The organism is Amycolatopsis regifaucium (assembly GCF_001613935.1).
Taxonomy (GTDB): Bacteria; Actinomycetota; Actinomycetes; order Mycobacteriales; family Pseudonocardiaceae; genus Amycolatopsis; species Amycolatopsis regifaucium.
In genome coordinates this window covers 337,884-393,849 of sequence record NZ_LQCI01000012.1, presented here as the reverse complement: position 1 = coordinate 393,849, position 55,966 = coordinate 337,884, and the positions used below count along the sequence as shown (strand labels likewise).

Below are 55,966 nucleotides of genomic sequence, written 5' to 3'. Positions count from 1 at the left end.
TCGGTAGCTTCGTGTCATGGGGAATCTCAAACGCTGGCCCGTGCTCACCGGGGTCGGCGTGCTGGTGGGCGCGGCGGCCTGGTGGATCGTGGACGAGATGCCGTCGGTGGACGAAGCCGTCGCCCGGGAGGCGCTGCCCGGAATCGACGAGCATCTGCGCGCGTCGACGACGGCGGCCGCCCGCTCCGGCGACCCGCGCATCCGCTGGGTGTGCACGCAGAAGGTGATCGAGACCCGGCCGGAAGGCGATCTCGTCAACATCGGTCTGGTCGCGAGCTGCGACGAGGTCGCGAAAGAGGGCGACGGGCTCGTCACGCGCAGCGGATTCCGGCGGCAGCCGATGGTCTACCGCGTGGAACGAACCCCCGGCGGGTACCGCGTGCTCGACCGGAAGTTCGCGGAGGACGGCGCAGGCCACTCCCGTTCGGTCAAGGAGATGTTCTCGTGGATCGGCGCGCGCCGGGTGCTCGACGGTGCGAGCCCGGACGACCCGAAGTCCGTGTCCGCCGCCGCGTTCGGCCTCCCCGAAAGCACGCCGGTGCGCACGGGTCGGTGATCAGTCGCCGTTGTGGTCGATCATCTTCGGCACGACGAACCACATGACGAGGAACAGCACCCCCGACACCACACCGAGGACCATCATCGCGATCGGGCCGAAAACGACCTTCGCGATGAGCGCGACGGTCGTGGTGATGGCGGCCGCGAGGCAGCCGAGTCCGACCAGGACGGACCGGTTGCCGACGGTGAGGATGCGCTCACGATTGCCGGTCCGGAACAGCAATCGGTGCCACGCGGCGGGTGCGGTGAGCAGCACCGTCGAACAGACCGTGAGCAGGACCGCCGTCAGGTGAACGGATTTCTCGAACCCGCTCGCCTCGTGGAACTCGTCGGTGAACACCACCGTGAGCAGGAAGCCGAAGAGGATCTGCACGCCCGCCTGCGCGACCCGCAGCTCCTGCAGGAGCTCACTGACGTTGCGGGTCAGGCGTTCGTTCTTCGTCTCGCCGGTGTGCTCGACCATTCAGCGGCTCCAAGACCATCGGTTGACGCCTGACCTTTTCATGCCAGCCGAGCGAAGTCACTGACACGACTACCGCGGCCAGGCCCAGCCACTGAGTACCCGACAAATCGGCGTTCAAGCACAATACGCCGATAACGGCCGCCGTGACGGGGAACGCCAGTTCTGCCAGCGTCGCCCTGGCGGCGGGCGTCGACCGCAGGCCCCAGTAGTACAGGCTCAGCGCCAGCAAGCCGGGGACCAGCGCGAGCAGCCCGAGTCCGAGCGCGTTGTCCCAGCCGACCGCGAACCGGCCGCCCTGATACGCCACGATGCCTGCCGCGACCGGAAGCCCGACGGCGAAGCGCAGCGTGGTGACCTCCTTCGGCGCCAGTTCGGTGGAGAGCAGCCTGCCGAGCACCGTGCCCGCCGCCCACAACGCGGCCGCGCCGATCGCCAGCAGCGCCGCCTTGGCCGCGGCGAGCTGGATGTTCAGGGGATCCTTGAACGCCAGCAACCAAGCACCCAGCAACGCCGGGATCGCGAAGAACGCGTACCCGGCGCGCACGCGTTCACCGAGGACGAAGAACGCCGCGAGGACGGCGAAGACCGGCTGAAGCTTTTGCAGCACCAACGGCGTCACGGGGTCGCCCAGTTTGAAGGCGGCGGTGAACATCGCCGTCGCCAGCGCGGAAGAGCCACCGCCGATGGCGAGCACGGCCAGCCATTCCCGCGGACCGCACCGCCGCAACGCGCGGAAGGCACCCGGGATGAGCGGGCTGAGGACGAGCACCACCAGCAGGTGCTCCCAGAAGACGACCGTGGCCGCCGGGAGCGCCTCGGCGAGCGGAAGACGCAGAAGGCCGTCAGTGCCCCAGAGGGCCGCGGCGACCGCGACCAGCCAGGTGCGATCCGGAGGGTTGGTACTCACATTTCCTGCCCATAGTTTGAGAATGATCGCCCGACCGAGTGACCTGTCTGGCGTGCCCGATGTCCGGCGGACTAGGCAGGGGACATGCGCCTCGTCCCCCTCATGACCGCTGTCGTATCCACTGCCGCGTTGCTCGCCGTCGGTGGCGCCGGAACGGCCGCCGCCGCCCCGCAAGCCCCGGTGCACGTCATCACCGCCAAGGGCAAGCTCACGACGTACAAGCCGGAACTGGTCCCGGCCGGCGCTCGCGCGCACGTCTTCGGGTTGACCTCCAAGGCTTTCGGCACCTCGACCGCGCTACTCGTGACCGGTCTGCTGCCCAACCGCGAATACGGCGCCCACGCGCACACGAAGCCCTGTGGCGCCACCGGCGACCTGGCCGGACCGCACTACCAGAACGTCGAAGACCCGGTGAAGCCGTCGGTGGATCCGGCCTACGCCAACCCCCGCAACGAGATCTGGCTGGACCTCACCACCGACGCCACCGGCCGCGGCGTCGCCGTGTCCAAAGTGGACTGGACGTTCACCGATCGGCGGGCGAATTCGATCGTGATCCACGAAACGCATACGCACACCGACCCCGGCCACGCCGGGACCGCTGGTGCCCGGCTGGCCTGTGTCACCGTCGGCTTCTAAAAACCCCAGGTGCGCTCGGGCCGGATCCTGATCCGGACGCTGTACTCCCGGTCGAATTTCGGGACGTCGTAGTCGATCGCGGGGTAGTGCTTCTCGTACTTTTCGAGGAAGCCAGGCTGCTCCGACGCGAGACCGTCCGGCAGGATCTCGGCCTTGCCGCCGATCACCAGGATCGAGCCGCCGTGCTCGTCGCTGTTGAAGTGGATGCTGACTTCGGGGTTGGCTTCGATGTGGCGGGTCTTCGCCGTGTCCGGCTGGCTGAAGACGATGAAGTCTTCACCGTCGAGCACGAACCACACCGGGCGGGGCGAAGGCCTGCCCTTCGGGCTGATGGTGGTCAGCCAGGCGATGTTCTCCTTCGCCCGCTCGGCGAGCCGCGGGTCGGGTCGGTAGCTCATGAACCGACCAACCACGACCCGGCGGCTTTTCTTCCTCGTCCGCTCAGCGAGACGCGACGAGTTTCGCGTAGCGCGTCCCGGCACCGAGCAGCACCAGGCCGGCGAGGAGGAAGGCGGCGACCCTGGCGAGACCGTCGAGCGCGGAGAGGTCGAACAGCACCAGCTTCAGCACCGCCGCCCCGACCAGCACGAAGCCGATCACCCGCAGGCTGACCGCGGCGATGCCGCGGATGAGCAGCACCAGCGCGGCGACCGTCCAGGACACCGTGATCACCACGTGGCCGACCAGGAAACCCGAGCGGCCGGGGACGGCCAGCAGCGCGCCGCACAACACCATCGCGCCCGCGCCGTAGAGCCCGCAGACCCCCGCGAGGAGCCACGGCACCACGTTCTCCGACGCGGCCTTGAACAGCCCGAGCCGGTGCGCGACCCACGGAAGCGTGATCGAGACGGCCAGGATCGCGACGGCCACCAGCAAGGCGGCGGCGAGGTCGGCGTCCGGCCGGTTCCGGATCAGGAAGAAGAGCGTCGGCGGGACGTCGAAGGCCAGCGCGATCATGCCGCCGATGACGGCGAAGCCCAGTCCGCCGAAGAGCGCCACGTGCTTCTTCGTCCACAGCGCGACCAGCGCCAGCAGCACACCTTCGCCGAGGAGGATCGCCGAACGCGCACTGCCGTCGAACAGGGTCATCGTCGTCTGCAGGGCAGCGAGGAGCCCGGCGGCGCCCGCGAGGTCACCCGTCCAGCCGTTGAGCCACTGCCCGGCCGCCCACACCCCGAGCAGCACCAGCGCGACCGTCGCGGTGACGAGCACGGCCGGAGTCTTCGGCAGGAACAACGCGGCGAGCAACGACGGCGCCGGCGCGACCGCCAGCAGGGCCAGCGCGGCGGCGTCTCCCGGCCGCTTGGCGGTGACGATCAAGGCCAGCGCGATTCCGACACCTCCCGCGGCCAGCGCGGCGGCGGTATTGGCCGTGCTGCCACCGAAACCGGTGAACGCCGTGCTGAAGACCGACGCGACCAGCGGCGGAATCCCGGCGGCGACCGCGACCGACGGCCACGACTGGCGCAGCTGCACCGGCGTCGAAGCGACCTGGACCACCAGCAGGAACGCGACCAGTTCAGCGGTGAAACCCTGCGTGATGATCGGCGCGCAGACCACACACCCGAGCACGACGGCCGTGGCGAGCAGCGACGACTTCCACCGCACGGCCAGCAGCAATCCGCCGACCGCGATCAGGAGACCGATCGCGAGACCGACGTAGGCCGGGAGGTACTCGTACATCGTCGTCGCGGCGATGGCGTCGAGGTACAACGCCCCGATCCCGGTCGCGGCGACCGCGAACGCCCCCGTGCGGCCCGCCGGCGTGCGGTGCAGGCGAAGCCCGATCCCGACCAGCGCCGCGCCGAGCACGGCGCCGCCGATCACCCGCGGCAACGGGCCGAACCAGCCACGCTGGATCGCGAGCACGAGGAACAGCACGACACCCAGCAGCGTGACCGCGCCACCGATCCAGGCCAGCAACCTGCTGCCGACGCCTTCTTTGCTCAGCTTCTCGCCCAGCGTCACCTTCGGGACCGGCTGATAGGGCCGGTAGGGCTGCTGCGGCGGGCGGGGCTGCTGGTACTGCTGATACGGCTGGCGGTATTGCTGCTGGTACTGCTGCCACCGCTGCTGCGCCTGGGCGTGCGCGTACTGGGCTTGCTGGTACTGGGCGTGGTGGGGGTACGGGTACACCGGCTGCTGGGGCTGGGCAGGGACCGGCTGCGGCTGGGCTTTCTGCTCCTGCTGCTCTGCGGATGCCTGCTGCTCGGCGGGTGCCTCCTGCTCTGCGGGTGCCTGCGGCGTTTCGGCAGGCGTCGGTGCCGCGTCTGCCTGGACGGTCCGCAGCTCGGTCCCGACCCGCGCGAGGCGGGCCCCAAGATCGTCGATCTCCCCGGCGAGCCTGAGGAGCACATCCCCATCGGTGGTCATGACGATCAGCATGCGTCCCGAGGACCGCTGAAGGATCCGTAGCACTACTCAATCGTGATGACGATGTGGTCAGACGGGGTGAGCGTGCGGTCACTGTGTGGAAATAGGGACGTTGAGTGTCCCTATTTCCACACGGCCCGGATCGGCCACCGCAGCCCGGATCTCGGTTGCGTACCGGCAAAAAGGGGAGAATATCCAACCCTTTTCACGAACTGTCTACCCCGCCATTGACGGTTGCGTCTACCCCTGCCTAGACATACTCTGCGAAGAGACGGGACGTCATCAGGAAGATCGCCGTTGCCGCCAGGCGGCAACGGGCAGCGTGGATCCTCGAGCGAGAGGGCGCCAACCACACCATCTACACCTTGAACGGACTGGTGTTCCCCATTCCACGACATACCGAACTGGGAGAGATCTTCGCTGTCGAGATCTTCAAAGAGTGCGAGGACGTCCTCGGGAAAGGATGGTGGAGGAAGTGAAGACCTACCATGCCGAAGTCACCCGCGATGGCAAGTTCTGGCTCATCCGAGTTCCCGAGATCGGCCGCTCGACGCAGGCGCTCCGTTACAAGGACGTCGCGACCATGGCGAGCGAACTCATCGAGATCATGGAGGACCTCCGTGGCGACGAGTACGACCTCCACCTCAAGGTGCGGCTGCCGGATTCGGTGACTGACCATCAGGCTCGGGCCGAGGTCCTGCGCGAGGAGGCCCAGCGCAAACAAGCGGAAGCGGCCGCGGAGCACCGAGCCGCGGTTCAAGAACTGCTGGCCCTCGGGGTTTCGCAGCGCGAAGCCGGCGAAGTACTCGGCATGTCGTTCCAACGTGTCAGCCAGTTGGCGAAGTCGTCCTGACTAGCCGCCTCTACTGCAGGACCGACTCACCAGGCCGGACTCCTGGGTCTCGGGCCTCACCACTAAGGTGTTACCCCGATCACTGAGGGTCAGGGGGACATCGTGAGGGACGACGATCAGGAATCCACCAAGAAGACCGGCTGGGGACACCTCGGCCATCAATGGATCACCGCGATCGCCGCACTGGTGACCGCGTTGGCTGGAGCCGGTTTCTTTCTCGGCCGCACGAGCGCCCCGGACGCGGAACAGCCGAACACAACGAACGCCTTCTCGACCGCGACGGTCACCGTCACCGCGACGCCAGAGGTTCGTCCCGTTGGCGAAGCCCCGACAACAGTGCCGCCGCCGAATACCGGCGGGGCGGTTTACTGGACCGGCGAACTCACGTGGGGGAAGTTCAATCTCGATCACAACCCACCGAATTACACCGATGGCGAGTACCTCGCCAACATTTCCAGCGGCTACTTGTACGTGAAAGGCAATACGACCGTGACGTCCTGGAAGAAGAGCGGACGGCCGGGCAAAGGCGAGTGCGCTTCGGCCGTGGACACGGACGGCTCCAACCAGGTCCAGGTCGCGACCGGAAATCAGGTATGCGGGCGCACTGCCGAGGGACGGATCTTCCTCCTCGATGTGCTCGCAGCCGGTAACACCATTCGCACCAAGGTCACCGTCTGGAACACGTGATCCGAATCGGCTGCCAGGCAGGTCGCATAGTTCTCCGGACGGCGCGTTCATCCAGCCCACGTGCGAGTGACAGACACCACAGGCGACAATGGAGGACGTGACAGCCACCCTGAGCAAGCCCAGCCTGAAGATCGGCCCCTACGAGGTCGATCCCCCGGTCGTGCTCGCTCCCATGGCCGGCATCACCAACGTCGCCTTCCGGCAGCTGTGCCAGGAGTACGGCGCCGGGATCTACGTGTGCGAAATGATCACCGCCCGCGCGGTGGTCGAACGCCACCCCGGCACCATGCACATGATGACCTTCGGCGAGAACGAAAAGCCCAGGTCCATGCAGCTGTACGGGGTCGACCCCAAGACCATGGCCGAAGCCGTCCGCATCATCACCGGCGAGGGACTCGCCGACCACATCGACAGCAACTTCGGCTGCCCGGTCGCGAAGGTGACGCGTAAGGGTGGCGGGGCGGCGTTGCCGTTCAAGCGCAAGCTGTTCGCCGACATCGTGCGCGAGTCGGCGAAGGCCGCGGCCGAGGCGGGCGTGCCGTTCACGGTCAAGTTCCGGGTGGGTATCGACGACGACCACCTGACCTACCTCGACGCCGGGCGGATCGCCGAGGCCGAGGGCGCGGCGGCGGTCAGCCTGCACGCGCGCACGGCCGCGCAGCGCTACTCCGGCCAGGCCGACTGGACGAAGATCGCCGCGCTCAAGGAGGCCGTCACCAGTATCCCGGTGCTCGGCAACGGCGACATCTTCACCGCCGAGGACGCGCTGCGCATGGTCGACGAGACCGGTTGCGACGGTGTCGTGGTCGGCCGCGGCTGCCTCGGCAGGCCGTGGCTGTTCGGTGAGCTGGAAGCCGCCTTCGCCGGGCGCCCGCAGCCCACGCCGCCGAATCTCGGCGAGGTCGCGAAAGTGCTGCGCCGTCACACCGAACTGCTCGTCGAGCACGACGGTCACGACAAGGCGATGCGTGACATCCGCAAACACATGGCCTGGTACTTCATGGGTTTCCCGGTCGGCTCCGAGCTGCGCCGCGGTTTCGCGATGCTGTCCAGTTTGGACCAGCTCGACGAGCTCATCGCCGAACTCGACCACGACGCCCCGTTCCCCAGCGCCGCCACCGGACCGCGTGGACGGCAGGGTTCGCCGGGCAAGGTCACGCTGCCGCACGGCTGGCTCGACGACCCGGACGACGACTGCGTCCCCGAAGCCGAGGACATGCACTCCGGCGGCTGAACCGGAAAACGCTCCCGCCGGGTTGCCCGGCGGGAGCGTCTTCGTTCACGACTCAGGTGCCCCTGGTCTTGTAGGCGAACTTCCACTGGCCGTGGTCGACCTCGAAACACCGCATGGTGATCGTGTAGTACCGGGCCATGTTGCTCTGCTCGATCTGACAACTGCTCAGGCTCGAGTACGGTCCGAGCTGGCAACCCGGATTCCCGTCACAGACACCGAGCACCGAGACCGGTGCCTCCTGAGCCACCGCGACATTCACCGCGGTGACACCGATTCCGCCCGCGAGCGCGACGGAAGTGGCACCGACGGCGAGCCGGCGCCTCCACCTGTTCGACATGTGTTACCCCAGTTTCCCCAGTGCGGCCGAAGACCGGCCGCGGCGCTCATTAGACGATCAACCGACGCTCGTCGTCAATCCCTTGCCGCCCGCCCGAAACCGAAGGCCCGTAAAGTCGGCGTCGTGATCGAGCAGCTGAGCATCCCCACCGACGCCGGTTCCTTCGACGCCATCGCGGCGGGTCCCGAAGACGGCCGTCCCGTCCTGCTGCTGCACGGATTTCCCGAGGCCGCGGTGGAATGGGAGCACCAGGTCGCGACGCTCGGCGTGCTCGGCTATCGCGCGGTGGCACCGGATCAGCGCGGCTATTCGCCGGGTGTCCGGCCGGAACAGGCGTCCGAATACGGGATCGACGCTCTCGTCGGTGACGTCATCGCGATCGCGGATCGGTTGGGGTGGAAGGAATTCGACCTCGTAGGACACGATTGGGGCGGCGCTGTCGCGTGGTGGGCGGCCGACACGCATCCCGGCAGACTCCGCAGTCTCGCCGTCATTTCGACGCCGCACCCGGCTGCGCTGGCGGAGGCCATGAAGACCGACGAGGACCAGCATCTCCGCTCCGGGTACATGACCGAATGGCGGCAGACCCGCGTCACCGAACGCCGGATGCTGGAGAACAACGCCGACGCGCTGCGCCGCATGTTCGACTGGAAACTGCCGCCGAGCAAGATTGACGAGTACATCCGGCGACTGTCCGAACCGGGCGCGCTGACCGCCGCGCTCAACTGGTACCGCGCCGGCCGTCCCGGCGGGAAGATCGGGCCGATCGAGGTACCGACCCTCTACATCTGGAGCACCGAAGACGCCGCCTTCGGTTCGACGGCCGCGCTCGACACCGCGAATCGGGTCACCGGCCCGTATCGCTTCGAGATGATCGAGGACGCCTCCCATTGGGTGGTGGAAGAGGCCCCGGAGGCCGTCACTTCTTTGCTCGTGGAGCACCTTTCGTCCCACTAACAGGGGTAACTCTGGTCGCGGTACCGGTTACAGCGAGGCGGGTGGTTCAGTGGGTCCGGTGAACAACATGACCGAAGTGGACACCGAACGCATCGTCTATGTGACCGAGGACGGCGAACCGACCGGCGAGACCGCGCCCAAGCTGTCCGCTCACCACGAGGACACCCGGCTGCACCTGGCGTTCTCCTGCTATCTGTTGCGCCGCAGCGACCAGGCTCTGCTGATCACCAGCCGTGCCGCGTCGAAGAAGGTGTGGCCGCGGGTCTGGACCAACAGCGTCTGCGGGCATCCCGCACCGGGCGAGCCGATCGAGGAGGCCGTCCGTCGCCGCGCCGCCTTCGAGCTGGGACTGCCCCGATTGGACGGGCTCCGTTGTGTCCTCCCGAAGTACCGTTACCGGACGCCGCCATTCGAGGGAGTGGTCGAGAACGAGTTCTGCCCGGTGTTCGTCGCCTGGATCGACGGCGACCCGGAGCCGCATCCGGACGAGGTCGGCGACTGGCGTTGGCTGAGCTGGAATGATTACGTACTGTTGCTGAATGACGATGTGACTGACGTGAGTTACTGGGCGAAGGATCAGTTTTCGCAGCTCAAAGACGTGGAGCCGTTTTCGTCCTTACGGAACGGTACTTCGCTGCGTGACAATGGTGCCGAACCGTCGTCCACTTGAGCGATATTCGCTTTGGCCCGTACCGATACCTCAAGAGATCCCTCCTGTACGACGAAAACCAATTCGTGGCGGAGGTGAGCGTGGTAGCCGATGACGAGGCCGCGCTCCCCCCGGGCGCGCCGGGCACCGATCTGCTCAGCATCCACGAGTCCATCGCCGGGGTGCTCGCCACCCAAGGTGACTGGCGGCGCGCCTACCACCATCTCAAGTCCGCCTTCGACCTCGCCCGCGCCGGCAGCCTGCGCGACACCCTGACGTCCAGCTACAACCGGCGCTATCTCGACCAATGGCTGCACGGACCGGCCCTCGACCACCGCGGCCCGCCCGGGATGGCGATCGCCTTGGTCGACCTCGACCTGTTCAAAGAGGTCAACGACACTTTCGGGCATCTGGTCGGCGACCGGGTCCTGCGCGAAGTGGCCGACCTGCTGCAGCAAGGACTTCCGCCGGAGGCGTTCTGCGCCCGCTACGGCGGGGAGGAGTTCGCGCTGGTCCTGCCCGACGTCGACGCCGCCCGCGCGGTACGGATCGCCGACACCGCCCGCGTCCGGGTCGCCCGCCATCCGTGGGCGCGGATCCGGCCCGGCCTCGCGGTGACGATCAGCGTGGGCCTCGCGCACGAAAACCGTGCGGAACCGGGCCGCGCGAGGGAAACGGCGGAACCGGAACGGCAGTTGCGCCGCGCCGACGCTTTGTTGTATATGGCGAAACGGGCCGGTCGTAACAAAGTGGCGTATCGCGATAACGAATCGTCACGGATGATTCCTCGTTCGGTGAACTCGGCGGAGTCCGCGGGCGCCTAGCCACCCACTCGGTCAATGTCACACCCTGCGTAACGGTTTCGACGCTTTTAACGATGCTTTAACCAGGACCGCTCACCCGATCGCATGGACCGTTCGGCGCTTCTCGGTACCTTGTGTGCGGAAAATTCCGGGATGGTTGTCGTCACGAACTTGAGGTGTCCGTACGATAACGAAAGAGCTTCGACGCCAGTTGTGAAAGGAGACCGAGTGCCCGACGAGCACCACACCCCGGGGACCGGTCGCCACAGCAACACCGACAGCAGCGCCGGTGAGCGCGGGCAGCGCGGCCGTCGCCGCTCGATGGAGACCCACGGCGGCATCAGCGTCTCCGACGTCGTCGCACGTCATACGGGTGAACGCCCGATCTTCGACCCCGAAGCCGAGGCACCGTCTCCGCGCCGTCTCCGGCAGGCCGAACCGGCGCCGGAACCTCCGAGAACCGGTTCGCACGCCGCGCGGGTGGAGCCACCCGCACCCCGCCGTCCGCGGCCCGCCACCCCGGCCGAGAACCCGCCTCGCGCGGTCCGCCCCACCGCGCCGCAGGCCTCGGCGCCCGGACAGCCACGGAACCCGCACCCCACCGAGACGCCGCGACCGCCTCGCGCACGCCAGCCGCGCCGCACTCCGCAGGCCGCACCGAGCCCCGAAGCGCCGACGCAGCGCCGTCCGCCGGTGGTGAACCCGGGCGCGCAGCAGCAGCCCGCGGTGCCGCCGCCGCCCCGCCGTCCCCGCCGCCCGGCGCAGCGGCCGATCCAGCAGGCACCGGTACCGCGGCCGCCCGCCCCGCAGTCGATTTCCGGTGCCGTCCCGGCACGGTCCGAAATGGACCGGCTCACGATGACCGACGAGCTCGAGGCGATCGACGACGCGACGATCGTCAAGCGCAAGATCGACCACACGCTCGCCCGGTTCTCCGCCGCGCACGACGAACTCGAAGCCGAAGAGGCCAAAAAACGCGAACGGCGTGAACGGCTCGCTGCCCGCCCGGCGGCGCTGCTGGAGCAGACCCGTACGGCGCTGCAGCGGGTGGTCACCACCACCGACAGCGACCCCGCCGAAACCGAGCAGGCGCCGCAGACGCGCCTGCAGGAGAAGAAGGAACGGAAGACCAAGCAGAGCGCCAAGGCGGGCCGGATCGCGGCGGCCGTGGTCGCCGCGCTCGTGTTCCTCTCCCTCGGTACCGCATGGGGTGCGCAGACCTGGTTCGACGCGAAGTTCAACACCGTCGCCTCGCTCGACGAGGACTCGGCCGACATCCAGGACGCCGCCGGCCAGAACGGCGACGAGAACTTCCTGATGGTCGGCTCCGACACCCGCGACGGCGCGGCCGCCGAGGACGGTGTCGGTGACGCGAACGGCACTCCTGGTGCCCGTTCGGACACGGTCATGATCGCGCACATCCCGGCCGACCGGCAGCGCGTCGTGATGGTGTCCTTCCCGCGCGACCTCGAGATCAACCGCCCCGAATGCAAGCGCTGGGACCCGGCGACGTCGTCGTACACCGACCAGACCTCGCCGGCTCAGAAGATCGCGAAGCTGAACACCGCTTACGCGGTCGGTGGCCCGCAGTGCGTCACGAAGGTCATCCAGCAGATCACCGGCATGAAGATCAACCACTTCGTCGGCATCGACTTCAACGGCTTCAAATCCATGGTCGACGCCGTACAGGGCGTCACCGTGTACAACGAGAAGCCGATCGACGACACGACGCTCGGCATGGTCATCCCGCAGGCCGGCGAGGTCCGGATCTCGGGCGACCAGGCGCTGAACTACGTACGGGCGCGGCACGTCAAGGGCGACCCGACGTCGGACTACGGCCGGATCAAGCGGCAGCAGGCCTTCCTCGGCGCGCTGCTGAAGACCGTGATGTCCAAGGAAGTCATCCTGGACACCGGCAAGCTGAGCGGCTTCATCGACGCGTTCGCCAAGGCCACCTTCGGCGAGAACCTCGGCATCAAGCAGATGATGACGCTGGCCAAGTCGATGCGCGGACTCGACTCGGGCAAGGTCAAGTTCCTCACCGTGCCGACCACCGAAGAGGCGAACAACCGCGGCAACGAGGTGTTGTTGCAGGGCAAGACGAAGGCCCTCTTCGAGGCGCTGATCAACAACACCCCGCTGGAAGAGAAGTCGCCCGAACCCCCGGCGAGCAGTACGGCGTCCGCTCCGCCGAGTTCCGCCAAATCCGGCGGCGCCAAGAAGAGCAGCAGCTCAGGCTGAAGATCCGCCGAGGGATCATTCGTTAGTCCGGGTTCACGTCAGGTTCACTCTGCGATGCGGCTTTTGGCCCTTGTTCCCCGTAGGGTTGGGCCATGCGTGAGGCTTACCATGTCGAACTCGAACAGCTCGCCGAGAACCTAGCGAGCATGTCGCTCCAGGTCGCCGACGCGATGGAGCGTGCGACCCGGGCATTGCTCGAGGTCGATCTCGGACTCGCCGAGCAGGTGATCAGCGACGACGCGAAGGTCGACGACGCGCGCGCTGAATGCGAGGAGCAGGCGTACGCGCTGCTGGCCCTGCAGGCACCCGTCGCGACCGACCTGCGGACCGTCCTCGCCGCGATCCACGCGGCGGAAAGCCTGGAGCGGATGGGCGATCTGGCGCTGCACGTGGCCAAGGCCGCGCGCCGCCGTCACCCCGATCCCGTGCTGCCCGAGGCCGTGCGGGCCGACTTCGCCAAGATGGGCGAGGTGGCGGTCAAGCTGGCCAGGCAGGCCGAGCAGGTCATCAAGTCCAAGGACATCGAGGCCGCCCGCACGATCGAGTCGGACGACGACGAGGTCGACGAGATCCACAAGCACCTGTTCACGGTCATCATGGACCGGGACTGGGACCACGGCGTCGCCGCGGCCGTGGACGTCACCCTGCTGGGCCGTTTCTACGAGCGCTTCGCCGACCACGCCGTCTCGGTCGCGCGCCGGATGATCTTCGTGGTGACCGGCAAGATGCCCGGCTACGGTCCCGACGAACTCTGACCCCGGAAGTACATGAAGGCCCCCTTCCTTGCGCCTGGCGCAAGGAAGGGGGCCTTCATGTACTTCCGGCAGGGAACCGGCTATCCGAACCGGCCCGAGATGTAGTCCTCGGTCGCCTTCTCGTCCGGGTTCGAGAAGATCTTCTCGGTGTCGTTCAGCTCCACCAGGCGACCCGGCTGGCCGACGCCCGCCAGGTTGAAGAACGCGGTCTGGTCCGAAACCCGCGCCGCCTGCTGCATGTTGTGCGTCACGATGACGATCGTGTACTCCTTCTTGAGCTCACCGATCAGGTCCTCGATGGCGAGCGTCGAGATCGGGTCGAGCGCGGAGCACGGTTCGTCCATCAGCAGCACGTCGGGCCGCACGGCGATCGCCCGCGCGATGCAGAGCCGCTGCTGCTGACCACCGGAGAGGCCGCCACCCGGCCGGTTCAGCCGGTCCTTGACCTCGTTCCACAGGTTCGCGCCGCGCAGTGCGCGCTCGGCGACCTCGTCGAGTTCTTTCTTGCCCTTGGTGCCGCCGAGGCGGAGACCCGCCACGACGTTGTCCCGGATGGACATCGTCGGGAACGGGTTCGGCCGCTGGAAGACCATGCCGATGGTGCGACGGACCTGCACCGGGTCGACTCCGGCGCCGTAGATGTCCTCGCCGTCGAGCAGCACCTCACCCTCGACGCGGGCGCCGGGGATGACCTCGTGCATACGGTTCAGCGTGCGAAGCACCGTCGACTTGCCGCAACCGGAAGGGCCGATGAAGGCGGTGACGTTCCGCGGCGGCACCGAGAGGGTGACGCCGTCCACGGCGTGGAACTTGCCGTAGTAGATGTCCACGTCCTTGACGTCGATTCGTTTGGCCATCTCAAACAGCTCACTTCTTCTTCGGGGCGACAAGACGGGCAAAGAGCATGGCGAGGAGGTTCACGATCGCGATGATCAGCACCAGGGTGAGCGCGGCACCCCAGATCCGGTCGAACGCGACGGTCCCCTCGTTGAACGGGTTGCTGACCCGTTCGTTGTTCATCAGGAGCGGCAGTGCGGCCTGCTCGCCACCGAAGATGTCCCAGTTCACGTAGGCCGAGTAGCCGACGAGGACCAGCAGTGGCGCGGTCTCGCCCATGACCCGGGCGAGCGCCATCATCACGCCGCCGACGATGCCGGACAGCGCGGTCGGCAGGACGATCTTCATGATCGTCTTCCATTTCGGGACGCCGAGCGCGTACGAGGCTTCGCGCAGGTCGTCCGGAACGATCCGCAGCATCTCCTCGGACGAGCGGACGACCACCGGGATCATCAGCAGCACCAAGGCCAGCGACACCGCGAAACCGCTGCGGGGCAGGCCGAGCGTGGTGATCCACAGCGCGTAGATGAACAGCGCCGCGACGATCGAGGGGACACCGGAAAGGATGTCCACCATGAACGTCGTGGTCTTCGCGAGCTTGCCGCGGCCGTATTCGACCAGGTAGATCGCGACCAGCAGGCCGATCGGCACGGCGATGATCGCGCACACCAGGCCCTGCAGCACCGAACCGATGACGGCGTGCAGCACGCCGCCGCCGACCTCGTCCGACAGCACGGAGCCGAAGTCCTCGGTCCACCAGTTGCTGTACGGAATCCGCTTGACGCCGTTGATGACCACCGTGGCGAGCAGCCACACCAGCGGCACGACGGCGATCAGGAACGACAGCCAGATCAGGACCGTCGCGAGCGCGTTCTTGCTCTTCCTCGCCAGGCTGACCTGCTGGAAGGCCGGGGCGATGGCAGGGGTCTTCTCGAGCGTGGTGGACATGCTCAGTCCCCCTTCTTGGCGAGGATGGATCGCGCGAGGAAGTTGACGGCGAACGTCAGCACGAACAGCACCAGGCCGGCCGCGATGTACGCGCCAGCCGAGATCTCGTTGTTGAGCTCCGCGTAGTCCGCCGCGATCTTCGAGGCGAACGTGGCGCCGCCGTCGAAGAGGCTCCAGGTGAACTCGCGGCCCACGACGCCGGTGAGGATGATCGCGAGGGCGATCGTCTCGCCGAGCGCACGGCCGAGGCCGAGCATCGACGCGCCGATGTAGCCCGCCTTGCCGAACGGCAGCACCGTGGTGCGGATGACCTCCCAGCGCGTGGCGCCCAACGCCAGCGCGCCTTCGATATGCGGGGTCGGGGTCCGCTCGAACACCTCACGGGACAGCGAGGTGATGATCGGCAGGATCATCACGGCGAGCACGATGCCCGCGGTGAAGATCGTGCCGCGCATGTCCGGCGAGACATTGCCCGCCGCGAAGATCGGGATCCACGAGAAAGTGTCGTTGACCCACTGGGAAAAGGGCTCGATCGTCGGTGCGAAGACCATCAGGCCCCACAGGCCGTAGATGATCGAGGGAACCGCGGCGAGCAGGTCGATCACGTAGGCGAAGGGCCGTGCCAGCCGCTTCGGCGCGTATTGGGTGAGGAAGAGGGCGATACCGAGCGAGATCGGCATCGCGATGATCAGCGCCAGCAGGGCGGAATAGACCGTGACCAGCAGCAGGCCCATGATGCCGAACCGCATGTCGCCCGGGTCGGTCTGCCAGACCTGGCTGGTCAGGAAGCTCACGTTGTCCGCCTGCAGCGCCGGGACGGCCCGCACCAGCAGGAACAGCCCGATCAGGCCGATCAGCGCGACGACGAAGACGCCGGCTCCGGTGGTCAGGATCTGGAAGACGCGGTCACCGGGCCGCACCGTCCTTGACTTGGGATTCGCGAGGGGCACCGAGGACTTCTCGGGCGGTGACGCGGCGGATTGCGGCGAAATCGGGTCCTCCGTGAAGGTCTCGCGGACACCAGAACGCCCACCGGGGTCGCCGGTGGGCGTTCTGGCCGAAGATGAATCGCTCATCGACTACTTCTGTCCAGCCTGTCTTTACTCGTCAACCTGAGGGTTGGCAACAGGGTCAGGCGATGGCCTTGACAGCGGTCAGGACCTTGTCCTGCAGGCTCTGCGGGATCGGCACGTAACCCTTGTCCGCGAGCGGCTTCTGGCCGTCCGTGGCGGCGACGGTCAGGAACGCCTTGACGGCCTTGCCCACCTCGGCGTCGGCGTACTTCGAGCAGGCGATCTCATAGGTGGCGAGGATGACCGGGTAGGCGCCGGCGACGTTGCTGGAGTAGATCGAGTCCAGGTCCAGCGCGAGGTCGTTGGTGCCCTCCTTCTTGAACTTCGCCGCGTCGAGGGCCTTGGCGACGTTCGCCGCGGTCAGCTCGACACCACCGGAGCCGCTGTCGATCAGGGCGGACTTGAGGCCGTCCTTCGCGAACGAAGCCTCGACGTAGGTGATCGCGCCGTCGGTGGACTTCACCGCGTTGGCGACACCGTTGGACTTCTCCGCGCCGTTGCCGACACCGCCGTTGAACTTCTTGCCGTCACCCTGGGTCCAGGCGCCCTTGGACGCGACCTTCAGGTACTTCTGGAAGTTGTCGGTGGTGCCCGACTCGTCGGTGCGGGAGATGACCTGGATGGCCTTGTCCGGAAGGTTGACGCTTTCGTTGCCCTTGACCGCCTTGATGGCCGGGTCGTTCCACTTGGTGATGCCGCCGTTGAAGATCTTGGCGGTGACCTCGGGGGTCAGGGTCAGCTTGTCGACGCCTTCGAGCTTGTAGGCGACCGCGACCGGGCCGATCACGAGCGGCAGGTTCCACGCGTCGGCGCCGCAGCGGGCCTTCGCCTTCTCGGCCTCTTCGCCGTCCTTGAGCGGCGAATCGGAACCGGCGAAGTCGACCTGGTTGCCGTTGAACTGCTTGACACCGGCGCCCGAACCGCTCGGGTTGTAGTTCACCTTCTGGCCGGAGCACTTGGCGGCGTAGGCCTGCACGAAGATGTCGATCGCGGTCTTCTGCGCGGACGAACCCTCGGCCGAAAGCGGGCTCTTGCCGCCGCACTGGACGTCGGCCGTGCCGCTGGGGGCGGCCTGGGCGCCGGAGCCCTGAGGCTTGGTCGCCGCCGGGTCGGATCCACAGGCACCGAGCACGAGGGCGGCGCTAGCCACGATGCCGATCGCGCCCGCGGGCCGCATGATCTTCACTGCATTTCCTCCACTGGGAGACTTTCGCCGGATCGGTGGAACGGGAACGTTCCTGCCGGATCCGGACACTAGGCACTCACAGTGGACAGGCGACCGTCAAAGGGTGAACGAAAGGTGAACAAGGCGCCCGATGTGAGCAGCGTGACTACTCCGAAAGAGGCCCGTGTCCCGCGCGTGACCTGCACGTTTGCTCTCCGTGACCGGTCAAGGACCAGACGTGTGAACCCGATTACCGAGCGTATTGGACGTCGACCTCGTACCGGGTGAAGCCGAGCTTCGAATAAACGGCGAGCGCGGGGGCGTTGTCACCCTCGACGTACAAGATCACCTGGCCGAGCCCGCGATCACGGAGATATCGCAATCCGGCGAGCGTGAGCGCCTTGCCGAGGCCGCCGCCCTGCGCGTCCGGATCGATGCCGACGACGTAGACCTCGCCGACGGGCTCGCCGCCGAAGCGCCCCGGAACCGCCTCGTGGACCTTCGTCCAGTGGAAGCCGATGACCGCACCGTTCTCCTCCGCGAGGAAGAAACCTTCCGCGTCGAACCAGGCCTCGGTCTCGGTCGCGCGGACCTCGTCGGCGGTCAGCGCGCCCTGCTCGGGATGCCAGTCGAAGGCGCGCGCGTTGACGCGGACCATCGCTTCCTCGTCCTGGCCGGGGACGAAGGTGCGCAGTGTGACGCCTTCGCGCGTCACGGGTTCCGGCCACTCGGCCGTCTCGACGTCGGCGTGCAGGATCAGCAGTTCCCTGGCCCGCTCGAAGCCTTCGGTCCCGGCGAGATGGACGGCGGCGGGGTGATCGCCGTGCGCCCAGACCCGCAACGGCTTCCCGTCGACCCGCTCGACGAGCGCTTTGACGAGCGCGCGGCCGTGACCGGATCTCCGGTGCTCAGGGTGGACGAACAACTCCGCGACCTGATTACCGTGCGAGTCGCCTTCGGTGTCCAGGTGCGCGTACGCGACCAGCTCGCCGTCGAGACGCCCCAGTAGATGTTGCCCACCGGCGAAACCGGTGTCCTCCGGCTTGCGGTCGGCGTCGCGTACGGCGACCAGGAAGCGGCGGACGTCTTCCGTTCCCGGTTCACCGGTCCACTGCAGATCGAGCATGAAACCGACCCTACCCGGGAACCCTGGCCCCGCCCGGACGTCTTGTCAGGCAGGAGAGGAAGGGAATCAGTGCGACGAAAGCCCGGTCGGTTCGTAGACGCTCGCCTCCGGGGCGATGGCCTGCTGCTTGGCCACCGAACCCTTGGCGGGCCGCTCGAACTTGTAGCCGACGTTGCGCACGGTCCCGATCATCTGCTCGTGCTCCGGACCCAGCTTCGCGCGCAGGCGCCGCACGTGGACGTCCACCGTGCGCGTGCCGCCGAAGAAGTCGTAGCCCCAGACCTCCTGCAGCAGCTGGGCGCGGGTGAACACGCGGCCGGCGTGCTGGGCGAGGTACTTGAGGAGTTCGAACTCCTTGTAGGTGAGTTCGAGAGTGCGCTTGCGGAGTTTCGCGGTGTACGTCGCTTCGTCGATGACCAGCTCGCCGACGCGAAGCTCGGCGTCGACCTGGGCGGCCCCGCCGTCGCGGGTGGTGACCAGCCGGAGCCGGGCGTCGACCTCGGCGGGACCGGCCGTCGGAAGCAGGATGTCGTCGGTGCGCCATTCCGCGCTGACCGCGACCAGACCGCCTTCGCCGACGACGGCGATGATCGGCGTGGAGGCCTCGTCCTCTCCGGCGCCCTTGAGAAGGCGACAGAGGCTCTTCGCGGAGGCGAGATCGCTGCGGGCGTCGAGCACGATGACATCCCGGTGGCCGGCGTCGAGCAGTGCGGTCACCTCGGGCGGACGGACGCGTACGGTGTGGGGCAGCAGATCCAGGGCGGGCAGAACCGTGGTGGCATCTGCTTCCGCAGTCAGTACCAGAAGGTCCAGGCTCATCGCCGCACCGCCTTCACTCGTAGTCGCCTCGAACGTGGCTACAGCCGGTGCTTAGTGAGAATAGCGGGTGAACAGCCGGACACCTACCCCGTGCTGGATCGATCACACCTGCACAAAGGACAATCCGAAGGAGATTCGACGCGATGGTGAGCAGGCCCGTGGCGCAGGACGACCGACCGTCTTCCGGCCGGTCCGCCAAGCGAGGAAAGCGCCGTGGCCGGGGCTGGCTCATCGCCCTCGCGGTGCTGGTGGTCCTGCTGGTGGGGGCCGATTTCGGGGCGGCGGCGTTCGCCGAGCACACGATCTCCCAGAAGGCCCGCGAGCAGCTGAACGTGACCAACGATCCGGCGGTCACGGTGCACGGTTTCCCGTTCCTCACCCAGGCCATCGCCGGTGACTACAGTCACATCACCATCAACGCGCAGGGCGTCCCCGTCCCGCCGAAGTTGAGTGACGTGGACTTCAACGCGGACCTGAGCGACGTCACGGCGCCGCTTTCGGACCTGATCTCCGGCAACACCAAGTCGATCGTCGTCGGCACGCTCAAGGGCGAGGTGACCATCAAGGCCGCGGACATCGCGCGGCAGTCGCCGCTGAACAAGATCGAGAACCTGAGGATCGAGCCGGTCACCGAGGACTACGTCCGCAACGGCGACAGCGGGCAGGGCGACACCAAGCCCACGACGACCACGAACGAGAACGGCGAGCCGGTGGACACCGCCAGCGCCGGGATCCGCGTGTCGGGCAACGTGCAGATCGGCGGGAACAACACGGAGATCTTCTGCTTCGCGATGATCGAACTGGACGGGCAGAAGATCCGTCTCGAGCCGAAGCGGCTGCAGTTCGGGAATGACAAGGAGACCACCGTCGTTCCCCAGTCGGTGCAGGAATTGCTGCTGCCGAACTTCAACGCGACCATCGACACCGGCGCACTGCCGTTCTCGGTGACCCCGACGGCGGTACGCGTGAACAGCGGCTCGGTGACGATCAAGGGCGAGGGCAAGAACGCCGCCTTCAGCGGAGCGAAGCCGCAGGGTTGATTCGAAGCAAGATGGATTTGACGCCGAGGTGACCGAATGACCGGGGTATGGGTGCTGCTGGGCGTGCTCGTGCTCGGTGGCGCCGTCGGCGCGCTGCTGCAAGCGCGCAACGGCCGCATCAGGGCCGCGAAGGCCTCGGACGCGTCCACGCTGCCGGAGCGCGTCTCGGCCGCCCTCGCGACCGAAGGCGTCACCCTGGTCCAGATCTCGACGACGTTCTGCGCCCCGTGCCGCCACACCCGCGCGATCCTGTCGGCTCTCGCGGACAAGACCGACGGGCTGACCCACGTCGATCTCGACGTCACCGAGACCCCCGAAGTCGCCAAGGCGCTTTCGATATTGCGGACTCCGACGACGCTGGCCTTCACGCCGGACGGCAGGGAGGTCTTCCGCGTCGGCGGCGTTCCCCGAGGTCAGGAGCTTCTCGAAGTCCTGAAGCCCCACCTGGCGAGCGTTTGATCCCGAATTTTGGGAAGCGTCCCAAGGTGTGAACACGGTTCCCAACCTGAGGGAGCTCTGCGTACCCTCGTGCCCGTGAACAGGCTGCCCCGAACCTTGCTGACCCAGCGCCGCGCAGTGGATCTGTGCCGCGTTCGCAGCAGCCTGTGTCCGGCTCGGCCCGGTATTCGCTGAATCACGCCTTCATGCCCGCTCTGCCGGGCAGGCACCTCTTCCGTCGCTCGTGCAGGAGGAACCATGTCCGCAGGACCGGCCGTCGACCCACGGGGTCCGCGTTTCGCCGCCATCCTGACGACGATCGTGCTCGCGGTCGTGCTCCTCACCCAGTGGTGGCCACTGCTCGCGGCGCAGGCGGTGGTGTTCGCGATCGGCGCCTTCATCGGACTGAAGCCGGCGCCGTACTCCCTGATCTACCGCTATCTGGTCGCGCCACGCCTCGGCCCGACGACCGAACGTGAAGACGCCGCCCCGCTGCGGTTCGCCCAGGCGGTCGGCTTCGTGTTCGCGGTCGTCGGCACCGTCGGCTTCGCCACCGGCCTGACCGCGCTCGGGTTCGTCGCGACGGCGTTCGCGCTGCTGGCGGCCTTCCTCAACGCGGCGTTCAACTTCTGTCTCGGTTGCGAGATGTACCTGCTCATCAAGCGTTTCAGTCCCAGCCCCCGCGCGTCCTAACCCAGAAAGAGAGTCAGCTCCATGAGCCGTGAAGACGTCCTGGTCACCACCCAGTGGGCCGAGGAGAACCTGGACACCCCCGGTGTCGTGTTCATCGAGGTCGACGAGGACACGACCGCGTACGACAACGGACACATCCGCGGTGCGGTGAAGTTCGACTGGCGCAAGGACCTGCAGGACGGGGTCCGCCGCGACTTCGTCAACAAGGAGGGCTTCGAGAAGCTGCTGTCCGAGAAGGGCATCTCGAACGACGACCGCGTCGTCCTCTACGGCGGCAACAACAACTGGTTCGCCGCGTACGCCTACTGGTACTTCAAGCTCTACGGCCACGAGAACGTGCAGCTGCTCGACGGCGGCCGCAAGAAGTGGGAGCTCGACGGCCGCGAGCTGAGCTCGGAAGAGGTCAAGCGCGAGCCGACCGAGTACCAGGCCAAGGAGCAGGACCTTTCGATCCGGGCGTTCCGCGACGAGGTCGTCTCCGAGATCGGCAAGAGCAACTTCGTCGACGTGCGTTCGCCCGACGAGTTCTCCGGCAAGCTGCTCGCCCCGGCGCACCTGCCGCAGGAGCAGTCCCAGGTCCCCGGCCACATCCCGGGCGCGCTGAACGTCCCGTGGGCGAAGGTCGCCAACGAGGACGGCACTTTCAAGACCGAGGAAGAGATCAAGGAGCTGTACTCCGACGAGGGCCTCGACGAGTCGAGGTCCACGATCGCGTACTGCCGGATCGGTGAGCGCTCGTCCATCGCGTGGTTCGCGCTGCACGAGCTCCTCGGCTACGGCCAGGTGAAGAACTACGACGGTTCGTGGACGGAATACGGCTCGCTCGTCGGCGTGCCGGTCGAGTTGGGAGCGAAGTGATGGCGGCAGACGACAGCTGCGGCGCGCCGGTCCAGGAGGCCACGCCCGCCGATTACGACACCCGCGGCCAGGTCGTGCTGGCAGGCAAGGTGACCGGCGCGGAAGGGCCCGTGGGCGGCGCCTTCGTCCGGTTGCTCGACGGCGGCGGTGACTTCACCGGCGAGGTGGTCTCCTCGGCCGACGGTGACTTCCGCTTCTACGCGGCTCCCGGCGACTGGACGGTGCGCGCGCTGCACCGCTCCGGCAACGGCGAAGCCTCGGTGACGGCTCAAGGACCCGGCGTCCACCAACTCGCCATTTCGGTCGCCTGACGACACAAGTACACGAAGGCCCCCTTCCTTGCGCTAGACGCAAGGAAGGGGGCCTTCATGTACTTGTGGGCACTGCCACGCGACCTCGGCAGGCCTGTCCGGGCAGGTAGCGACTAAAGTGCGTGGCGTGGAGATCCTGTTTACGACCCTGCTGGTACTCGCCGGCGTCGCGATCACGTGGTTCGCCGTGTACGTCGTCTACCGGCTGTACGCCGACCAACGCTGACCCATGACGGCTAGTGGCGACGAGGCCATCCAGGCCGCGGAGAAGCGCGCGGAAAACACGCGCGAACGCAACCTCCCCCAGTTCGACGACATGCCCGTTCCGGGTGACACGGCGAACCTGCGCGAGGGCCCGAACCTCAATGACGCCTGCCTGGCGCTTTTGCCGCTCGTCGGCGTTTGGCGCGGTGAAGGCGAGGTCGACTACCCGACCATCGACGGCCCGTACCGGTTCGGCATGCAGCTGACCATCGCGCACGACGGCCGTCCCTTCCTCACGCACGAGGCCCGCGCCTGGCTGCTCGACGACGACGGCAACGTCATCCGTCCCGCCGCGCGGGAGTCCGGTTTCTGGCGCCCGCAGGCCGACGACACGATCGAGCTGCTGCTGACCCACAACACCGGCATCGTGGAACTCTTCTACGGCAAACCGCGCGGCAAGGCCTCGGTTCCGGCTTGGGAGCTGGGCACCGACGCCGTCGTCCGCACGTCGACGGCCAAGGACGTCACGGCGTCGCAACGGCTCTACGGCATCGTCAACAACGGCGACCTCGGTTATGTCGAGGAGCGCGCCATGATGGGCCAGGATCTGCAGCCGCACACGTCGGCGCTGCTGCGTCGCGTGGTGGGCTGAGCGGGACGCGTCCCGTGCGGTGGCGGGCCTACGGTGAGCACGCCGCCCTGCTCGACTGCGATTCCCTGACCCGGACGATCGCGGCGCACGCCACGATCGCGGCCGCGCGCCCGGACGGCGTCGCCGAACTCGTTCCCGGCGCCCGCAGCCTGCTCGTGGTGGAGGCTCCGGGCTCGGGCGCCCTCGCGGCCGTCCGTGAACTCCTGTCGGGCGCCGATCTCGACCATCCGCCCGAAGGCGAATCCCGCGAGATCACCCTGGACGTCACCTACGACGGCGAAGACCTCGAACTCGTCGCACAGGACGCCGGAGTGTCCACTGAGGACGTTGTGCGGCTGCACACCGCCGCCGTCTACACCGTGGCCTTCACCGGCTTCGCCCCCGGTTTCGGTTATCTGACAGGACTTCCCGAACCACTCCGGCAGCCGAGGCTGTCGACTCCGCGCACCAGGGTGCCGCCGGGTTCGGTCGGGATCGCGGGCGAGTTCACCGGGGTGTACCCGCGCGTCTCGCCCGGGGGCTGGCGGCTGATCGGCCACACCCGGGCCGTCCTTTTCGACCCGTGCGCCGACCCGCCCGCGTTGCTGGCGCCCGGCGACCGGGTGCGCTTCCGGAGCACCGGATGAGGGCACTCGAAGTGCTCGAGACCGGTCCGCTCGCGCTGGTGCAGGACCTCGGCAGGCCCGGATACGCGCATCTCGGCGTCCCGCCGTCCGGCGCGCTGGACGTCCCGGCGCTGAAGCTGGCCAACCGGCTCGTCGGCAACGACGAAGCCGCCGCGGGCGTCGAGAGTCTCTTGGGCGGATTGCGGCTGCGCGCGAAGACGTCCTGCACGATCGCCGTGACCGGGCCGCCCGTCGCCGTCAGCGTGGACGGCCGCGCCGTCGGCTCCCACGCGCCGGTGTGGCTGGCTCCCGGCCAGGTCGCGGCCATCGGCGCGCCCGTCACCGGATTACGGTGCTATCTGGCGGTTTCCGGCGGGATCGCGGTCGAGCCCGAACTCGGCAGCCGGTCACGCGACGTGCTCTCGGAGATCGGGCCCGCCCCACTACGCGTGGGCGACGAACTCCCGCTCGGCCCGCCCTCCGGGGTGCCGAGCGGTGCCGACGTCGTGCTGCCCGCGGTGGCGTCGTCGGAACTGGTCGTGCCTGTCGAGCCCGGGCCGCGGGCTCACTGGTTCGCGGGGCCGGCGGCCGGGCTCGCGCAAACCTGGACGGTGACGGCGGAGTCCAACCGCGTCGGCCTTCGGCTCGACGGGACCGCCTTGGTGCGCGAGGACGGCTACGCCGAGCGGGAACTGCCGAGTGAAGGCCTGCTGACCGGCGCGATCCAGGTACCGCCGAACGGACTGCCGGTCGTGTTCTTGGCGGATCATCCAACTACCGGTGGTTATCCGGTGGTGGCCGTGGTGAGACGGGCGTCACTCCCGGCACTCGCGCAGGCCCGTCCCGGAACCCTTCTCCGCTTTCACTCGTCCACGAGGGTGTGGAACAGGTAAAGGTCGACGGTGGCACGGGTGTCATCGACACGAACAGCGTCCCAACCCAACCGGAACTCCCGCAGTCGCTGCGGATCGCGCTGGCCACCGGCCAGATGCGACGCCCGCTCGGCGACACGCTTCGCCCGCTTCTCGATCTCTTCGCCGACGGCGAGTACCAGGTCACCGGACCCGAGCGACTGGTCGAGGACCGGTACCTGACCCCGAGTGCCGACTGGCCGCCCGCCGACGTCTCGCGGGTCGGCTACTACCGGACGGCGATCAAGAGCGGGCACCGTCCGGTGGCCGTGGTGCTGGAAACCGCGGACGCGGCGGTGATCCTCGACGGGCACCACAAGATCGCGGCCTACCGCGAGGAAGCGATCCTGCCGCATCTGCTGATCATCAGCCCGCTCAGCTGATCGCGTATTCGCTCTCGTAGGCGGCGGCCAGTTCGGCGTGGACCGCGCTGGAGTCGCTCAGCGCGACGCCGTCGAGCGTGTGCACCCTGGTCAGCTTGCGGACCGACGAGGCGAGGAAGAGGCCTTCGCCCTCGGTGAGGTCCGAGACACCGAGCGGCTCGACCTTGATCGACCAGCCCGCCCGCTCGGCACCGCGGAACAACGCCGCCTGCGTCGTCCCCGGCAAGATGCCGATGGTCGCCGGCGGCGTGTAGAGCGTCCTGTCCTTCGCGAGGACGACCGTCGAAGTCGGCCCTTCGAAGACCGAACCGTCGGCGGCGGTGAAAATCACATCGCTCGCGCCGCGGCGGCCTGCCTCGCGCAGCGCGGCCATGTTGATGCCGTAGGAAATGGACTTCGCGCCCAGCAACAGCCACGGCGCGCGCTCGGCGAGGCCGGGGTCGATACCGCGTTCGAGGGTGATCGCCGCGACGCCTTCGACACGGGCGCGCAGTACCTTCTCGTCGATCTCCACGCCGAGCGCGAACCCGAACGGCTTCTCGTCGGGGTCGCCGTCGATCCCCCTGGTGTAGACCAGTTTCAGCGCGATCTCGGCGCTGCCGGTCCAGTTGTCGATGACGGTCCGCGCGGCCCGCTCCCAAGCGGCGAGGTCGGGCGCCGGGAGGTCGAGCATGGCGGCGGAACGGGCCAGCCGATCGAGATGCGGGCGCAGCTCACGAGGCCGCCCGTCGACTACGAGGATGGTCTCGAACACGCCGTCCCCGCGAAGCAGTCCGAGATCGTCCACCCGCAGGTGAGCGGCTTCGGGGTCGGCCAGGGTCCCGTCGAGAAAGGCAAGCACGCGCATACCGACACGGTACTCACTAACATGGGTTTTATGCCCTACCGCTCCCCCCTGCTCGACCTTCCCGGACCGATCGCGGCACCCGACGGGCATCCTGAAGAGGGTGTCCCGTGGCATTGGGGAGACCCGTTCGCCGAGCAACGGACGGCGGCGCGCGGCGCGGTCGTGATCGACCGTTCGCACCGCGAGATCCTGGCCGTGACCGGGGAAGAACGGTTGTCCTGGCTGCATTTGGTGATCTCGCAGCACGTCACCGGGCTCGCGGAAGGCACCGGCACCGAGGCGCTCGTCCTGGACAGCCAGGGCCGCGTCGACACCCACATGGTCGTCGCGCACGCGGACGGCACGGTGTGGCTGGACAGCGACCGGGGCGCGGTGGCGTCGAGCGCGCTGCCGTCCGGTGGCAAGCAGCCGCTGCGCGAGTACCTCGAAGCGATGAAGTTCTGGTCCAAAGTGGACATCCGCGATGTCTCCGGTGAACTGGCACTGCTGACCGTCCTCGGTCCCGACGCGGACCGCGTCCTGTCCGCCGTGGACGTCTCGCTGGGCTCGGACGCGTACTCCGTGATTCCGATTCCCGGCGGTTTCGCACGGCGGATGCCGTGGCCCGGGCGGAACAGCGTCGACCTCGCCGTGCCTCGCGCGGACCTGGCGGCCTGGTGGCGCCGGCTGACCGACGCGGGCGCGCGACCGGCGGGCAGCTGGGCGTTCGACGCGCTGCGGGTCGAGTCGCTGCGGCCGCGGCTGGGCATCGACACCGACGACCGCACGATCCCGCACGAGGTGAACTGGGTCGACTCCGCCGCGCACGTGGCGAAGGGCTGCTACCGCGGGCAAGAGACCGTCGCGAAGGTCCACAACGTCGGGCGGCCGCCGCGGTACATGGCGCTGCTGCATCTGGACGGTTCGCCGGAGATCACCCCGGAGACCGGCGATCCGGTGGTCGTCGGCGAGCGGACGGTCGGCCGCGTCGGCAGCGTGGTGCAGCACCACGAACTGGGTCCGATCGCGCTCGCACTGGTCAAACGCTCGACACGCCCGGGCGCCGAACTGCTGGTGGGCGCCGAGGACCGCGTCGTGCAGGCGGCCATCGACCCGGACTCCGTTCCCGGTGAGGCTCCCGCACCTGGGCGGGAAGCCGCCCAGCGGCTGCGGAGCTGAAGCTTTCGCTGCTTTGCCGACTCGTGCCGTGAAGGCCTCCTTCCCTACCTTGAGCGTAGGGAAGGAGGCCTTCGCTTCGTTGTGACCTCGCGGCGCGTCCATGAAGGAATTGGGACGTTGAGTGTCCCGATTCCTTCATGGACAACCCCCACGTCGACAACCTTCATTGACACCCCGCCCTCGCCGGACTCCACCCTGGCGGCGTGTCCGTGAAGGACTGCCTCACGTACTCGCCCACCGTCCCTTCCACAAGTTATCCACAACTCCGTCCACCTGTGGACAACCTCGCCGACCAGCCCTTTTCCACCCCCACCCCCGGTAGACTGGACCAGGGGCCGCCCCCGGGACGGGTGGGGGGCGCGCTCTGGAAGGAACCGAAAGAGCGGCGGCGCGCCGGGGAGGTCTCCGGGAGGACGAAAGATCCTTGTGGTATCGCGCCGTGCGGAACATTTCCGCCGGAGCGCGATAAGCTACGCGGGTGATCGAAGTCCGGCCCGGTGGTCGCCGTCGTATCGACCGCGTGCTCGGCCCTGGGTATCTCAGCGACCTCGGCGAGCTGCCCCTTTCCGTGCTGCGCGAGCGCCGTGACGAGGCCGCGCAGGAGGAGACCGACCTGTCGTACCTGCGGCGGCTGTTGCACGCGCGGATCGACATCGTGCGGGCCGAGCAGGAGCGCCGGAGTTCGGGCGGGGAGCGCAGCGTCGTCGAGCGGCTGGCCGCGATCCTGGCGGACAACGCGATCGGGCCGGCGACGGGTTCGGGCAGGCATCAGCGGCTGGAGCCGTCGCGGGCGGGTGAGCACCGGCGGTTCGCCGAGGCGCTCATCGGCGACACGGATCTTTCCGACGTGAGCACCCTGTCGGACGAGCAGCTGATCAGCGCCCTCAACCGGTACGCCGACGAAGAGGTTTCCGTCTCCTCGTACCGCCGCGAGGTGCAGGGCGTGATGGACACGATCAACGCCGAGATCGCCACCCGCTACCGCAAGGGCACGGCTTCCGTCGACGATCTGCTCGACACCGAACGCGGCGGACCCGAGTGACGAACCCCGTCCTGGTCGAGGTCGTCCGGTCCGGTTTCGTGGAGAGCGTCCACCGCGGCGCGCTGGTGATCACGGCCCCGGACGGCTCGGTGCGGTTCTTCGCGGGCGACGTCGAGCGGCCGGTCTACCCACGCTCGTCCAACAAGCCTCTCCAAGCGGTCGGGATGCTGCGCGCCGGCCTCACCATCGGCGACAAGGAACTCGCCCTGGGCTGCGGATCGCACAACGGCGAACCCGGCCACGTCGAGGGCGCTTTGTCGATGCTCGCCCGCACGGGGCTGACCGAGGACGCGCTGGCGTGCCCGCCCGCCTTCCCGCTGCACGAGCCGAGCATGCTCGCCGTGGCCGCCGCCGGGAAACGCCGGGCCGCCATGAACTGCTCCGGCAAACACGCCGCGATGCTCAGCACCTGCGCCCAGCTCGGCTGGTCCACCACGGATTACGTGGCCGCGAATCATCCGCTGCAAGAACTCATCCGGGCCACCATCGCCGACCTCACCTGTGAACCGATCGAAACGGTCGGCGTCGACGGCTGCGGCGCCCCACTGTTCGCGTTCTCCCTCACCGGCCTCGCCCGCTCGTTCGGCAGGCTGGTCACCGCCATCGGCGGGCCGGAACGCCGGGTCGCGGACGCCGTCCGCGCGTATCCGTGGCAGGTCGCGGGCACCGGCCGCGAGGACACCGTGCTGATGCGGAACGTCGACGGCCTCCTCTCGAAGGGCGGCGCCGAGGGAGTGCACTCGTTCGCGCTCCCTGACGGCACCGCGCTGGCGCTCAAGATCGACGACGGCGCCGCGCGGGCCCGGCTGCCGCTACTGCTCGCGACTCTGCGTCACCTCGGCATCGATCCGGGTGACGAAGCCGAGGCCCTCGCGCACAACGTCGTCCTCGGTGGCGGGAAACCGGTCGGCGAACTGCGCGTCACCGCCGGTCTCTTCGGCTAGTTCGCGCGTTCTCGCGCGGCCAGGTCGCCCCAGAAGTCCCGCAGGTCGGCGAACAGCTCCGCCAACTCGTCGACATTGCCGGTGCGAAGCGCGTCGAGGATGTCGTGCACCTCTTCGGCGGTCGTGTCGGCCTGCAGGATCGAGTCGGCGAAGAGTTGGACGAGACCGCCGTAGTCGAGTTCGACCGCGGAGCCGGGGTGGAAGCTGTCGAGCCAGCGTCGCGTTTCGAGAAGCACCCTGCCGGGCCCGGAGTCACCGAAGGTCGCTTCGAGCAGGTCGCCGACCTCGCGGGCGCGATGCCGCGCGTCGGCGATCGAGACCCGCCACGACACCTCGCGTTCGGGGTCGTGGCGGCCCTTGCCCAGTTTGACCCGGCGCATGCCGGGATCGAACAGGACGAACCACGGGAGCGGAACGGTCCACGTCGTCGAGAGCGTGTGCGAGGCACCGGCGGTCAGATCATTGATGGCCGACTTCGCCCGCGAACGGATCATGTCGAGCGAAGCGCCGCCCGCGTCGAGCACCGAGTTCCTCAACGCCGGATGGGCGTCACCGAGAAAGGTCACCAGTGCCGCGGCCGAGCGGGCGCGGATCTCCATCGGGCAGACCAGTGGCCCCGGCCCCGCGTCGCCGTGCTCACCCTCCGGCACGTCTTCCGGGTCCAGGACGAGGACGTCGGTGATCAGACTGGGCGACGGCCTGCCGTCCGCGAGCTCGGCGGGCAGCAACCGGCCGACATGCTGTGACTTGAGCCACAATGCCTGTTCGCGCAGCCCGGCGGCCGAACGATCGAGCCGGGCCGCTTCCACGGCCTCCAGCAGGCGTTCGTCCGGTGGATCACCCAGCGCGAGCAGGGGCTCATAGACGCGGAGATAAGCCGCGAACGGACGGGGCACACGAGCATCGTGACACGCCGACCTGCGACTATCGCCACCGACCGGCCGGTAACCGGCGTTCGGGGAACACTGTCGCCACCGGCACACCGTGCCACGTCGCATCCAACCCCCCGGACACGGTACGGTGTCAGCAGGAAATAATTGTCGAGACGATGCGGGGCCGCCGATTCCCCCGGCCGCCCCGCCCCTGTGCGAGGGGGTCGAGCCATGGGGCGCGGCCGGGCTAAGGCCAAGCAGACGAAGGTGGCGCGCGAGCTCAAGTACAGCTCGCACGAAACCGACTTCGATGCTTTGCAGCGCGAGCTGTCCAGTAGTTCCTCGGAAGACAGGCACGAGGACGACAAGCGGTATGACGACGACCCGTACGACGGGTACGACGAATACCGCCGCTGAGCAACGCGTGACACGCGAGGGTGGATCGGGGCTTGCCCCGGTAACCACCCTCGCGTGTCGCGTGCTGCCCAAAATATGGAAGAGGTGCCATGTCTGACGTATCCCGAGTAGGTGTCGTCGGAGCCGGTCTCATGGGCTCCGGCATCGCCGAGGTGCACGCGCGTGCCGGTTTGGACGTGCTCGTCACCGAGGTGAACCAGCCGGCGCTGGACGCCGGGCGGGCGCGGATCGAGAAGTCGCTGCAACGCGGCGTCAAGAACGGGAAGCTCTCGCGGGAAGACGCCGACGCGGCGCTCGGACGGCTCCGCTTCACCACCGAGATCGGCGAGTTCGCCGACCGCGACCTCGTCATCGAGGCCATCCTGGAACAGGAGCAGGCCAAGGTCGAGGTGTTCCGGTCGCTGGACAAGATCGTCGAGCGTGAGGACGCGGTGTTCGCGTCCAACACCTCCTCGATTCCGATCATGAAGCTCGGGATGGCCACCGGCCGCCCGCAGCAGGTGATCGGCATCCACTTCTTCAACCCGGTCCCGGTGCTGCCGCTCGTGGAGCTGGTGCCCTCGCTGCTGACCAGCGACGACACCGCCCGCCGCGCGGAGGAGCACGCGACGTCGGCGCTGGCCAAGACGGTGATCCGGTCGCAGGACCGAGCCGGGTTCATCGTGAACTCGCTGCTCGTGCCGTATCTGCTTTCGGCGATCCGGATGATCGAGTCGGGCTTCGCGTCGGCCGAGGACATCGACCGCGGGATGGAGCTCGGCACCGCGCACCCGATGGGCCCGCTGCGGCTTTCGGACCTGATCGGCCTGGACACCATCAAGGCGATCGCGGACTCGATGTACGCCGAGTTCAAGGAGCCGCTGTACTCCTCGCCACCGCTGCTGCTGCGCATGGTCGACGCCGGCCTGCTCGGCAAGAAGACCGGCCGCGGTTTCTACAGCTACTCCTGATCCGCAACTTTCGTAGCGGCGGAACACCACTTCTTCGGCTGTCCATGCGACCGGCGTGCCCGGTTGCATGGACGGCATGAACGACCCCACGCGTCGCAGGGCGATCACCGTCGCCGGACTGGCAGGCATCACCGGACTCGCCACCACGGGCCCGGCGTCCGCGCGTGAACGGCGCGGCGTCCCGACGTTCGTCTTCGCCGCGGGCGCGAACGGCGTCTCCGGCGTCCCGAACGAACTGGTGCTGCGCGGTTATCGCTGCGTCGGCGTCGATCTGCCCGGCCAGCGACCGACCGATGCCCAGTTCCGGCTTTCGTACCAGGCCCCGCAGGACCTCGCCGCGTTCGCGACCGAGCCGTCACCGCTGGCCGGGGTGACCGTGGCCGACCACATCGCCGCGACGGTCGAGACCGTCCGCCGGGCGGCCGCGCACGGCCCGGTCGTGCTCGTCGGCGCCAGCATCGGCGGTGCGGCGATCAGCCTGGTCGCGAACCAGGTGCCGCGACTGATCGACCTGCTGATCTACGACACCGCGTTCTGCTGCAGCGCGCTCCGCACTCCCGGCGAGTACCTCGGCACCGCGGAAGGCTCGACGACGCGGGTGACGGCACTTCTCGAATTCATGGCCGGCGATCCGGCGACGATCGGGGCCTACCGGTCGAACTGGCGCATCGCCGACCCCGTGCGCCTCGCGAAGGCGAAAGAGGCCTTCATGAGCGACAGCACCGACGCCGAGTTCCACACGTTCCTGAACTCCATGATGCCGGACGAACTGCCCGGGAAGAGCGAGGTCGATTCACGCGGTGACCTGCGCACTTGGGGGCGCATCCCGCGCGTCTACGTCCGGCACCTGCGCGACGACGTCGTCCCGCTCGCCCTGCAGGACCGGATGATCCGGGAGGCGGACGAGCGGACCCCTGGCAATCGGTTCCGGGTCTTCGACCTCGACAGCGCGCACGTCCTGACCTCCGCCAAGCTCGCCGAACTGCTGGACCTCTACGACCGGCTGGCCCAGCCCCTGACGCGCGTGTAGTCCTCTGAAGGCGGTCCTTGCACACGCAACTACCGCATTGAGAGGACTAAATGCGGGGCTGGCCGTGGTGCGTTCACTTGCGCCACGGCAGCACACCTAGACTGGGGCCGTGGGACAGGGACAGCTGCGCGCGGGTCTGGTCGGGGCCGGTCCATGGGCGAAGACGGTGCACGCGCCGGGCCTCGCCGATCACCCCGGAACCACCTTGAGCGCGGTCTGGACGAGGCGTCCTGAAGCCGCGAAGGAGCTGGCCGAGGCGCACTGCGCCGAAGCGGTCGGCAGCTTCGAAGAGCTGCTGGACCGGGTGGACGCGGTGGCGTTCGCCGTGCCGCCCGCCGTGCAGGCGGAGCTGGCGGTCAAGGCCGCCGAGGCGGGCAAGCACCTCATCCTGGAGAAGCCGATCGCCGCGGATCTCGACGGGGCGCGGCGGCTCGTGGACGCGGTCGAGGCCGCGGGCGTGGCGGCTCTCGTGGTGCTGACCTTGCGGTTCTCGCCGATGACCCGAGAGTGGCTCGACGGGATCAAGGAGGCGGGCGGCTGGCGCGGCGGTGGTGCGCGCTGGCTTTCGGGCGCGCTGCTCGGCGGGCAGTACCAGTCGTCGCCGTGGCGGGCGGACTCCGGCGCGCTCGCCGACATCGGCCCGCACGCGTTCGATCTGCTCGACGCCGCGCTCGGTGAGATCACCGACGTACTCGCCGCTCACCGTACCGATGACGATCTGTGGCAGCTCCTGTTCGCCCACGCGGGTGGCGCGACCAGTACGGCGACCCTGTCGTTGCGGCTGCCGATCCAGCCGACGGTCGTCGAGGTTGCCGTCTACGGCGAGCACGGTTATCGCACGTTGGGACGGAAACCGGGTTCGGCGGGCGAATCGTTCACCGCGCTTCTCGATGATTTCGCCGCGATGGCGGCCAGTGGAACGACATCGCATCCGTGCGACGTGCGGCGCGGACTGCACCTGCAGAAGCTGATCGAACGCGCGCGCGAACTCGCCGGACACGGCAAGTAGTACACAGGTCACTCACCAGGCTTTTCCTTGTGCGAGAACGCCTTCTCCTGATTGCTTCGCAGTCATCCACAGGGTTGTCCACAGGCTCCATTGTGGACAGTCGCGGTCCCGCCGCCGGTCGTCTCGGCCGGTAAACCACTTGCCCACCATGCGACAGTGATCGCGAAAGCCTTGCTTACGGAAAGAGGGATGCCTCATGCCTGACGCCTCCGTTGGCGTCGGCACGAGCTAGCCGGCGCTCATGCCAGCTCCACCACGCACGCGAGTCCTCCCGTGCGTCATTCCGTCTTGCCTGAAAGGCTTTCCACCAGTGTCCATTGAGACGATCAACGCACTGCAGTCCTACATCCGCACCACCGCGGCGCAGTCCCGCGAAACCGAGCGGATCGGGCCGTTCCTGGCCACCTATACGACCGGGAACGACCACCCGTTCCTCAACTACGCGATCCCGGACAACGGCGGGGTGCCCACCGGGGGTGACGTCGCGAAGCTGACCGAGGCATTCCGCGGTCGCGGGCTCACGCCGCGGCTGGAATTCTTGACCGAGGCCGCCCCCGAAGCCGAGACCGTGCTCGTCGAAGGCGGCTACACCTTGGAACGGCGGATCCCGTTGATGGTCTGCCCGCCCGGGCAGCTCGTGGCACAGCCGGTTCCCACCGGAATCGTCCTGAAGGCTCCCGTGACACCCGCCGAACTCCGGCTCATGATCCGGGCGCAGAACATCGCCTTCGGGGAACCCGATCCCGGCGAGCACGTCGAGCCGTCGCCCGAGCAGCTGAGCGGCGAGACCATCTCGGTCATGGCACTCACCGAAACCGGTGAATGTGTCGGCGGCGGGGTCGCGACGGCGATCCTCGACGGCGCGAGCGAGGTCGCCGGAATCGGCGTGCTAGAGGGGTATCGGCAGCGCGGGATCGCCGCGGCGCTGACCGAGCACCTGACCCGTGAGGCCCATGCCCGTGGCGGCGTTTCGGTGTTCCTGACACCGGGCGCCGGGCAGGCGGAACGCGTCTACGGCCGCGTCGGTTTCCAATCCGTGGCCGAGTGTGTGCACCTGTCAGTCGTCTGAATAACCGCCGCGGCGAGTTCGTTTGACCTCGCCGCGGCGTTTCTTCGAGGCCAGGCGGCGTTCCTTCGAACCGCGTGACGGTTTGGTGGGACGCCGTTTGGCCGCCGGAGGCGCCGACGCCTCCAGGAGCAGCATCACCAGCCGTGCCCGCGCGGCTTCCCGGTTCATCAGCTGCGAGCGGTGTTCGGAAGCGGCGATCGTGACCACGCCGTCGACCAGGCGCGACGAAAGCCGGTCCAGCATCCGGGCCCGGAGATGTTCCGGGACGGCCGCCGAACCGGCAACGTCGAAGGACAGCTCGACCCGCGAGTCCGTGGTGTTCACGCCCTGCCCACCCGGACCCGAGGACCGGGAGAACCGTTCGCTCAATTCGGCACCCGGGATCACGAACCGGGTACCGATCACCACGTCATCAGCCACGGATCCAGTGTGTCATCCGGGGCCAAGCCGGTTTTCGAATGTACGCGGTCAGAAGCGCGGGTGGTCACCGGAAAGCACGGCGCGCGGGCCGTCCGGGTCCTCCGCGGGCTGCACGTCACCGAGGATCCACGCCGGCACGTGCCGCGCGGTCAGCATCGCCAGCGCGCGGTCGACGTCGTCGGCGCCGACGATCGCGACCATGCCGATGCCCATGTTGAACGTCTTCTCCAGCTCGGCGCGTTCGACCTTGCCGCGGTGCCCGATCAGCGCGAACACCGGCGCCGGGGTCCAGGTGCCGCGTTCGAGCTTCGCGACCAGGCCGCGCGGCATGACGCGGGCGAGGTTCTGCTCCAGGCCGCCGCCGGTGATGTGCGCGAACGTGCGGACATCGGCTTCGGCCGCCAGCGCGAGGCAGTCCTTCGCATAGATCCGGGTCGGCTCCAGCATCTCCTCGCCCAGCGAGCGGCCGAACTCCTCGACGTGCCCGTCGAGCGGCATGCGCGCGATGTCCAGCAGCACGTGCCTGGCGAGCGAGTAGCCGTTGGAGTGCAGGCCGGAGGAGCCGAGCGCGAGCACGACGTCGCCGGGGCGGACCCGCTCCGGGCCGAGCACCTTCGACGCTTCGACGACGCCGATGCCGGTGCCCGAGAGGTCGTAGTCGTGCTCGCCCATCAGGCCGGGGTGTTCCGCGGTCTCGCCGCCGAGGAGCGCGCAACCCGCCTGCACACAGCCCTCGGCGATCCCGCCGACCAGCGCCGCGATCTTCTCCGGCACGACCTTGCCGACGGCGATGTAGTCCTGCATGAACAGCGGTTCGGCGCCGGTGACGACCAGGTCGTCGACGACCATCGCGACCAGGTCGATGCCGACGGTGTCGTGCTTGTCGAGCGCCTGCGCGACGGCGATCTTGGTGCCGACCCCGTCGGTCGACGAGGCCAGCACCGGCTCCTTCCACTTGTCCAGCTTCAGTGAGAACAGCCCGGCGAAGCCGCCGACCCCGCCCATCACCTCGGGCCTGGTGGCCCTCTCGGCGTGCGGTTTGAGCAGCTCTACGGCTTTGTCACCAGCGTCGATGCTGACTCCGGCGGCGGCGTACGTGGCGCTCGTGGACTCGCTCACGGAAGCGGACTCCAACTCTGAAAGGAAGGGACTAAGGACGCCGGACGGCGTCTTCAGCACCGTACCCGGCTGGGGTCACGGGCTTCGCCGCGCCATTGACCGAGTCCATGCTCTCCAGCAGGTGTTTCCCGATCAGCGCGTCGTCAGGGAGCGCGATCGGGTACTCGCCGGAGAAACACGCCGTGCACAGCCGCGACTTCGGCTGTTCCGAAGCCGCGACCAGTCCGTCCAACGAGATGTAGCCCAGTGAGTCGGCGCCGATCGACCGGCGGATGCCGTCGACGTCGACGCCGTTGGCCACGAGTTCGGCGCGCGACGCGAAGTCGATTCCGTAGAAACACGGCCAGCGGACGGGCGGCGAGGCGATCCGCACGTGGACCTCGAGCGCGCCCGCCTCCCGCAGCATGCGGACGAGCGCGCGCTGGGTGTTGCCGCGGACGATGGAGTCGTCGACCACGACGAGCCGCTTGCCGCGGATGACATCGCGCAGCGGGTTCAGCTTCAGCCGGATGCCCAGCTGGCGGATGGTCTGCGACGGCTGGATGAAGGTACGGCCGACGTAGGCGTTCTTCACCAGGCCCGTGCCGTAGGGAATGCCGGAGCCCTGCGCGTAGCCGATCGCGGCGGGGGTGCCGGATTCGGGCACCGGCATCACCAGGTCGGCGTCGGCCGGGTGCTCGCCGGCGAGGCGGCGGCCGATCTCGACGCGGGTGGCGTGCACGCTGCGGCCGGCGATCGAGGTGTCCGGGCGCGCGAGGTAGACGTACTCGAAGACGCAGCCCTTGGGCTCGGGGGTGGCGAACCGCGAGGAACGCAGGCCCTCGGCGTCGATGGCGATGAGCTCACCGGGCTCGACCTCGCGGACGAAGGACGCGCCGCAGATGTCCAGCGCGGCCGTCTCGCTCGCGACCACCCAACCGCGTTCGAGCCTGCCGAGCACCAGCGGGCGCACACCGTGCGGATCGCGGGCGGCGTACAAGGTGGACTCGTCGGCGAAGACCAGGCAGAACGCGCCCTTGAGGGTGGGCAGCAGTTCCAGCGCGGCGGCTTCGATGCCCTTGTCGGCGGCGTTGGCCGCGAGCAGCCCGCACACCAGGTCGGAGTCGCTGGAGGAACCGGTCAGACCGGCGTGCGGTTTGAGCCCGGCGGCGACCGTGCGATCGCGCAGTTCGGCGGTGTTGACGAGGTTGCCGTTGTGCGCGAAGGACAATCCGCTGCCGGTGGCGGTGGTGCGGAAGATCGGCTGCGCGTTCTCCCAGATGGTCGCGCCGGTGGTCGAGTACCGGCAGTGCCCGACGGCGATGTGGCCCTGCAAGGACTGCAGGACCTGCTCGTCGAAGACCTGACTGACCAGGCCGAGATCCTTGAAGACGACGATCTGCGAACCGTCGGAGACCGAGATTCCGGCCGCTTCCTGGCCGCGGTGCTGAAGTGCGTAGAGCCCGTAGTAGGTCAGCTTCGCGACCTCTTCTCCGGGCGCCCAGACACCGAAGACACCGCATTCTTCACGGGGTTCCGGATCGGGCTGGTCGGTTACGGGCTGTCCGGCGTCGGACGGGTCGGAAACCACCGAGGTGCTCCCAGGGGAGAAGTAGGGCAGGCCGCCACCAGTGTAAACGGTGAGCAGCTGATCAACGCGCTGTGCGACGTGGCACTGGACACGCTTCAGTCAGCAACTCTGAGTGAACTCGCGAAGATCCCCGCAAGCGCATGGGTTTCCTGTGACCGTGAGTGACGGGCGGGTTCAAGACCCGGCACTCACGACCCCCGACCAGCCGACCGCTCCCCCTCGACAGAGGCGGTCGACTGTGCTTGAGCGGTGTGGTCAACCGGCGGCGAGCCACTTGGAGGTGCCGCCGCGACCCGGAACCCAGCAACCCTTGGAAGCCTTCTCCGGGAGGTACAGCGAGCCGGGCGTCCGCTCGTCCGGGAGCGCGAGCAGTGCTGTCAGCACCGTCGCCGCGTCGCCGGCGAAACGCCACAGCCATACCTCCGGCTCGAGGATGTCCTCCTCGGTGCCGGGCATGCGGGTCGCCACGACGTCGTCCTCCGCGTTGAGCCGGACGACGTCGACCACGTTGTCGTGGACTCGCACGCCGACCACGGCCATGACCTCGCCGTTCGCGTCGCACGGGTGCACGAACTGATACCCGCGGTGGATCAGTTCCCGAAGACCGCTTTCGATATCGGTGATCTCCGCGGTAATGGTGTCACCGGAGAACATCATCGAATTCGCCGTCCTTGGCACCCGCGAGGAACGCGGCCATCTCGGCCTGGGTGTAGATCAGTGCGGGTCCGGTCGGGAAGCGCGAGTTCCGCATCGCGATCTCGCCGGACGCGAGCGGAGCCACCTCGACGCAGTTGCCGATCGCGTTGCTGTAGCTCGCTTTGCGCCACTGCGCACCGGTAAGACGATCGGCCGGGATGCCGTTGTCGAACTGTTCAGCCATGGTCCCCACCTTCCCCGAAAAGCCTTCGGGCGATGCATCTGCATGTGCATTTGCCTGTGATCCAAAGTTAGCACGTGTGCCTGCAGCGGTAAATGCACGTGCAGAAGTTTTTGCAGAATTCGCGTGCAGTGAGAACTCAGCCGCCCTGCCGCCCCACTGGAGAGTGATGAACCGTGTTCCAAATGGCTCAGTAACTACTGTTCGTAGCCACATTTTCGGGTTGGCACAACGGCGAGTGACTCAGATTTCCGCGCGGCGCTTCAAGAGCATCTGGCGGCTGCGGTCCGGCGTCTCCGCGTCGACCGCGAGCATGTCCAGCGCCCGGCTGTACCGCTCGATCTCGTCGCGCTTGTCGATGTAGTGCGCGCCGGTCAGGTATTCGGTGTAGGCGATGTTCGGCAATTCCTCTTCCGCGAACCTCAGCAGCGAAAACGCGCTGTCGGCGGAGTAGCCGCTCCGGTCGAACGGGAGGATCTGAACCGAGATGTTCGGCTGCTGGATCATCTCCAGCAGGTGGTCGATCTGGCCCTTCAGGATCTCGCGGTCGCCGATCGGCCGGTGGAGCACCGACTCGTCGAGCACCAGCCACAACCGCGGCGCGTCCGGTCTGGACAGCATCTTCTGGCGCCGCATCCGCAGCGCGACCCGGCGACGGACCTGCTCGTCGACCATGTCCGGACGGCCGTGGCTCATGATCGCCCGCGCGTAGGCCTCGGTCTGCAGCAGACCCGTGACGTACAGCGGCTCCCAGACCTGGATCCGGGCCGCGGCTTCTTCGAGACCGACGAGGTCGTTGAACCAGCTCGGCATCAGGTCGCCGTAGCGGCGCCACCAGCCCGGCTCGTTCGACTCCTTGACCATGTCGAGGAACTGCTGCCGCTCCTCGGGATCGGTCATCCCGTACATGGTCAGCAGGTCGGCGACGTCGCGTTCCTTGAAACCGACGCGGCCCAGTTCGAGACGGCTGATCTTCGACTCGGACCCGCGAATGCTGTAGCCGGCCTCCTGGCGCGTGATCCCCGCGTCCTCACGCATCCGCCGCAGCTGTGAGCCGAGGATCATCCGCCGTGCGGTGGGACCCAGTGACTGCTCACCACCGGGTGGGGTGACCGCGTTCATCGACCGGGGACCTTTCGTACGCCAACACTCACCTGGGGATCGGATCCGACTACTCAAAGTACACGTTTGGCCCTCGACATGACAGGCATGGCTCGGTTTACCGGTCGCGTACGTGGTTCTACTCTACGTAGAGCCCGAGACTTCCAACACAGTTTTGTGAGGTTCAAGATGCCCGACGCCCCGCCCCGGACGGAACGAGTGCCTGTGGGTGTCGACCCGACCCGGGCCAGCATCGCCCGGGTGTACGACGCCTTCCTCCTCGGCAAGGACAACTACGAGATCGACCGGGAGGTGCTGCGCAAGGTCCAGCAGGCCGCTCCCGAGGCGCAGGACCTGGCGACCGAGAACCGCGGCTTCCTCATCCGCGCCTGCCGGTTCCTCGCCAGCCAGACGGGCATCACCCAGTTCCTCGACTGCGGCTCCGGCCTCCCGACCGCGGAGAACACCCACCAGGTCGTGCAGCGGATCAACCCGGAGATCAAGGTCGTCTACGTCGACAACGACCCGGTCGTCCTCGCGCACGGGCGCGCCCTGCTCGAAGAGAACGAGAACACCCACTTCGTCTCGGACGACATCTTCGAGCCGGAACGGATCATGGAGCACCCGGACATCCGGCGGCACATCGACTTCTCGCAGCCGATCGCGTTCCTGCAGCTCGGGACCCTGCACCACTACAACGGCCCGCACGACGAGCCCGCCAAGATCATGAAGAAGTACATCGACGCGCTGCCTTCCGGCTCCTACGTGGCGATTTCGCACTTCTCCGATCCCGAGGACGAGCTGTCCGAGACGGCCCGCAAGATGGAGGACTTCTTCCTGCACAGCCCGATGGGCTCCGGCACCTTCCGCACCAAGGCCGAGATCGAGGAGCTCTTCCACGACCTCGAGATGGTCGAGCCCGGCGTCACCCTGTGCGCCGACTGGTGGCCGGACGGCCCGCGGATCAAGGAGCTGAACACGGCTCAGCGGACGATCTCCGGTGGCGTCGGCCGCAAGAAGTAAGGCCGGTTCTTCCCCCGCGTGCGTGCGATGAAAGGCCCCTTCATCGCAAATTTTGCGATGAAGGGGCCTTTCATCGCACGCGGGACGGGGTTCAGAGGCGGACCAGCGGCAGCCAGCGAGCGAGGTCGGCCCGGCTCCCGGAAGCGGTGACCCGGCCCGATTCGACGGCGTCGGCCCAGCTCAGCAGCCCGGTCGCCAGTTCCAGCCACGTGCGCGGATCCGTTTCGACGACGTTCGGCGGCGTCCCGCGCGTATGCCGCAGTCCTTCGACACACTGCACCGCCGCGAACGGCGGCACCCGCACTTCGACACTCTTCCCCGGCGCGTCCGCGGCCAGCGTCCGCAGGCTCAGCCGCACCGCCGCGGCCAGCTCGGGACGGGCCGGATCCGGACCGGATCCGCTCAACCAGGTGGAAATCGCCGTGATCGCGGCACGTAACTCAGCGGGGTCGACCGAACGCGAAGAGGCCATGGGAGAACAGTAGAGTGAGCGCGAACAAACCTTCAGGCACCCGGAACGTGGGGATGGCGATGGCGCAGCGGGACGAGGCGGATCGGTCGGCGTCGAGCCTGGCGGGCAAGCGGAAACCGGCCAAGCCGAAGATCACCGACGAGATGCGCGCCAACGCCAAGGCCAATCCGAACAGCTGGCTGTACGTCATCGACGAGGCCTTCGACCCCGACGGCCCGGTCCCGTCCTGGGCGGTCGTCGGCGCGTACCCGGTGAACGGCGCGGGCGAGATCGTCGAGGACTTCCACCCGAACGACCGCTACCGGCCCTCGCCCAAGGCGCTCGGCTTCCCGGAGCCGCGTAACGAGCTCGAACAGATGCTGCAGCTGGTGCGCACGAACCACCGTCCGGTCGCCGACCTGCCGAAGGTCTTCCTCGACTCGACACTGTTCGTCTACGCCCTTTCCCCGGTGCAGCGCACGGTGATCGGCTTCCACAACACCGACGGCCGGGTGCTCGTACCCGCGTACACGGCCAAGTCGCTGGTCCCCGGCGAATGGCCACACGCCCGCGCGGTGCTGGGCCGCGACATGGTGCCGTTGCTCGCGGGGCATCCGGTGGCGATCAATCCGCACGACCGGCTCACCGCGATCGTCCCCTCGGAGCATCTCGCCAAAGCCCTTCTGGACGAGCGTCGTTAGGGCTCGCCTAACCCATTCGGCGCAATATATTCACGCTGAGAGCAACTCTTTCGGGTGATGTTCGAGTCGCTGATTCCCTTTCCGCGGGGGATCGTGGCGACGTGATGAGTCGCAGAGTGTGTTCGAAAGGCTGGGGGGCCGTCCTCGCGGCGGGGGTCTTGCTGATCGCGCAGACCCCCGCTTCGGCACAGCAAGCCGGGCCCCGATACGACGGGGCCGAGGAGCATTACGCCGGCTCGCAGATCGCTCTGCACGAAGGCGTCAACGCCGCGCCCGGACCGCTTTACGGCGGTGAGGGGCAGACCCTCGGTCACGACGTCAGCGGACATCAGGGCGACGTCGACTGGCCAGGAGCGGCCAAGACCGGGGCGAAGTTCGTCTACGTGAAGGCGACCGAGGGCACCGGGTTCGTCAATCCTCGGTTTCCCCAGCAGTACAACGGTTCCTACGGCGTCGGCCTGATCCGCGGGGCGTACCACTTCGCGCGTCCCGACATCTCGGACGGCGCCGCGCAGGCGCGTTACTTCGTCGATCACGGCGGCGGCTGGTCCGGCGACGGCAAGACGCTGCCGGGTGCGCTCGACATCGAGTACAACCCGTACGGCGAAACCTGTTATGGCAAGACTCCCGCGCAGATGGTCGCGTGGATGGCGTCGTTCGCCGAGACCTACCGGGGGCGGACCGGGCGGCATCCGACGATCTACACGTCGACGAGCTGGTGGAAGCGCTGCACCGGCAACAGCAACGCCTTCTGGCAGAACCCGCTGTGGCTCGCGCGCTACAACACGGAGATCGGCGAGCTTCCGGCCGCCTGGAAGGCCCAGACCATCTGGCAGTTTTCGGACAAGGGCAGCCTGCCCGGCGACCAGAACTGGTTCAACGGCACGGAAGATCACGTGCGTGCCCTATCGCTCGGCTGAGCCCACTCTCGTGGGTGTTACAAGATCACACAACACCATCAAGATGGAAATGAAAATCACCCACGTGTAGTACCAATTTCACGGAAGTTAGTGACAAACCCGACATCGTCGTCAACAATCGTGCCGGGACGACTACCTGCAGTTAGTCGTCCTCAGCGAGGGTTATCGTGAAGGGATTGTCGTATGCGCACTTCCCGAAGAATCGCCATCGCCGTCGGCTCCGCGCTGCTCCTGCTCGGCAGCACGGTCCAGGCATCGGCGACTCCGTCACCGGAGATCATGTCGATCGAACAGGATCTCCAGCAGAACGACCACACCATCGGATCGCAGATCCGGCGCGTGGAAGGGGACACCTCCACCCCGGAATCCAAGGCCAAGGCCGCTCGGCCGCAGCCTGAGGCCGGGGTGCTCGCCACCGTCGCGGGCATGGACGTCGCCAGCTATCAGCAGAACGTCGACTGGGCCTACTGGTGGGGACAAGGCAAGCGTTTCGTGTGGACGAAGGCCACCGAAGGCACCAGCTACAAGAACCCGTACTTCGCCCAGCAGTACAACGGTTCCTACAACCAGGGCTTCATCCGCGGCGCGTACCACTTCGCGCTGCCCAACGTCTCCGGCGGCGCCGCGCAGGCGGACTTCTTCATCAACAACGGCGGGGGCTGGTCCGGCGACGGCAAGACCCTGCCGGGCGCGCTCGACATGGAGTACAACCCGTACGGGGCCACCTGTTACGGCTTGAGCCAGGCGTCCATGGGGGCATGGATCCGGGCGTTCCACGATCGCTACAAGGCGCGCACCGGCCGCTGGCCCGTCATCTACACCTCGACGAGCTGGTGGAGCACGTGCGTCGGAACGACGCAGAACTTCGGTGGCACGGTCCCGCTGTGGGTCGCGCGCTACGCCTCCACCGTGGGCTCCCTGCCCTACGGCTGGGGCTTCTACACCGTGTGGCAGTACACCTCGAGCCCGCTCGACCAGAACACCTTCAACGGCGCCTACGACCGCTTGCAGGCACTGGCCAACGGCTGAGCTGCGCATTTCGTGAAGAAGCGGCTCCCGGCCTCGCCGGGAGCCGCTTTCGCGGTCGAGGTACCTTCCGAGCAGAATGCCCCTGAACTCCTGGCACGGGCGGATCCGGAACCAGCGCTGACCGCCGGTCGTCTGATCTCCAGCCTCAGGCCCCAGCACGGAAGGCGAGACCGATGACCTACCCACCCCAGCCAGGCCAGCCCTACGGCCAAGACCCACAGGGACAACAGCCCGGCGGCTACCCGCAGCAGGGTGGATGGGATCAGACTCAGCAGTACGGTCAACCGCAGGGCTGGGATCCGAACCAGCAGTATCAGCAGCAGCCCCAGCAGGGTTGGGACCAGACCCAGCAGTACCCGCAACAGCCCCAGCAGGGCTGGGATCCGAACGCGCAGCAGCAGGGTTGGGACCCGAACAACCCCGGCTACCCGCAGGGTTACGGCGGCCCGCCCGCGCCGCCACCGAAGAGCAAGACCGGCCTGATCATCGGGATCGTGATCGGCGTCGTCGTGCTGATCGCCTTCGGTGTCACCGGTTTCGTCGCGCCGGGTTTCCTGCTCGGCAAGGACGAAGGGAACAACACGGCCGCGCCGCCGCCCGCGTCGTCGTCCGAGCAGGCGCCGCCCTCCGCGCCGAAGAGCAGCCCGAAGTCGAGTGCGCCCAAGAGCAGCCCGAAGAGCAGCGAAAGCGGTGGCACCGGTTCCGAAGGCAACCCGAAGGGCGTCCAAAACCTCAAGGACTTCTTCGCCAAGGTGAGCGCCGGTGACAAGGCGGGCGCGCTGTCGCTGGTCTGCGCGGACATGAAGGAGTCCATGGGCAACTCGATCGACATCATGGCCCCGGCGCCGGCGCAGCTGGAGATCACCTCCACTTCCGGCATCGGTGACGGCTTCGTCAACGGCGACATCGAAGGCACGGTGAAGGGCAAGAAGGTGAGCGGGTCGGGGATCTCCACGGACGACAACCCGGACAAGTCCTTCTGTGTCCGCAACTTCTTCGTAATCTGAGCAGATGAAGCGGCTGCTTCGCTCTCCGCTGCTCTGGACGTTCGTCGTCTCCCTCGTGCTGCTGCTCGCCGTCGGCGGCTGGTTGCTGACCGACCCGGCGACCAGCCGCAGCGAGGCGCTGAAGACCGGCGGTATCGCCGGTGGCGCCGTCGTCGCGCTCTACGCGTTGTGGCTCAACGACCGGCGCCGCCGCGTCGAGGAGCGGCGGCAGGAGATCGAGCGCCAGCGGCAGGAACTGGAACTTCGGCGGGCCGACCAGGACCGGGACCGGATCTCGGACGAGCGGTTCGCGAAGGCCGTCGAGCTACTCGGGCACGACGCCGACCAGGTGCGGGTGGGGGCCCTGCACGCGTTGGCGGGACTGGCCCGCGGACGGGCGATCTACACGCAGACCGTGCTGGACATCCTGTGCTCGTACCTGCGGCGGCCGTTCAAGCATCCGCGGTACGCGGACACGGCGAAACTGCCGGGGAACACTCCTCCCAAGGAAGGCGAGGTGGCGGAGGACCAGGAACTCCAGGTGCGGCAGACCGCGCAACGGCTCATCGGCGAGCTGTTGCCCTCGGCGGATTCCGAGGGCACGCGCGGGTACGACCTCGACCTGACCGGCGCGGTGCTGGAGTACCTCGATCTGTCGGACCGGAAGATCGGCAAGCTGCTGCTCCGCTACGGCGGGCTGTACAACAGCACCAATCTGTCCGGCTGCGTGTTCCTGGGGCCGGTGTACCTGACCGGCGCGGGCACGAAGGAAGACAAACGCATCGGCTTCTTCCGTTGCCGTGGAGCCAAGTTCACCCAGCGAGCGTGGTTCAGCGGGGTGCAGTTCTCCGAGGACGTCGAGTTCGACGGCACGGTGTTCGCGGGCGAGACGTCCTTTAAGGACAGTGTCTTCGCGAAGAACGCCGTCTTCACCGAAGCCGAGTTCGCGAAGACACTGGATCTTCGCCGTGCGCGGTTCGAAGGCTTCAGCGACCTGAAGTTCCGCAAGGCACCGGATTCCGTGTCGCTGTACAACACGACCGTGGAACCGTCGAGGGACCACGAACTCCCGGCGGGCTGGGTCGTCGAGAACCTGCCCGACGGCCGTGCGCGGTTGACGGTGAAAGACGGATGAGGCGCCTGCTCCGGTCACCGCTGCTCTGGACGTTGCTGTCTTCGGTCGTGGTGCTGGTCGGCGTCACCGCCTGGTTGCTCACGGATCGCGCGACCAGCCGCGGTGACGCGCTGAAGACCGGCGCTCTCGCCGGTGGGGCGATCGCCGCGCTCTACGGACTTTGGCTCAACGACAGGCGAAGGCGGACAGAGGAGGACAGGCACGAGATCGAGCGCAGCCGGATCTCGGACGAACGCTTCGCCAAGTCGATCGAGCTGCTGGGCAACGAGGCCGACCAGGTCCGGGTCGGGGCGATGCACTCGCTGGCGGGCCTGGCCAGGACGCGGCCGGAATACCGGCAGACGGTGCTCGACGTGTTGTGCGCGTACCTGCGGCGGCCCTTCAACCATCCCAACTTCGACCGGGACATCAAGTGGGGCAAGGAAAGCCGAGCCGAGGCCGAGCGTGAACGGCTGGTCAGGCGCGCGGCGGAGCGGCTGATCCGCGACATCCTTCCCCACGCCGGGACCACCGGGCCGACGCTGTCGCTCAACCTGAGCGACGCCCGGCTCGACAAGCTGGGGTTGCTCGGCAGGCGGGTCGGCTGGTTCGGGGCGGATCGTTGCGAGGTGCTGACCTATCTCGACCTCACCGACGCTCAGCTGTCCGGGAAGTTCCTGCTCGAGAACGTGAAGATCCACGGCAAGCTCGAACTCACCGGGGCGAGGTTCGAACGAAGGGTGTCGATGGACAACCTGGTCGTCGAAGCGCCTGTCGACTTCACCGTGGCCACCTTCGCGGAGCCGCCGTCGCTGGAGGGCGCGAAGCTCCCGCCAGGTTCGAAGATGTCGTGAGTGATCGGGGCCGTTAGAACGACCCGGATCACTCACGACATCTTTTACCCGAAGAGTGCCGGAAGGGTCCGCTCCCAGGTCTCGCGAAGCTCGTCCAGGGTGAATTCGGTGATGTCCTGGAGTTCGAGCGAGCCCGACTCCGGATCCACCACACCGGTCTTGCGCCACGGCATCCCGCGCGCGGTCAGCATTTCGGTGAACCGCAGTTCCTCGGTGCGCGGCACGGCGACCAGCACCCGGCCCGCGGACTCGGAGAACAGCTGCACGAACGGGTCCTGCTCCACGTCGAGGAAGACGCGGGCACCGCACTGTCCGATGAGGACGGTCTCGACGAGCGTCTGGATCAGGCCGCCGTCGGAGATGTCGTGCGCGGCGGAGATCATGCCGTCGCGCGAACCGGCGATGAGGATGTCGGCGAGCAGCTTCTCGCGCGCCAGATCCACGCGAGGCGGGCGACCGCCGAGGTGGCCGTGCAGTTCGCGCGCCCAGGCGGAACCGTCCAGCTCGTCGTGGGTCTCACCCAGCAGCAGCAGGGTTTCCCCGGCCTCCGCGCCGATGCCGGTCGGGATGCGGCGGGTGACGTCGTCGATCACGCCGAGCACGCCGACCACCGGCGTCGGCAGGATGGCCACGTCACCGGTCTGGTTGAAGAAGCTGACGTTGCCGCCGGTGACCGGGATCCCGAGTTCGACGCAGCCGTCGGCCAGCCCGTGCACGGCCTGCTCGAACTGCCACATCACGCCCGGGTCGGTCGGCGCGCCGAAGTTCAGGCAGTCCGAGACCGCGACCGGCTTCGCGCCACTGGTGGCGACGTTGCGGTAGGCCTCGGCCAGCGCGAGCTTCGCGCCTTCGTACGGGTCGAGGAAGACGAACTTGCTGTTGCAGTCGGTCGAGACCGCGACACCGCGGCCGGTCGACTCGTCGATGCGGATGACACCGGAGTCCGACGGCTGCGCGAGCACGGTGTTGCCGCGCACGTAGCGGTCGTACTGGGAGGTCACCCATTCCTTCGACGCCTGGTTCGGCGACGAGATCAGCTTGAGGATGTCAGCGCGCAGTTCGTCCGGAGTGGACGGACGCGGCAGCTTCGCCGAGGTGTCCGCCTGCAGCGCGTCCTGTGTGGACGGGCGCTGGATCGGGCGGTCGTACACCGGGCCCTGGTGCGCCACGGTGTGCGCCGGGACGTCGACGACGATCTCGTCGTTCCAGGTGATCACGAGGTGCTCGCCGTCGGTGACCTCGCCGATGTCGGTGGCGATGACGTCCCACTTCTCGCAGACCTTCATGAACGCCTCGACGTTCTCCGGCGAGACGACCGCGCACATGCGCTCCTGCGACTCGCTGGACAGCACCTCCGCCGGGGTCATCCCGGTGGCCCGCAGCGGAACCCGGTCGAGGTAGATGTGCATGCCGCCGTCACCGGCCGCCGCGAGCTCCGACGTCGCGCAGGAGAGCCCGGCGCCACCGAGGTCCTGGATGCCGACGACGAGCTTCTGCGCGAACAGTTCGAGGCAGCACTCGATGAGCACCTTCTCGGTGAAGGGGTCGCCGACCTGGACGCTCGGCAGCTTCTTGCGGCCGCCCGAGGACTCGTCGCCGGAGAAGGTGTCGCTCGCGAGCACGGACACGCCGCCGATGCCGTCGAGACCGGTGCGCGCGCCGAACAGGATGATCTTGTTGCCCTTGCCGGAGGCGAAGGCGAGGTGCAGGTCCTCGACGCGCATCGCGCCGACGCACAGGGCGTTGACCAGCGGGTTGCCGGCGTAGCTCTCGTCGAACACGAGCTCGCCGCCGATGTTCGGCAGGCCGAGGCAGTTTCCGTAGCCGCCGACGCCGGCGACCACGCCGGGCAGCACGCGGCGGGTGTCGGGCGCGTCGGCCGGGCCGAAGCGCAGCGCGTCGGCCACGGCGAGCGGGCGCGCGCCCATCGCCATGATGTCGCGGACGATGCCGCCGACGCCGGTGGCGGCGCCCTGGTACGGCTCCACGTAGGACGGGTGGTTGTGGCTCTCGACCTTGAAGGTGACCGCCCAGCCCTCGCCGATGTCGACGACGCCCGCGTTCTCGCCGATGCCGGCGAGCATTTTCTCCTTCATCTCGGGCGTGGCGGTCTCACCGAAGTAGCGCAGGTGCTTCTTCGAGGACTTGTACGAGCAGTGCTCGCTCCACATCACCGAATACATCGCCAGTTCGGCGTCGGTCGGACGGCGGCCGAGGATCTCCCGGATCCGGGCGTACTCGTCGTCGGCGAGGCCGAGCTCGACATACGGCTGGGTCTGCTCCGGGGTCGCCTCGGCGCGTGCGGTGGTGTCGACGTCGGTGCTGGTCACGGTGTCCACATCAGGGTTCGCCACGGCGTTAAGAGTAGGCGAGCGGACAGGGCGGCTCGCGGTCGCCTACGCATAAATCATTCGCGCCGAGGGTAATGATCCGCTTACCGTCGACAATCGTGCTTTCCGCCACATACCCCCTTCCGCGACTGAGGCTGCCCGCCAAGCCGACCGCCTGGCGCTACCTGGTCACGATGATGCTCGCGCGGCCGGGACTGCTCGCCGTCTCGGCGATCAGTGGCGCGCTCTGGTCGCTGCCGATCGCGCTTCTGCCGGTCGCGATCGGCCGGGGCATCGACGCGATCGGCAGCGGTGACAGCGACTCCGTCTGGCTGTGGGGTCTCGCCGCGGCCGGACTCGGCATCGCGCAGACACTCGCGGGCACGGTGCAGCATTTCGCTTCCTACGGCTGCTGGATCCACGGTGCCGGGGTCACTCAGCGCCTGGCCACCGAACACGCCGCGAAGCTGGGCGTGAATCTGCGGGACACGACCACCACCGGGGACGTCGTCGCGATCACCACCAGCGACATCAACCCCATCGGCGACTCCTTCGAGGTGCTCGGCCGGGCCTTCGGTTCGCTGATCGCGTTCATCGTGTGCGCGACGGCGTTGCTGACGACGTCTCCGCTGCTCGGCGTGGTCGCGCTGATCGGTGTGCCGCTGGCGGTGGTGGGCATCGGACCGCTGCTGAAGCCGCTGGAAAAGCGCCAGACGAAACAGCGTGAGGAGAAGACCGAGGTCAACGCGCTCGCCGCGGACATCGTCTCCGGGCTGCGGATCCTTCGCGGCGTCGGCGGTGAGAAGCAGTTCCTCGACCGCTTCCGCCGCTCCAGCCAGCGAGTGCGGGCGGCCGGTGTCGAGGTGGGGCGCAGCGAGGCGTGGCTCGCGGCGGCGGAGGTCGCGCTGCCGGGGCTGGTCACGGTGGTCATCACCTGGCTGGGCGCGCAGCTGGCGATGAACGGCACCATCGGCATCGGGGAGCTGATCACGTTCTACGGCATCTCGGTGTTCTTGGTGATCCCGGTGACGACCGCGACCGAGTTCGCGGGCGTGCTGAGCGCCGCGCTGGTTTCGGCGCGGAAGGTGTGCAAACTGCTGTCCACCGAACGCACGCTCGCCGAACCGGAGAACCAGGTGCCGCTGCCGGAAGGCCCGCTGGACCTCTACGACGAGACGTCCGGGATCAAGGCCGAGGCAGGCAAGCTGACCGTCATCGACGTCGGAGCCGACGCCGAGGCGGTGGCTTCGCGGATGGCGCGGTTCACCGATCCGGATGAACCTGCCCTGGCGGGCGGGGTTCCGGTGAACCGGGTCACCCTCGCCGAACTGCGGCGACGGATCGTGTTCGCGCACAACCAGGACATCTGGTTCTCCGGGGTGCTGCGCGAGCAGGTCACCCCCGCCGAGCCCGGCGAGGTCGAGATCACCGAAGCGCTGTACGCGGCGGACGCCGACGACATCGTGGAGGCGCTGCCCAACGGCGTCGACGAGGTCATCGGCGAACGCGGGCGTGAGGTTTCCGGAGGTCAGCGGCAGCGGCTGAACCTGGCCCGCGCGCTGGCGACCGACGCCGATGTCCTGCTGCTCGACGAGCCGACCTCGGCCGTCGACGCGCACACCGAAGCTCGCATAACCGAACGCGTCGCGAAGCTGCGACGCGGCAAGACCACCGTCGTGTTCAGTCAGAGTCCTTTGTGGACTCATGTCGCCGACGTGGTCGTGAGTACGAAAGTGGTGGCCTGAAGACGGAGTCGCCGCGCCCGCCTTTGGCCGACCACCACCTCGGGGGTAAGGAAATGACAGCATGAAGAAGCTGCCGCTGGCAGACAGGAAAGACGTTCGACGTTGGATACGGGAGACCGCGCGCGACAACAAGCGTGAGTTCTCCGTGATGATCGGCCTGTTCTGCGTCGCGACCGCGATCGGCCTGGCCGGACCCCAACTGCTGGGCGCGCTGGTGGACGAGGTCGTGGAAGGTACGACGACCACCACCATCACCTGGCTCGCGATCGCGTTCGTGGTCGTGCTGGCGGCGCAGGCCTGGTTCAAGGGGCTGGCACGGCTGCGCGCACGGGTGTTCGGCGAGCGGATCCTGGCGCGCAACCGCGAGGAGTTCGTGGGCAACGCGCTGAACCTGCCGCTGGGCACGGTCGAAGCGGCGGGCACGGGAGACCTGCTCAGCCGCGCGACCACCGACGTCAGCCGGATCGACCACGCGGTGCGCTTCGGCGCGCCCGAGATCATGATCGCCGCCGTCACCGTGGTCTTCACCGTGGTGGCGATGGTGCTCACGTCACCGTTCCTCGCGCTGGGCCTGCTGGTCGCGCTGCCGCTGCTGGTGCCGGTGAACATCTGGTACCAGCGGCGGATTCCCGACGTGATGCGGCGGATGCTGGACCGCTGGGCCGAACTGCAGTCCACCACGCACGAAACCGCGGAGGGCGCGCGGACGGCCGAGGCGCTGAACCTGACCGGCCGCCGGATCCGCGCCGGACACGACGGCCTCGACGCGTCCATGCTGGGCGAGCGCAAGATCCGGGCGCTGCAGATGCGGTGGATCCCGTCGCTGGAGATCAGCTACGTACTGCCGGTGCCGGTGATGCTCGGCCTGGGGCTGCTCGCCTACTCGAACGGCTGGGAAGGGCTCGGCACCATCACCGCGATGCTGCTGTACTCGCAGGTCATGACGGGTCCGCTGAACGAGGCGCTGTTCTGGCTCGCGGACATGCAGGTCGCCGGGGCCTCGTTGCGGCGGCTGCTGGGTGTGAGACCGCCTTCGTCGGTTGCTGCGCGTTCGGAGGCTCCGCGCGGTCAGGACATCGAGGTCCGCGACGTCCGGTTCGGCTACAACGAAGGCCGCGAAGTGCTGCACGGGATCGACCTGCGGGTGCCCGCCGGCGAACGGCTGGCGATCGTCGGTCCATCGGGCGCCGGCAAGTCGACACTGGGACGGCTGCTGGCCGGGATGTCCGCGCCGACGTCGGGTTCGGTGCGGATCGGCGGGACCGAGGTGTCGACGCTGCCGGACGACGTCCTGCGCGGTGAGATCCTGCTGCTGACCCAGGAGCACCACGTGTTCTCGGGGACGCTGCGGGACAACCTCACGCTGCCCGCCGGTGACTGGACCGACGAGCGGCTGCTGGCCGCGCTGGACTCCGTCGGCGCTTCGGAGTGGGTGGCGAGCCTGCCGGGCGGGCTGGACACGCGGGTCGGGGCCGGTGCGGTCGCCGTGCCGGCGGCGATGGCGCAGCAGCTGGCGCTGGCGCGGGTGGTGCTGGCCGATCCGCACACGCTGGTGCTGGACGAGGCGACGTCACTGCTGGACACGGGTTCGGCGCGGGAGCTGGAGCGATCGCTGAGCGCGGTGCTCGAGGGGCGCACGGTGATCGCGATCGCGCACCGGCTGCATACGGCGGCCGCGGCGGACCGGGTCGCGGTCATCGAGGGCGGCCGGGTGACCGAGCTGGGTTCGCACGCGGAACTGCTGGCGGCGGGTGGGCCTTACGCGGCACTGGTGGCCGCCGCCTCCTGACGCATTTCGTCCTCTAAATGCGGTTTCACGCATTTAGAGGACGAAATGCGAGAGCTGTCAAGCGGAGACGAGAGCGTCCACGGCGCTGTAGAACATGCCGAGGCCGTCATCGGAAGGTCCGGTGAGGGCATCGATGGCGTGCTCCGGGTGCGGCATGAGACCGACGACGCGGCCGTTCTCACTGCGGATCCCGGCGATGTCGTTGCGCGAGCCGTTCGGGTTGCCGCCGACGTAGCGGAACACCACGCGGCCTTCGCCCTCCAGCTCGTCGAGCGTGGCCTGCTCGGCGACGAAGCAGCCGTCGATGTTCTTCATCGGGATGAGGATCTCGGCGTCCTTGTCGTACCGGGTGGTCCACGCGGTGTCGTTGTTCTCGACACGCAGCCACTGGTCACGGCAGATGAAGTGCAGGCCCGCGTTGCGGATCATCGCGCCCGGCAGCAGCCCGGCCTCGCACAGGATCTGGAAGCCGTTGCAGATGCCCAGCACCGGCATGCCCTTGTGGGCGGCCTCGATCACCGACGACATCACCGGCGCGAACCGCGCGATGACGCCGGCGCGCAGGTAGTCGCCGTAGGAGAAGCCACCGGGGACGACGACGGCGTCGACGCCCTTGAGGTCCTCGTCCGCGTGCCACAGCGGCACGGCTTCGGCGTCGGCGTAGCGGACCGCGCGGGCCGCGTCACCGTCGTCGAGCGTGCCGGGGAAGGTGATGACCCCGATCCGCGCGCTCACGCGTCGACCCGCTTGATGGTCCACTGCTCGATGACGGGGTTCGCGAGGAAGCCCTCGGCGATCTTTTCGAGGGTCGCATCGTCGACTGTGTCGTCGACCTCGATCTCGAAGTGCTTGCCCTGACGGATCTCGGTGATCCCGGTGAAGCCGAGACGACCGGCCGCACCGAGCGCGGCTTGGCCCTGCGGGTCGAGGATTTCGGGCTTGGGCATGACGTCGACAACGACTCGGGCCACGGCAGGCTGCTCCTTATTCACGCAGGTCGTGGGTACCGCCAGAGCCTACTTCACTACTGTTGCCGCATGACCTACGGGCAACCGCAGTACGGGTACCAGCAGCCGCCGAAGAAGTCGAAGACGTGGCTCTGGGTGACGCTCACGCTGGTCATCCTGCTGGCGGGCGGCGTCGCGTTCACCGGCTGGGTGACGCCCGGGTTCTTCAAGACCAAGCTCGACACCGAGTCGCGCGCGACGCCGGAGCAGCTGAGCCGGTCGTTCGTGAACGGCGTCGCCGAAGATCGCCTCAGCCGCCTGTGGTGCCCGGTCCGTTCGAAGCGGTCCTACACGTTCGAGCAGACCATGGCCGTCTCCGAGGGCGCACAACTGAGCACGCCCGCCCATCAGCGTGCGGAGCAGGAGTGGTCGGCCGCGTTCACCGCGTCGGACATGACCGTCGGGATCGCGATGATCCCCGGCGAAGGCGGCTGGTGCGTGCGCGACGCCAAGATCGGTGGTGAACCCGAGCCGCTGCGGAGCATCGAGACGAAGCCCGCGCCGCGCCCCGACGTCAAGACCGGCGAAGAGGCGGGGAACAAGTTCGTCGACGCGATCAACGAGCGCGACATCCCGGCCGCGTTGGCCGTGTTGTGCGGGAAGGTGCCCGACACGACCCGCGACGGCGTGCAGCAGATCATCCACGGCGAGGCTAGGTACACCGTCGAGAAGGCCGACGTGCTGACCACCGCCAAACAGACGGTCCTGCATCTCAGTGGTCTCGTCGACGGCGTCCGAAAACCAGGACGAGTCGAAACCGAGGACGACGCCGAGAGCGGCCCCTGCGTGGCCTCTTTTTCACCCGACTCCGATTGAGCTCGCCCCAATCCTTCGACTGGGGGATGCTCGGAGCGCGACGCTGAGCCAAGATGAGCTCATTGGCGGGACGCCAACACCGGGTGAGCAGCAGCTGGAGGCACCGTGGCCGATCAGGACTCGTTCGATTACGTCATCGTCGGCGCGGGCAGCGCGGGCTGCGTGCTGGCGAACCGGCTGAGTGACGATCCGTCGGCGCGGGTGCTGCTGCTCGAAGCGGGCGGCGAGGACGACGCCGACGAGATCCACATCCCCGCCGCGTTCCCCGGGCTGTTCAAGACGAAGTGGGATTGGAACTACGAAACGGTCGAGCAGAAGCACACCGGCAAGACCCTGTACTGGCCGCGCGGGAAGACACTCGGCGGCTGTTCCTCGATCAACGCGATGATCTACATCCGCGGCAACCGCGCGGACTACGACGGCTGGCGCGACGGGTACGGCGCCGAGGGCTGGGGTTTCGACGACGTCCTGCCGTATTTCAAGCGAGCCGAAGGAAACCAGCGGCTCGGCGGACCGCTGCACGGCACCGATGGGCCACTGAACGTCGAGGACCGGCGCTTCACCCACGAGCTTTCCCACGCCTGGGTGGATTCCGCGGTCGCGTGGGGCCTCAAGCGCACCGACGACTTCAACGGGGAATCGCAGGAAGGCGCCGGCGTCTACCAGGTGACGTGCAAGAAGGGCCGCCGCTGGTCGACGGCCGACGCGTACCTGCGGCCCGCGTTGTCCCGCCCGAACCTCACCGTGCGGACCCACGCGCAGGCGACCCGCGTCGTCTTCGAAGGAACCCGCGCGATCGGCGTGTCCTATTTGGACAAAGGTGTCGAGACGACGGTGCGCGCGTCCACCGAAGTCCTGCTCAGCGGCGGCGCGGTGAACTCGCCGCAACTGCTGATGCTTTCCGGCGTCGGCCCGGCGGAACACCTGCGGGAACACGGGATCGACGTGGTGGCCGCGCTTCCCGGCGTCGGCGACAATCTGCACGACCACCCGGCCTGCGGCATCATCTGGTCCACTCGAGGCACTACCGACCTCGTGGACGCGGCGACGCCGGGTGGCCTGGTGCGTTACCAGCTCACCAAACGCGGCCCGCTGACCTCGAACATCGGCGAAGCGGGCGCGTTCCTGCCCGCCGCGGACGGTGGTTCGCCACCGGACATGCAGATCCACGTCGCGCCGACGTTGTTCTACGACAACGGAATGCGCGAACCGACCGTGCCGGGCTTCACGTCGGCGGCGACGTTGGTGGAGGTCGCGAGC

Annotated in this window: 61 protein-coding genes (1 of these 61 running past the window's edge); 38 read left to right on the top strand and 23 right to left on the bottom strand. The window is 68.0% G+C overall.

Annotation, left to right across the window (positions count from 1 at the left end; all coding sequences use genetic code 11):
- Nucleotides 1-16 precede the first annotated feature (16 nt).
- A complete protein-coding gene (locus tag AVL48_RS16400; RefSeq protein ID WP_061981939.1) occupies nt 17-556 on the top strand; it encodes a hypothetical protein in 540 nt (179 codons plus the stop codon).
- Here AVL48_RS16400 and AVL48_RS16395 read toward each other — a convergent pair whose 3' ends face one another.
- Nucleotides 557-1,021, bottom strand: a complete 465-nt coding sequence (locus AVL48_RS16395; protein WP_061981938.1) for a DUF6328 family protein — start codon at nt 1,019-1,021, stop codon at nt 557-559.
- A complete protein-coding gene (locus AVL48_RS16390; protein ID WP_061981937.1) occupies nt 966-1,928 on the bottom strand; it encodes a DMT family transporter in 963 nt (320 codons plus the stop codon). The genes AVL48_RS16395 and AVL48_RS16390 overlap by 56 nt, the downstream gene beginning before the upstream one ends.
- Nucleotides 1,929-2,012: 84 nt before the next feature.
- Here AVL48_RS16390 and AVL48_RS16385 point away from each other — a divergent pair, with 84 nt between their 5' ends.
- On the top strand, nt 2,013-2,564 hold the full coding sequence (locus tag AVL48_RS16385; RefSeq protein ID WP_061981936.1) for a superoxide dismutase family protein: 552 nt from the start codon (nt 2,013-2,015) through the stop codon (nt 2,562-2,564).
- On the opposite strand, the gene AVL48_RS16380 is transcribed toward AVL48_RS16385, so the two are convergent.
- Nucleotides 2,561-2,962 carry a TIGR03667 family PPOX class F420-dependent oxidoreductase gene (locus AVL48_RS16380; protein WP_061981935.1) on the bottom strand — a complete coding sequence of 134 codons (402 nt, stop codon included), beginning with the start codon at nt 2,960-2,962 and terminating at the stop codon, nt 2,561-2,563. The two genes, AVL48_RS16385 and AVL48_RS16380, sit on opposite strands and share 4 nt — an antisense overlap.
- Before the next feature lie 43 nt (nt 2,963-3,005).
- Nucleotides 3,006-4,949 (bottom strand): DUF2339 domain-containing protein, encoded by a 1,944-nt coding sequence (locus tag AVL48_RS16375; RefSeq protein WP_061981934.1) that lies wholly within the window; start codon nt 4,947-4,949, stop codon nt 3,006-3,008.
- Between the two features lie 463 nt (nt 4,950-5,412).
- On the opposite strand from AVL48_RS16375, the gene AVL48_RS16370 reads away from it, so the two are divergent.
- The 3 genes from AVL48_RS16370 to dusB all read left to right on the top strand — a co-directional run bounded on the left by AVL48_RS16370 (nt 5,413) and on the right by dusB (nt 7,711).
- Nucleotides 5,413-5,790, top strand: coding sequence for a hypothetical protein (locus AVL48_RS16370; RefSeq protein WP_063816521.1), 378 nt, complete (start codon nt 5,413-5,415; stop codon nt 5,788-5,790).
- 102 nt (nt 5,791-5,892) lie between these two features.
- Complete coding sequence (locus tag AVL48_RS16365) at nt 5,893-6,477, top strand: hypothetical protein (RefSeq protein WP_061981932.1); 585 nt, start codon at nt 5,893-5,895, stop codon at nt 6,475-6,477.
- An 88-nt stretch (nt 6,478-6,565) separates the two neighbouring features.
- Nucleotides 6,566-7,711, top strand: a complete 1,146-nt coding sequence (gene dusB / locus AVL48_RS16360) for a tRNA dihydrouridine synthase DusB (RefSeq protein WP_061981931.1) — start codon at nt 6,566-6,568, stop codon at nt 7,709-7,711.
- 52 nt (nt 7,712-7,763) lie between these two features.
- On the opposite strand, the gene AVL48_RS16355 is transcribed toward dusB, so the two are convergent.
- Nucleotides 7,764-8,048 carry a hypothetical protein gene (locus tag AVL48_RS16355; protein ID WP_061981930.1) on the bottom strand — a complete coding sequence of 95 codons (285 nt, stop codon included), beginning with the start codon at nt 8,046-8,048 and terminating at the stop codon, nt 7,764-7,766.
- Nucleotides 8,049-8,171: 123 nt separating this feature from the next.
- On the opposite strand from AVL48_RS16355, the gene AVL48_RS16350 reads away from it, so the two are divergent.
- The 5 genes from AVL48_RS16350 (at nt 8,172) to phoU (ending at nt 13,453) form a co-directional block, all read left to right on the top strand.
- Complete coding sequence (locus AVL48_RS16350; protein ID WP_061981929.1) at nt 8,172-9,005, top strand: alpha/beta fold hydrolase; 834 nt, start codon at nt 8,172-8,174, stop codon at nt 9,003-9,005.
- Nucleotides 9,006-9,072: 67 nt separating this feature from the next.
- Nucleotides 9,073-9,675, top strand: coding sequence for an isopentenyl-diphosphate Delta-isomerase (gene idi, locus AVL48_RS16345; protein WP_425266137.1), 603 nt, complete (start codon nt 9,073-9,075; stop codon nt 9,673-9,675).
- A 65-nt stretch (nt 9,676-9,740) separates the two neighbouring features.
- Entirely contained in the window at nt 9,741-10,478 is a 738-nt protein-coding gene (locus tag AVL48_RS16340; protein WP_061981928.1) for a GGDEF domain-containing protein, read from the top strand.
- An 822-nt stretch (nt 10,479-11,300) separates the two neighbouring features.
- A complete protein-coding gene (locus AVL48_RS16335; RefSeq protein WP_061982015.1) occupies nt 11,301-12,698 on the top strand; it encodes an LCP family protein in 1,398 nt (465 codons plus the stop codon).
- 92 nt (nt 12,699-12,790) lie between these two features.
- The gene (phoU, locus tag AVL48_RS16330; protein ID WP_061981927.1) at nt 12,791-13,453 is read left to right on the top strand and encodes a phosphate signaling complex protein PhoU; all 663 of its coding nucleotides are present in this window, start codon (nt 12,791-12,793) and stop codon (nt 13,451-13,453) included.
- An 80-nt stretch (nt 13,454-13,533) separates the two neighbouring features.
- Here phoU and pstB read toward each other — a convergent pair whose 3' ends face one another.
- From pstB to AVL48_RS16300, 6 genes are all read right to left on the bottom strand, one after another.
- Entirely contained in the window at nt 13,534-14,310 is a 777-nt protein-coding gene (pstB, locus tag AVL48_RS16325; protein ID WP_037320403.1) for a phosphate ABC transporter ATP-binding protein PstB, read from the bottom strand.
- Nucleotides 14,311-14,320: 10 nt separating this feature from the next.
- A complete protein-coding gene (pstA, locus tag AVL48_RS16320; RefSeq protein WP_061981926.1) occupies nt 14,321-15,238 on the bottom strand; it encodes a phosphate ABC transporter permease PstA in 918 nt (305 codons plus the stop codon).
- 2 nt (nt 15,239-15,240) lie between these two features.
- Nucleotides 15,241-16,158, bottom strand: a complete 918-nt coding sequence (pstC, locus tag AVL48_RS16315) for a phosphate ABC transporter permease subunit PstC (RefSeq protein WP_061981925.1) — start codon at nt 16,156-16,158, stop codon at nt 15,241-15,243.
- A 211-nt stretch (nt 16,159-16,369) separates the two neighbouring features.
- A complete protein-coding gene (gene pstS, locus AVL48_RS16310; RefSeq protein WP_061981924.1) occupies nt 16,370-17,497 on the bottom strand; it encodes a phosphate ABC transporter substrate-binding protein PstS in 1,128 nt (375 codons plus the stop codon).
- Between the two features lie 229 nt (nt 17,498-17,726).
- The gene (gene mshD, locus AVL48_RS16305) at nt 17,727-18,602 is read right to left on the bottom strand and encodes a mycothiol synthase (protein ID WP_061981923.1); all 876 of its coding nucleotides are present in this window, start codon (nt 18,600-18,602) and stop codon (nt 17,727-17,729) included.
- Between the two features lie 66 nt (nt 18,603-18,668).
- Nucleotides 18,669-19,421: a winged helix-turn-helix transcriptional regulator gene (locus tag AVL48_RS16300; protein WP_061981922.1), complete on the bottom strand. Its 753-nt coding sequence runs from the start codon at nt 19,419-19,421 to the stop codon at nt 18,669-18,671.
- Between the two features lie 143 nt (nt 19,422-19,564).
- On the opposite strand from AVL48_RS16300, the gene AVL48_RS16295 reads away from it, so the two are divergent.
- The 9 genes from AVL48_RS16295 (at nt 19,565) to AVL48_RS16255 (ending at nt 25,516) form a co-directional block, all read left to right on the top strand.
- Nucleotides 19,565-20,461 (top strand): LmeA family phospholipid-binding protein, encoded by an 897-nt coding sequence (locus tag AVL48_RS16295; protein ID WP_082857655.1) that lies wholly within the window; start codon nt 19,565-19,567, stop codon nt 20,459-20,461.
- A 36-nt stretch (nt 20,462-20,497) separates the two neighbouring features.
- Nucleotides 20,498-20,920: a TlpA family protein disulfide reductase gene (locus AVL48_RS16290; RefSeq protein WP_061981921.1), complete on the top strand. Its 423-nt coding sequence runs from the start codon at nt 20,498-20,500 to the stop codon at nt 20,918-20,920.
- Between the two features lie 237 nt (nt 20,921-21,157).
- Nucleotides 21,158-21,592, top strand: a complete 435-nt coding sequence (locus AVL48_RS16285) for a DUF4395 domain-containing protein (protein ID WP_061981920.1) — start codon at nt 21,158-21,160, stop codon at nt 21,590-21,592.
- 21 nt (nt 21,593-21,613) lie between these two features.
- Nucleotides 21,614-22,450: a sulfurtransferase gene (locus AVL48_RS16280; protein ID WP_061981919.1), complete on the top strand. Its 837-nt coding sequence runs from the start codon at nt 21,614-21,616 to the stop codon at nt 22,448-22,450.
- Nucleotides 22,450-22,761 carry a DUF1416 domain-containing protein gene (locus AVL48_RS16275; protein WP_061981918.1) on the top strand — a complete coding sequence of 104 codons (312 nt, stop codon included), beginning with the start codon at nt 22,450-22,452 and terminating at the stop codon, nt 22,759-22,761. Before AVL48_RS16280 ends, AVL48_RS16275 begins: the two co-directional genes overlap by 1 nt.
- 229 nt (nt 22,762-22,990) lie before the next feature.
- A complete protein-coding gene (locus AVL48_RS16270; RefSeq protein WP_061981917.1) occupies nt 22,991-23,617 on the top strand; it encodes a heme-binding beta-barrel domain-containing protein in 627 nt (208 codons plus the stop codon).
- 14 nt (nt 23,618-23,631) lie between these two features.
- Nucleotides 23,632-24,243, top strand: a complete 612-nt coding sequence (gene pxpB / locus AVL48_RS16265) for a 5-oxoprolinase subunit PxpB (protein ID WP_061981916.1) — start codon at nt 23,632-23,634, stop codon at nt 24,241-24,243.
- Nucleotides 24,240-25,115: a 5-oxoprolinase subunit C family protein gene (locus tag AVL48_RS16260; protein ID WP_061981915.1), complete on the top strand. Its 876-nt coding sequence runs from the start codon at nt 24,240-24,242 to the stop codon at nt 25,113-25,115. The genes pxpB and AVL48_RS16260 overlap by 4 nt, the downstream gene beginning before the upstream one ends.
- Nucleotides 25,103-25,516: a hypothetical protein gene (locus AVL48_RS16255; protein ID WP_061981914.1), complete on the top strand. Its 414-nt coding sequence runs from the start codon at nt 25,103-25,105 to the stop codon at nt 25,514-25,516. The genes AVL48_RS16260 and AVL48_RS16255 overlap by 13 nt, the downstream gene beginning before the upstream one ends.
- On the opposite strand, the gene AVL48_RS16250 is transcribed toward AVL48_RS16255, so the two are convergent.
- Nucleotides 25,509-26,363, bottom strand: coding sequence for an aminodeoxychorismate lyase (locus tag AVL48_RS16250; RefSeq protein ID WP_061981913.1), 855 nt, complete (start codon nt 26,361-26,363; stop codon nt 25,509-25,511). The two genes, AVL48_RS16255 and AVL48_RS16250, sit on opposite strands and share 8 nt — an antisense overlap.
- Before the next feature lie 30 nt (nt 26,364-26,393).
- Here AVL48_RS16250 and ygfZ point away from each other — a divergent pair, with 30 nt between their 5' ends.
- The 3 genes from ygfZ to AVL48_RS16235 all read left to right on the top strand — a co-directional run bounded on the left by ygfZ (nt 26,394) and on the right by AVL48_RS16235 (nt 29,507).
- Nucleotides 26,394-27,521, top strand: coding sequence for a CAF17-like 4Fe-4S cluster assembly/insertion protein YgfZ (ygfZ, locus tag AVL48_RS16245; protein ID WP_061981912.1), 1,128 nt, complete (start codon nt 26,394-26,396; stop codon nt 27,519-27,521).
- Between the two features lie 478 nt (nt 27,522-27,999).
- A complete protein-coding gene (locus tag AVL48_RS16240) occupies nt 28,000-28,563 on the top strand; it encodes an RsiG family protein (protein WP_061981911.1) in 564 nt (187 codons plus the stop codon).
- Entirely contained in the window at nt 28,560-29,507 is a 948-nt protein-coding gene (locus AVL48_RS16235) for an asparaginase (RefSeq protein WP_061981910.1), read from the top strand. Before AVL48_RS16240 ends, AVL48_RS16235 begins: the two co-directional genes overlap by 4 nt.
- Here AVL48_RS16235 and AVL48_RS16230 read toward each other — a convergent pair.
- Nucleotides 29,504-30,403, bottom strand: a complete 900-nt coding sequence (locus AVL48_RS16230) for a DUF8083 family protein (protein ID WP_061981909.1) — start codon at nt 30,401-30,403, stop codon at nt 29,504-29,506. The genes AVL48_RS16235 and AVL48_RS16230 overlap by 4 nt on opposite strands.
- A 207-nt stretch (nt 30,404-30,610) precedes the next feature.
- Between AVL48_RS16230 and AVL48_RS16225 the strand changes: the two genes are divergently transcribed.
- The 5 genes from AVL48_RS16225 (at nt 30,611) to AVL48_RS16205 (ending at nt 34,854) form a co-directional block, all read left to right on the top strand.
- Entirely contained in the window at nt 30,611-30,796 is a 186-nt protein-coding gene (locus AVL48_RS16225) for a DUF3073 domain-containing protein (RefSeq protein ID WP_007032561.1), read from the top strand.
- Between the two features lie 89 nt (nt 30,797-30,885).
- Nucleotides 30,886-31,746 carry a 3-hydroxybutyryl-CoA dehydrogenase gene (locus AVL48_RS16220; protein ID WP_074038280.1) on the top strand — a complete coding sequence of 287 codons (861 nt, stop codon included), beginning with the start codon at nt 30,886-30,888 and terminating at the stop codon, nt 31,744-31,746.
- A 76-nt stretch (nt 31,747-31,822) separates the two neighbouring features.
- Nucleotides 31,823-32,776: an alpha/beta fold hydrolase gene (locus AVL48_RS16215; RefSeq protein WP_061982013.1), complete on the top strand. Its 954-nt coding sequence runs from the start codon at nt 31,823-31,825 to the stop codon at nt 32,774-32,776.
- 109 nt (nt 32,777-32,885) lie between these two features.
- Nucleotides 32,886-33,785, top strand: a complete 900-nt coding sequence (locus AVL48_RS16210; RefSeq protein ID WP_061981907.1) for a Gfo/Idh/MocA family protein — start codon at nt 32,886-32,888, stop codon at nt 33,783-33,785.
- 310 nt (nt 33,786-34,095) lie between these two features.
- The gene (locus AVL48_RS16205) at nt 34,096-34,854 is read left to right on the top strand and encodes a GNAT family N-acetyltransferase (RefSeq protein ID WP_143104823.1); all 759 of its coding nucleotides are present in this window, start codon (nt 34,096-34,098) and stop codon (nt 34,852-34,854) included.
- On the opposite strand, the gene arfB is transcribed toward AVL48_RS16205, so the two are convergent.
- From arfB to AVL48_RS16175, 6 genes are all read right to left on the bottom strand, one after another.
- Nucleotides 34,843-35,274 (bottom strand): alternative ribosome rescue aminoacyl-tRNA hydrolase ArfB, encoded by a 432-nt coding sequence (gene arfB, locus AVL48_RS16200; protein WP_244162620.1) that lies wholly within the window; start codon nt 35,272-35,274, stop codon nt 34,843-34,845. The genes AVL48_RS16205 and arfB overlap by 12 nt on opposite strands.
- A gap of 48 nt (nt 35,275-35,322) precedes the next feature.
- Nucleotides 35,323-36,393 carry a phosphoribosylformylglycinamidine cyclo-ligase gene (gene purM / locus AVL48_RS16195; protein ID WP_061981905.1) on the bottom strand — a complete coding sequence of 357 codons (1,071 nt, stop codon included), beginning with the start codon at nt 36,391-36,393 and terminating at the stop codon, nt 35,323-35,325.
- 31 nt (nt 36,394-36,424) lie between these two features.
- A complete protein-coding gene (gene purF, locus AVL48_RS16190; protein WP_061981904.1) occupies nt 36,425-37,963 on the bottom strand; it encodes an amidophosphoribosyltransferase in 1,539 nt (512 codons plus the stop codon).
- 255 nt (nt 37,964-38,218) lie between these two features.
- Nucleotides 38,219-38,620: a hypothetical protein gene (locus tag AVL48_RS16185; protein WP_061981903.1), complete on the bottom strand. Its 402-nt coding sequence runs from the start codon at nt 38,618-38,620 to the stop codon at nt 38,219-38,221.
- A complete protein-coding gene (locus AVL48_RS16180; protein ID WP_034312579.1) occupies nt 38,604-38,843 on the bottom strand; it encodes a DUF397 domain-containing protein in 240 nt (79 codons plus the stop codon). Before AVL48_RS16180 ends, AVL48_RS16185 begins: the two co-directional genes overlap by 17 nt.
- 240 nt (nt 38,844-39,083) lie before the next feature.
- A complete protein-coding gene (locus tag AVL48_RS16175; RefSeq protein WP_061981902.1) occupies nt 39,084-39,962 on the bottom strand; it encodes a helix-turn-helix domain-containing protein in 879 nt (292 codons plus the stop codon).
- A 204-nt stretch (nt 39,963-40,166) separates the two neighbouring features.
- Here AVL48_RS16175 and AVL48_RS16170 point away from each other — a divergent pair, with 204 nt between their 5' ends.
- On the top strand, nt 40,167-40,964 hold the full coding sequence (locus AVL48_RS16170; RefSeq protein ID WP_061981901.1) for an SAM-dependent methyltransferase: 798 nt from the start codon (nt 40,167-40,169) through the stop codon (nt 40,962-40,964).
- A 91-nt stretch (nt 40,965-41,055) separates the two neighbouring features.
- Here AVL48_RS16170 and AVL48_RS16165 read toward each other — a convergent pair whose 3' ends face one another.
- Nucleotides 41,056-41,436: a sterol carrier family protein gene (locus tag AVL48_RS16165; RefSeq protein ID WP_061981900.1), complete on the bottom strand. Its 381-nt coding sequence runs from the start codon at nt 41,434-41,436 to the stop codon at nt 41,056-41,058.
- Between the two features lie 59 nt (nt 41,437-41,495).
- Here AVL48_RS16165 and AVL48_RS16160 point away from each other — a divergent pair, with 59 nt between their 5' ends.
- The 6 genes from AVL48_RS16160 (at nt 41,496) to AVL48_RS16135 (ending at nt 47,019) form a co-directional block, all read left to right on the top strand.
- Nucleotides 41,496-42,116, top strand: coding sequence for a type VII secretion system-associated protein (locus tag AVL48_RS16160; RefSeq protein ID WP_425266134.1), 621 nt, complete (start codon nt 41,496-41,498; stop codon nt 42,114-42,116).
- A gap of 104 nt (nt 42,117-42,220) precedes the next feature.
- Nucleotides 42,221-43,036 carry a lysozyme gene (locus tag AVL48_RS16155; protein WP_061981899.1) on the top strand — a complete coding sequence of 272 codons (816 nt, stop codon included), beginning with the start codon at nt 42,221-42,223 and terminating at the stop codon, nt 43,034-43,036.
- Between the two features lie 183 nt (nt 43,037-43,219).
- On the top strand, nt 43,220-44,065 hold the full coding sequence (locus AVL48_RS16150) for a lysozyme (protein WP_061981898.1): 846 nt from the start codon (nt 43,220-43,222) through the stop codon (nt 44,063-44,065).
- A 173-nt stretch (nt 44,066-44,238) separates the two neighbouring features.
- On the top strand, nt 44,239-45,072 hold the full coding sequence (locus tag AVL48_RS16145; protein ID WP_061981897.1) for a hypothetical protein: 834 nt from the start codon (nt 44,239-44,241) through the stop codon (nt 45,070-45,072).
- Nucleotides 45,073-45,076: 4 nt separating this feature from the next.
- Nucleotides 45,077-46,186: a pentapeptide repeat-containing protein gene (locus AVL48_RS16140; RefSeq protein ID WP_061981896.1), complete on the top strand. Its 1,110-nt coding sequence runs from the start codon at nt 45,077-45,079 to the stop codon at nt 46,184-46,186.
- Nucleotides 46,183-47,019, top strand: a complete 837-nt coding sequence (locus tag AVL48_RS16135) for a hypothetical protein (protein ID WP_061981895.1) — start codon at nt 46,183-46,185, stop codon at nt 47,017-47,019. Before AVL48_RS16140 ends, AVL48_RS16135 begins: the two co-directional genes overlap by 4 nt.
- Before the next feature lie 44 nt (nt 47,020-47,063).
- On the opposite strand, the gene purL is transcribed toward AVL48_RS16135, so the two are convergent.
- Nucleotides 47,064-49,349: a phosphoribosylformylglycinamidine synthase subunit PurL gene (gene purL, locus AVL48_RS16130; protein WP_143178240.1), complete on the bottom strand. Its 2,286-nt coding sequence runs from the start codon at nt 49,347-49,349 to the stop codon at nt 47,064-47,066.
- Nucleotides 49,350-49,468: 119 nt separating this feature from the next.
- On the opposite strand from purL, the gene AVL48_RS16125 reads away from it, so the two are divergent.
- Entirely contained in the window at nt 49,469-51,094 is a 1,626-nt protein-coding gene (locus AVL48_RS16125) for an ABC transporter ATP-binding protein (RefSeq protein WP_061981893.1), read from the top strand.
- Nucleotides 51,095-51,155: 61 nt separating this feature from the next.
- Nucleotides 51,156-52,883 (top strand): ABC transporter ATP-binding protein, encoded by a 1,728-nt coding sequence (locus tag AVL48_RS16120; protein ID WP_061981892.1) that lies wholly within the window; start codon nt 51,156-51,158, stop codon nt 52,881-52,883.
- A 57-nt stretch (nt 52,884-52,940) separates the two neighbouring features.
- Here AVL48_RS16120 and purQ read toward each other — a convergent pair whose 3' ends face one another.
- A complete protein-coding gene (gene purQ, locus AVL48_RS16115; RefSeq protein WP_007032539.1) occupies nt 52,941-53,618 on the bottom strand; it encodes a phosphoribosylformylglycinamidine synthase subunit PurQ in 678 nt (225 codons plus the stop codon).
- Complete coding sequence (gene purS / locus AVL48_RS16110; RefSeq protein WP_003056885.1) at nt 53,615-53,854, bottom strand: phosphoribosylformylglycinamidine synthase subunit PurS; 240 nt, start codon at nt 53,852-53,854, stop codon at nt 53,615-53,617. The genes purQ and purS overlap by 4 nt, the downstream gene beginning before the upstream one ends.
- Before the next feature lie 66 nt (nt 53,855-53,920).
- Between purS and AVL48_RS16105 the strand changes: the two genes are divergently transcribed.
- Both AVL48_RS16105 and AVL48_RS16100 read left to right on the top strand, forming a co-directional pair.
- On the top strand, nt 53,921-54,706 hold the full coding sequence (locus AVL48_RS16105) for a hypothetical protein (RefSeq protein ID WP_061981891.1): 786 nt from the start codon (nt 53,921-53,923) through the stop codon (nt 54,704-54,706).
- Between the two features lie 105 nt (nt 54,707-54,811).
- Nucleotides 54,812-55,966, top strand: the 5' portion of a protein-coding gene (locus AVL48_RS16100; protein ID WP_061981890.1) for a GMC family oxidoreductase. Its footprint extends 426 nt past the window's final position; 1,155 of the gene's 1,581 nt are visible here — the first part of the coding sequence; it begins with the start codon at nt 54,812-54,814; its stop codon lies off the right edge, out of view.

Coding starts and splice junctions, on each gene's coding strand:
- AVL48_RS16185 (WP_061981903.1), bottom strand. CDS start 38,620: ATGATGTTCTCCGGTGACACCATTACCGCGGAGATCACCGATATCGAA.
- AVL48_RS16400 (WP_061981939.1), top strand. CDS start 17: ATGGGGAATCTCAAACGCTGGCCCGTGCTCACCGGGGTCGGCGTGCTG.
- AVL48_RS16140 (WP_061981896.1), top strand. CDS start 45,077: ATGAAGCGGCTGCTTCGCTCTCCGCTGCTCTGGACGTTCGTCGTCTCC.
- pstA (WP_061981926.1), bottom strand. CDS start 15,238: ATGTCCACCACGCTCGAGAAGACCCCTGCCATCGCCCCGGCCTTCCAG.
- dusB (WP_061981931.1), top strand. CDS start 6,566: ATGGAGGACGTGACAGCCACCCTGAGCAAGCCCAGCCTGAAGATCGGC.
- AVL48_RS16260 (WP_061981915.1), top strand. CDS start 24,240: ATGAGGGCACTCGAAGTGCTCGAGACCGGTCCGCTCGCGCTGGTGCAG.
- AVL48_RS16120 (WP_061981892.1), top strand. CDS start 51,156: ATGAAGAAGCTGCCGCTGGCAGACAGGAAAGACGTTCGACGTTGGATA.
- AVL48_RS16165 (WP_061981900.1), bottom strand. CDS start 41,436: ATGGCCTCTTCGCGTTCGGTCGACCCCGCTGAGTTACGTGCCGCGATC.
- AVL48_RS16285 (WP_061981920.1), top strand. CDS start 21,158: ATGTCCGCAGGACCGGCCGTCGACCCACGGGGTCCGCGTTTCGCCGCC.
- AVL48_RS16105 (WP_061981891.1), top strand. CDS start 53,921: ATGACCTACGGGCAACCGCAGTACGGGTACCAGCAGCCGCCGAAGAAG.
- AVL48_RS16155 (WP_061981899.1), top strand. CDS start 42,221: ATGAGTCGCAGAGTGTGTTCGAAAGGCTGGGGGGCCGTCCTCGCGGCG.
- AVL48_RS16290 (WP_061981921.1), top strand. CDS start 20,498: ATGACCGGGGTATGGGTGCTGCTGGGCGTGCTCGTGCTCGGTGGCGCC.
- AVL48_RS16150 (WP_061981898.1), top strand. CDS start 43,220: ATGCGCACTTCCCGAAGAATCGCCATCGCCGTCGGCTCCGCGCTGCTC.
- ygfZ (WP_061981912.1), top strand. CDS start 26,394: ATGCCCTACCGCTCCCCCCTGCTCGACCTTCCCGGACCGATCGCGGCA.
- AVL48_RS16135 (WP_061981895.1), top strand. CDS start 46,183: ATGAGGCGCCTGCTCCGGTCACCGCTGCTCTGGACGTTGCTGTCTTCG.
- AVL48_RS16355 (WP_061981930.1), bottom strand. CDS start 8,048: ATGTCGAACAGGTGGAGGCGCCGGCTCGCCGTCGGTGCCACTTCCGTC.
- AVL48_RS16270 (WP_061981917.1), top strand. CDS start 22,991: ATGACGGCTAGTGGCGACGAGGCCATCCAGGCCGCGGAGAAGCGCGCG.
- AVL48_RS16335 (WP_061982015.1), top strand. CDS start 11,301: ATGGACCGGCTCACGATGACCGACGAGCTCGAGGCGATCGACGACGCG.
- pstB (WP_037320403.1), bottom strand. CDS start 14,310: ATGGCCAAACGAATCGACGTCAAGGACGTGGACATCTACTACGGCAAG.
- AVL48_RS16175 (WP_061981902.1), bottom strand. CDS start 39,962: ATGAACGCGGTCACCCCACCCGGTGGTGAGCAGTCACTGGGTCCCACC.
- AVL48_RS16225 (WP_007032561.1), top strand. CDS start 30,611: ATGGGGCGCGGCCGGGCTAAGGCCAAGCAGACGAAGGTGGCGCGCGAG.
- AVL48_RS16250 (WP_061981913.1), bottom strand. CDS start 26,363: ATGCGCGTGCTTGCCTTTCTCGACGGGACCCTGGCCGACCCCGAAGCC.
- AVL48_RS16220 (WP_074038280.1), top strand. CDS start 30,886: ATGTCTGACGTATCCCGAGTAGGTGTCGTCGGAGCCGGTCTCATGGGC.
- AVL48_RS16275 (WP_061981918.1), top strand. CDS start 22,450: ATGGCGGCAGACGACAGCTGCGGCGCGCCGGTCCAGGAGGCCACGCCC.
- phoU (WP_061981927.1), top strand. CDS start 12,791: ATGCGTGAGGCTTACCATGTCGAACTCGAACAGCTCGCCGAGAACCTA.
- AVL48_RS16145 (WP_061981897.1), top strand. CDS start 44,239: ATGACCTACCCACCCCAGCCAGGCCAGCCCTACGGCCAAGACCCACAG.
- AVL48_RS16395 (WP_061981938.1), bottom strand. CDS start 1,021: ATGGTCGAGCACACCGGCGAGACGAAGAACGAACGCCTGACCCGCAAC.
- idi (WP_425266137.1), top strand. CDS start 9,073: ATGACCGAAGTGGACACCGAACGCATCGTCTATGTGACCGAGGACGGC.
- AVL48_RS16385 (WP_061981936.1), top strand. CDS start 2,013: ATGCGCCTCGTCCCCCTCATGACCGCTGTCGTATCCACTGCCGCGTTG.
- mshD (WP_061981923.1), bottom strand. CDS start 18,602: ATGCTCGATCTGCAGTGGACCGGTGAACCGGGAACGGAAGACGTCCGC.
- AVL48_RS16215 (WP_061982013.1), top strand. CDS start 31,823: ATGAACGACCCCACGCGTCGCAGGGCGATCACCGTCGCCGGACTGGCA.
- AVL48_RS16300 (WP_061981922.1), bottom strand. CDS start 19,421: ATGAGCCTGGACCTTCTGGTACTGACTGCGGAAGCAGATGCCACCACG.
- AVL48_RS16180 (WP_034312579.1), bottom strand. CDS start 38,843: ATGGCTGAACAGTTCGACAACGGCATCCCGGCCGATCGTCTTACCGGT.
- AVL48_RS16380 (WP_061981935.1), bottom strand. CDS start 2,962: ATGAGCTACCGACCCGACCCGCGGCTCGCCGAGCGGGCGAAGGAGAAC.
- AVL48_RS16280 (WP_061981919.1), top strand. CDS start 21,614: ATGAGCCGTGAAGACGTCCTGGTCACCACCCAGTGGGCCGAGGAGAAC.
- AVL48_RS16295 (WP_082857655.1), top strand. CDS start 19,565: ATGGTGAGCAGGCCCGTGGCGCAGGACGACCGACCGTCTTCCGGCCGG.
- AVL48_RS16160 (WP_425266134.1), top strand. CDS start 41,496: ATGGCGCAGCGGGACGAGGCGGATCGGTCGGCGTCGAGCCTGGCGGGC.
- AVL48_RS16375 (WP_061981934.1), bottom strand. CDS start 4,949: ATGCTGATCGTCATGACCACCGATGGGGATGTGCTCCTCAGGCTCGCC.